The sequence below is a fragment of the Phytobacter sp. RSE-02 genome, assembly GCF_040578655.1.
GTDB classification, from domain to species: Bacteria; Pseudomonadota; Gammaproteobacteria; order Enterobacterales; family Enterobacteriaceae; genus Phytobacter; species Phytobacter diazotrophicus.
The window spans coordinates 173015-230685 of the sequence record NZ_JBEULY010000001.1; the positions used below are offsets into that span (position 1 = coordinate 173015).

The following is a 57671-nucleotide window of genomic DNA, read 5'->3' on the forward strand; positions in this document are numbered from 1 at the left end:
GACGCTGGCTTCGCTGTTTTCAGTCAATGGCTTTTACGGCGAGTGGCTGGCGAAGTTCGATATCAAAGTGACCTATACCTGGCTCGGTATCGCGGTGGCGATGTCTTTCACCAGCATCCCTTTTGTGGTGCGTACCGTCCAGCCCGTTCTGGAAGAGCTGGGTCCGGAGTACGAAGAGGCGGCTGAAACGCTCGGCGCAACCCGTTGGCAGAGTTTTAGCAAGGTCGTGTTGCCGGAGCTTTCCCCTGCGCTGTTAGCGGGCGTGGCGCTCTCTTTTACCCGTAGCCTTGGTGAATTTGGCGCGGTGATTTTTATCGCCGGGAACATTGCGTGGAAAACCGAAGTGACCTCGCTGATGATTTTTGTGCGTCTGCAGGAGTTTGATTACCCGGCGGCCAGTGCGATTGCGTCTGTGATTCTGGCGGCCTCGCTGCTGTTGCTGTTTTCCATCAATACGCTGCAAAGTCGTTTTGGTCGACGTGTGGTAGGTCACTAATGGCGGAAGTTACTGAATTGAAACGCTATGACAGCCCCCGCATCAACTGGGGGAAATGGTTTTTGATTGGCACCGGGATGGTGGTCTCTGCCTTCATTCTCGTGGTGCCGATGGTCTACATTTTTGTGCATGCCTTTAGCAAAGGGCTGCTTCCGGTATTACAGAATCTCGCCGATCCAGACATGCTGCACGCCATCTGGCTCACGGTACTGGTTGCGTTAATTTCGGTTCCGGTGAACCTGGTGTTCGGTACATTACTGGCCTGGCTGGTGACGCGCTTTGATTTTCCTGGGCGCCAGTTGCTGCTTACGCTGCTTGATATTCCGTTCGCGGTTTCACCAGTGGTGGCAGGTCTTGTGTATCTGCTCTTTTATGGCTCCAATGGTCCGCTGGGTCCGTGGCTTGAAGCTCATAACCTGCAAATCATGTTTGCCTGGCCGGGCATGGTCCTGGTGACTATCTTCGTCACCTGTCCGTTTGTGGTGCGCGAACTGGTGCCTGTTATGTTGAGCCAGGGCAGCCAGGAAGATGAAGCCGCCGTCCTGTTAGGCGCATCAGGCTGGCAAATGTTTAAGCGTGTAACGTTGCCAAACATCCGCTGGGCGCTGCTCTATGGCGTGGTGCTGACCAATGCGCGCGCTATTGGTGAGTTTGGCGCGGTATCGGTGGTGTCAGGTTCGGTCCGCGGCGAGACGCTCACGCTGCCGCTGCAAATTGAATTACTTGAGCAGGATTACAATGCGGTGGGTTCATTTACCGCGGCCGCCCTGCTGACCTTGATGGCTATTTTGACGTTGTTTTTAAAGAGTGCGCTGCAATGGCGTTTGAACAATCAAGAAAAACGCGCGCAGCAGGAGGGAAATCATGAGCATTGAGATTGCCAATATTAAGAAGTCGTTTGGTCGCACCCAGGTGCTGAATGATATCTCACTGGATATCCCTTCGGGTCAAATGGTCGCGCTGCTGGGGCCGTCGGGTTCCGGGAAAACCACGCTGCTGCGCATTATTGCGGGTCTGGAGCACCAGACCAGCGGGCGTATTCGTTTTCACGGTACCGATGTCAGCCGCATTCACGCGCGCGAGCGCAAAGTGGGGTTTGTGTTCCAGCATTACGCACTCTTCCGCCATATGACCGTGTTCGACAATATCGCGTTCGGTCTGACCGTACTGCCGAAGCGCGAGCGCCCGGATTCCGCAACCATTAAAGCGAAAGTTACCCGTCTGCTGGAAATGGTCCAGTTGGCCCATCTGGCGGATCGTTTTCCGGCCCAGCTTTCCGGCGGGCAGAAACAGCGCGTTGCGTTAGCGCGTGCACTGGCGGTAGAGCCACAGATTCTGCTGCTTGATGAGCCTTTCGGCGCGCTGGATGCGCAGGTGCGTAAAGAACTGCGTCGCTGGCTGCGTCAGCTCCACGAAGAGCTGAAATTTACCAGCGTCTTTGTGACTCACGATCAGGAAGAGGCGATGGAAGTCGCGGATCGCGTGGTGGTGATGAGCCAGGGCAATATCGAACAGGCAGATGCGCCTAATCAGGTGTGGCGCGAGCCTGCTACCCGCTTCGTGCTGGAATTTATGGGTGAAGTTAACCGTCTGAAAGGCACTATCAGCGGCGGGCAGTTCCATGTGGGGGCGCACCGCTGGCCGCTGGGTTATACACCGTCGCAGCAGGGTGAGGTCGATCTGTTCCTGCGTCCGTGGGAAGTCGACATCAGCCGCCGCACTAGCCTTGATTCACCACTGCCGGTACAGGTCCTCGAAGCTACCCCTAAAGGTCATTACACCCAACTGGTGGTACAGCCGCTGGGCTGGCATAACGAGCCCTTGAGCGTGGTACTGACCGGGAATGACGCGCCAGAGCGCGGCGATCGCCTGTTTGTCGGTTTACAGAAGGCACGCCTCTACGCAGGTAATGAGCGGATTGAAAACCGCGAGGAGCTTGCTCTCGCAGAATCTGCCTGATAGGTTATTGCATCAGAAATTGTTGCCGGGTGGCGCTGCGCTTACCCGGCCTACACGGTAAATGCAAAGCAACCCTCGGGCTGTTTATAGTATTTGCACCCTCTCCCACAGGAAGAGGGTTGAGGTGAGTGCATCAGAACGCACTTGCCCGTAGGCCCGGTAAGCGAATGCGCGACCGGGCTTTTTTATTGGACAGGGTGAGTGAACAATACATTAGAGCAAACCATCGGCAACACGCCGCTGGTCAGATTGCAACGTCTTGGGCCCGATAATGGTAGTGAGATCTGGGTTAAGCTGGAAGGGAACAATCCGGCGGGTTCGGTCAAAGACAGAGCCGCGTTATCGATGATTGTGCAGGCGGAAAAGCGCGGCGAAATCAAACCGGGCGATGTCCTGATCGAAGCGACCAGTGGCAACACTGGTATTGCTCTGGCAATGATTGCTGCGCTGAAAGGCTACCGCATGAAATTGCTGATGCCGGACAACATGAGTCAGGAGCGTCGCGCCGCGATGCGCGCCTATGGCGCAGAACTGATTCTGGTCACCAAAGAGCAGGGTATGGAAGGCGCGCGTGACCTGGCGCTAGCCATGGCTCAGCGCGGCGAAGGCAAGCTGCTGGATCAATTTAATAATCCCGATAACCCCTACGCACACTACACGACCACCGGGCCAGAAATCTGGCAACAAACGGCGGGGCGAATTACCCATTTTGTCTCCAGCATGGGGACGACCGGGACTATCACTGGCGTATCACGTTTCCTTCGCGAGCAAGAAAAAGCGGTCTCCATTGTTGGCTTACAGCCGGAAGAGGGGAGTAGCATTCCGGGCATTCGTCGCTGGCCTGCGGAGTATATGCCGGGCATTTTCAATGCTTCGCTGGTGGATGAGGTGCTGGATATTCATCAGCGTGATGCGGAGAATACCATGCGCGCGTTGGCGGTACAGGAAGGTATTTTCTGTGGTGTGAGTTCGGGCGGCGCGGTTGCTGGCGCACTGCGCATTGCGAAAGCAAATCCGGGAGCGGTCATTGTTGCTATCATTTGTGATCGTGGCGATCGTTATCTCTCAACGGGCGTATTTGGCGAAGAAAGCTATTCACAGGGAGCAGGGATCTAAGTATGGAAATGATCTTATTCAGGGACAAAACCCGTGCGCAGCAGACCGATATCGTTGCTGTACAGTCGCAAGTTGTCTATGGCAGCGTAGGCAACAGTATCGCGGTACCGAACATCCGTCAGCATCGTCTGAGCGTGACGGCAGTGCCTACTGTGCTTTTCAGTAATACACCCCATTACGATACCTTTTATGGCGGCATCATTCCTGACGAGTGGTTCAGCGGCTATTTGCAGGCGCTGGAAGAGCGCGATATCTTGCGCGAACTGAAAGCGGTAACAACAGGCTATATGGGTAGCGCCAGCCAGATTGCGCTTCTGGCGCAGTGGTTAAAAACGCTAAAAGAGAAGCACCCAAATTTGCCGGTGCTCGTCGACCCTGTCATCGGCGATATCGACAGTGGTATGTACGTGAAGCCTGAAATTCCCGAAGCCTATTGCCAACATTTGTTGCCGCTGGCTCAGGGGATTACGCCCAATGTTTTCGAGCTCGAAATTCTGAGCGGTAAACGGTGCCGTGATATGCAAAGCGCGGTGGAGGCAGCGAAAGGACTGCTCTCTGATACCTTGCAATGGATTGCCATTACCAGCGCGCCAGTCCCTTCTGATGATAACTGCATCCATGTGGTTTTGGTGAGGAAGGAGAGCGTTGAAATAAGTTCTCACCCGCGTATTGCAGCGGATTTAAAAGGGACCGGGGATCTGTTCTGCTCTGAACTGGTCAGTAATATTGTCCAGGGGAAACCGTTGGCCGAGGCGGTAAATGGGGCGGGGGCGCGCGTGACTGACGTTATGCGTTATACGCTGGAGAAAGGCTACGATGAGCTGATTCTTCCGGCGTAACAAACAAAAATGGCACCGCAAGGGTGCCATTCTTATATGCATTAAGAATTACTTCTTAATACGAATAACCGGGGTTTCACCAACGGTAACGCTACCGGTCAGTTTAATCAGTTCTTTGATTTCGTCCATGTTGGAGATAACAACCGGAGTCAGGGTAGACTTGGCTTTTTCTTCCAGCAGCGGCAGATCGAATTCAATAACCGGGTCGCCGACTTTCACGCGCTGACCTTCTTCTGCGATACGTTTGAAACCTTCGCCTTTCAGTTCAACGGTGTCGATACCGAAGTGAACGAACAGTTCAATGCCGCTATCGGATTCGATAGAGAAGGCATGGTTGGTTTCAAAGATTTTGCCGATAGTACCGTCAACAGGCGCTACCATTTTGTTGCCAGTTGGTTTGATAGCGATGCCATCACCAACGATTTTCTCAGCGAATACAACATCCGGAACATCTTCAATGTTGACGATTTCGCCGGAAAGCGGAGCAACAATCTCAATGGTTCCAGTGTCTTTTTTATCATCAGAAACCAGAGATTTCAGTTTATCGAACAAACCCATGATCTTCTCCTAAGCAGTAATTTGGGCCGCATCTCGTGGATTAGCAGATTGTTTTTTCTTCAATGAACTTGTTAACCAGCGTCATTAACTCGTCCGTTGTCGGTTGGGCAAGAGCCTGCTCTGCTAAAACCTTCGCATCTTCGAAGTTAGTATTGCGAATAATCTTCTTAATGCGCGGGATAGAAATGGCACTCATACTGAATTCATCCAGACCCATCCCCAGCAACAGAAGTGTAGCACGTTCGTCGCCTGCAAGCTCACCACACATACCGGTCCACTTACCTTCTGCATGAGATGCATCAATAACTTGCTTGATGAGAGTCAGTACAGACGGCGACATCGGCTGGTAAAGATGTGAAATCATATCATTACCACGGTCAACTGCCAGAGTGTACTGCGTTAAATCATTGGTACCGATACTAAAGAAATCAACTTCTTTGGCTAAATGACGAGCAATAGTGGCGGCAGCAGGGGTTTCGACCATCACGCCAACTTCAATTGTCTCGTCAAAAGCTTTACCTTCGTCACGCAGTTCCTGTTTGTAGATTTCGATCTCTTTTTTGAGTGCACGCACTTCTTCAACAGAGATGATCATCGGGAACATGATGCGCAGTTTACCGAAAGCGGAAGCACGCAGAATCGCACGTACCTGGTCGCGCAGGATCTCTTTGCGATCCATGGCGATACGCACTGCACGCCAGCCCAGGAACGGGTTTTCTTCTTTCGGGAAATTCATGTATGGCAGCTCTTTGTCGCCGCCAATGTCCATGGTACGAACGATAACGGCCTGAGAACCACAGGCTTCGGCAACCGCTTTGTATGCTGCAAACTGTTCTTCTTCAGTCGGCAGGGACTCGCGGTCCATGAACAGGAATTCGGTACGATAGAGACCTACACCTTCCGCGCCGTTACGCTCAGCACCTGCGACGTCGCGCACGGTACCGATGTTGGCACAGACTTCGACCTGATGGCCGTCCAGCGTGATGGCTGGCAGGTCTTTCAATTTAGCCAGTTCGGCTTTCTCTTCGGCTACCTGAGCCTGCGTGCTACGCAGTGTCTCAATTTCTTGCTCAGTCGGGTTAACGTATACTTTGTTATTAACCGCATCGAGAATCAGATAGTCGTCATTTTTTACCTGAGAGGTGACGCTGCCGGTACCCACAATCGCAGGCAGTTCCAGAGAACGCGCCATGATGGAGGTGTGGGAAGTACGGCCACCCATGTCAGTAATGAAACCGAGGACCTTGTTCAGGTTCAACTGTGCGGTTTCTGACGGGGTCAGGTCAGCGGCAACCAGAATCACTTCGTCCTGAATGGCGCTCAGGTCGATGATAGGCATGCAAAGAATATTGCGCAGCAGACGCTTACCGATATCACGTACGTCAGCCGCACGTTCTTTCAGGTATTCATCGTCCAGCTCTTCAAGGGCAGTCGCCTGACCTTCGATAACTTCATGAGCCGCCGCGTCGGCAGTCATGTGCTTATCTTTAATCAGGGCTATGATTTCCTGCTCCAGCTCCTCATCTTCGAGCAACATAATGTGGCCTTCGAAGATGGCTTCTTTTTCTTCACCGAAAGTTTCGCCAGCTTTCGTTTTGATCGCTTCAAGCTGCGCTGATGCCTTGGCACGACCGCTCAGGAAACGCTCAACTTCCTGGTCAACCTTATCGGCAGAAATTTTTTTCCGGTCAATGACGATTTCGTCTTCTTTCAGCAGAAGTGCTTTGCCAAAAGCGATACCCGGGGATGCTAAAATGCCTGAAATCATAACCCTACCTTACTTGTGACTGATCTTTAAAAGAACCCGGAAAATTACTCGAGTTCTGCCATCAGTTTAACCAGATGTTCAACTGCTTTTTGTTCGTCTTCGCCTTCTGCGGTCAACGTCACGACAGTACCCTGAGTCAGGCCCAGAGTTTGCAGTTTGAACAGGCTTTTTGCGCTGGCGCTTTTGCCGTTGGAAGTCACAGTGATCTCAGAAGTGAAGCCTTTCGCTTCTTTAACAAACTGAGCAGCAGGGCGGGTGTGCAGACCGTTCGGAGCGGTAATGGTAACTTCTTGCTGGAACATTGTATTTCCCCAACTTATAGGTTTAGTGTTGTGGAACTAAAGTCTAGCCTGGCGGCTGGACTTTAGCCTGTATCGTTAGCGCCGGCGTTACGGTATACGACTCAGAAGCGTGGAAAACACGATCCGGTGCTGGCGCTTCTGGCCTTTGACGTTTCGCACGTCATTAAACATTATGCAGCGAAAGCGAGAATTGAACCAAATCATAAAATCGATTCAGCTTCGTGAAATCAGAAACCGATTAATTTCGCGCATCAAAATAAATGTGATGGTTAAATACCAGACCCGAGGAGTCTAATCAATGCCAGGAGGGGTGAAACTTTGATGTGCTCCACAAAAAAGCACCTTCTCAGGTGCTTTTTTGCGCTTTTTTAACAATCTGGCATCACTGTTGCAGTTCTTTTTCAGTAAACAGATCGGCAAACAACGCGGTGCTCAAATAACGCTCACCAGAGGATGGCAGGATAACCACAATATTCTTGTTAGTAAAGGTTTCGTCTTCCTGCAGTTTCAGTGCAGCGGCGACGGCAGCACCGGAAGATATGCCCGCAAGAATACCTTCTTCTTCCATCAGACGGCGTGCAGTACTGATCGCTTCTTCATTGGTAATTTTCACCACTTTGTCGATCAGTTTTAAATCAAGGTTGCCCGGAATGAAACCAGCGCCAATCCCCTGGATTTTGTGCGGACCAGGTTTCAGCTCTTCGCCCGCCAGCGCCTGGGAGATAACCGGGGAGTCGGATGGCTCAACCGCTACGGTGATCAGATCAGATTTGCCTTTTGTGCCTTTAATATAGCGAGACACGCCGGTCAGCGTACCGCCGGTGCCCACGCCAGAGATAAATACGTCCACCTGACCGTCGGTATCTTCCCAGATTTCCGGGCCCGTGGTTTTTTCATGAATTTCCGGGTTAGCCGGATTGCTGAACTGCTGCAGCAGCAGATATTTAGAGGGATCGCTGGCGACAATTTCTTCCGCTTTCTGAATCGCGCCTTTCATGCCTTTCGCGCCTTCGGTCAGCACCAGATTCGCGCCCAGCGCTTTGAGCAGCTTACGGCGTTCGATACTCATGGTTTCAGGCATTGTCAGGGTCAGTTTGTAACCGCGGGCTGCGGCAACGTATGCCAGTGCGATACCGGTATTACCACTGGTCGGTTCAACCAGTTCAATACCCGGTTTCAGCACGCCGCGTTTTTCGGCATCCCAAATCATATTGGCACCGATACGGCATTTAACGCTGAAGCTCGGGTTACGGGATTCTACCTTTGCCAGGATGCGTCCATTACCGATGCGGTTCAGTCGAACCAGCGGCGTGTGACCGATAGTCAGCGAGTTATCTTCAAAAATCTTACTCATGGCCTGTCCTTAACTGTATGAAATTTGGGAACCACCCCAGCATACCCACTTACTGTCCCTGGGGAAGTAAGGAATTCGCATATCTATATGCTGAGCCGAAATAATGGTAACCAGTATGGAATAAGAACCGGAATAATTCCTTTAGTGCCAGGCGGCGTTCTTTTCGCGATAACAGTCGACCCACATTGCTGTTGCACCGCAGACTGCAACTGGCATCACGACCAGATTCAATACCGGAATCAGGGTGAACAGGCTGGTAAGCGCGCCAAATTGCATGTTCGTTACCTTACGTGTCCGCAAGGCGACGCGCATCTCTTTGAACGGCACTTTGTGATTATCAAACGGGTAATCACAGTACTGGATGGCCAGCATCCAGGCGCTGAACAAAAACCACAGCACAGGCGCGACGGTTTGACCAATACCCGGAATGAAATAGAGCAGTAATAAGACGAGCGCGCGTGGCAGATACCAGGCAAGCTTCTGCCATTCGCGCTTCATAATACGCGGGATATCTTTAATGATGGCGGACACGCCGGCATCGGGCGGCGTCGCGCCGGTCAAGCGAGCCTCAAGCTGTTCAGCGAGCAGGCCATTGAACGGCGCGGCAATCCAGTTGGCGATAGTGGAGAAGAAATAGCTGAACACCAGCAGGATTGAAACAACCGCAATTGGCCAGAGCAAATAGCTGAGCCAGTGTAGCCAGCCAGGAACATGGCTCATAAGCGCGGGGATCCAGTTGTCGAGGCGGGTAAACAGCCATGCAAAAGCGCCCCCCATCAATATGATATTGACGAGAAGCGGCAAAATGACGAAACGGCGAATGCCCGGCAGCGTAATGAGCTTCCAGCCTTGAGAAAAATAGAAAACGCCGCTGCGTGATGAGGTTGGGGAAGATGAAACCATAGCCGGGCAATACTCCTTTTATTACAGCCAGAAAAGCAAAAACCTATATTATCTGTTCGCAGGTGAAAAAACCCGTTCGGAAATGTTCGAAAAAACAGCAAAAAGCACAATTTCGTTCATCTTTATGCTGTGAAAGGCATGTGTACACTTGCACTTGACGTAATCGGCAAATACTCTTAGTGAGTAAATGTTTGCCGTGTTGGCAAGGTGTTAGAACAACAGAGAATATAATGATGCAGGATTTGCGTCTGATATTAATCATTGTTGGCGCGATCGCCATAATCGCTTTACTGGTTCACGGTTTCTGGACCAGTCGTAAAGAACGTTCCTCAATGTTCCGCGATCGACCGTTAAAACGTATGAAGTCGCGACGTGACGACGATGACGCCTACGACGAGGATGTCGAAGAAGATGACGACAGCGTGGGCGAAGTCCGCGTTCATCGGGTAAACGCGCCGCCAAAAGCGGGAAGTGAACCTGAGGCTCCGCGTCAACAGCCACAGCATCAGTATCAACCTCCGTACGCGTCGGCGCAGCCTCGTGCAACTGCTGCCCCTGCCCGCCATGAAGAGCGCCAGGCGCAGCCGTCTGCTCAGCCGGCACAGCGTGCGCCGCAGGTGGAGCCGCAGCAGCCCGTTCAGGGGCCGCGTGAGCGCGAATTTGCTCAGCCTGTGGCACCTGCACAGCCACAGCAACCTGCGTTTACGGCGGCACAGCCGTCGCATCATGAACCTGTCGCGCAGCCTGAGCCTGAACCTGAGCATATTGAAGAAGCCCCGGTTGCGGAAAAACCGCAGCGTAAAGAGACGGTCATTATTATGAACGTCGCGGCGCATCAGGGTAGCGCGCTACAGGGTGAGCTATTGCTCAACAGTATTCAGCAGGTTGGTTTCAAGTTTGGCGATATGAGCATTTTCCATCGCCATCTCAGCCCGGACGGTAGCGGTCCTACGCTGTTTAGCCTGGCCAATATGGTTAACCCAGGAACATTTGATCCGGAGCGGATGAGCGAGCTCACCACGCCTGGTATCACCATGTTTATGCAGGTGCCATCTTACGGTGACGAGCTGCAAAACTTTAAACTGATGCTGCAAGCCGCGCAGTACATTGCTGATGAAGTTGGCGGCGTGGTGCTTGATGATCAGCGTCGTATGATGACACCGCAGAAGCTGCGTGAGTATCAGGACAGAATCCGTGAAGTCAGGGACGCAAACGCGTAACGGCCACGGTTGCTTCGTTATTTCCCCAGAACCCCCGCCCGTCGGGGGTTTTTTATCATTGATGGTGCGACATGGAATCAATCGAACAAAAGCTCACTGAACTACGAACCACTCTTCGCCATCACGAATATCTTTATCATGTCATGGATACGCCTGAGATCCCGGATGCGGAATATGACAGGTTGCTGCGTGAACTCCGCGAGCTTGAGGCGCAGCATCCTGATCTCATCACGCCGGATTCACCCACACAGCGTGTGGGTGCCGCGCCGCTGGCCTCATTTAGCCAGGTACGCCATGAAATCCCGATGCTGTCGCTTGATAACGTCTTCGATGAGCAGAGCTTTCTTGCCTTCAATAAACGCGTTCAGGATCGACTGAAAAGTACCGATGCGCTCATCTACTGCTGCGAGCTGAAACTTGATGGCCTGGCTGTCAGCATCCTCTATGAAAACGGCGTGCTGGTGCGTGCCGCAACCCGTGGCGATGGGACGACCGGTGAGGACATTACCACCAACGTACGCACGATCCGCGCTATTCCGTTGAAACTGCATGGCGAGAATATTCCGGCGCGTCTGGAAGTGCGTGGTGAAGTTTTCCTGCCCCAGGCCGGGTTTGAAAAAATTAACGAAGAAGCGCGTCGCACCGGAGGCAAAGTGTTTGCTAACCCACGTAATGCGGCGGCTGGCTCTCTGCGTCAGCTTGATCCACGTATTACGGCGAAGCGACCACTTACTTTCTTCTGTTATGGCGTGGGCGTGCTTGAAGGCGGTGAACTGCCCGATACCCACCTCGGACGCTTGCTGCGCTTTAAAGAGTGGGGTTTACCGGTCAGCGACAGAGTGACGCTGTGCGACTCGCCGGAGGCGGTGCTGGCTTTTTATCACAAGGTAGAAGAGGGCCGTCCGACGCTGGGCTTTGATATCGATGGCGTGGTTATTAAGGTCAATTCACTGGCGCTCCAGGAACAGCTTGGTTTCGTCGCTCGCGCGCCGCGTTGGGCGGTGGCTTTCAAATTTCCAGCCCAGGAGCAGATGACGTTTGTTCGTGACGTCGAATTTCAGGTGGGGCGTACGGGGGCAATTACCCCCGTTGCGCGGCTGGAGCCGGTACATGTCGCAGGCGTGCTGGTGAGTAATGCCACGTTGCACAATGCGGATGAAATTGCCCGTCTTGGTCTGCGCATTGGCGATAAAGTCGTGATTCGTCGTGCGGGCGATGTGATTCCCCAGGTGGTCAATGTGGTGGAGTCTGAGCGTCCTGATGGGACCCGGGAAATCGTATTTCCAGCCCACTGCCCGGTATGTGGTTCGGATGTAGAGCGCGTGGAAGGCGAAGCGGTTACTCGCTGTACCGGGGGGTTGATTTGCGGCGCACAGCGCAAAGAAGCACTGAAACATTTTGTCTCCCGCCGGGCAATGGATGTTGACGGGATGGGCGATAAGATTATCGACCAACTGGTGGAAAAAGAGTACGTCCATACGCCTGCCGATCTGTTCCGTCTGACGGCAGGTAAGCTGACAGGTCTGGATCGTATGGGACCGAAATCGGCACAAAACATAGTCAATGCATTAGAAAGTGCAAAAGAGACCACATTTGCCCGTTTCCTTTACGCGCTGGGTATTCGTGAAGTAGGAGAAGCCACAGCGGCGGGGCTTGCGGCGTACTTCGGTACGCTGGAGGCGCTGGAAGCGGCTTCCATTGAGGAACTGCAAAAAGTACCCGATGTAGGCAAAGTGGTCGCGGCGCATGTCTTTAACTTTTTTGCCGAAGAGAGCAACCGCGATGTGATCGGCCAATTGCTGGCAGAGGGTGTACGCTGGCCTGCGCCGGTCGTTATTAACGCCGAAGAGATAGACAGCCCCTTTGCCGGTAAAACCGTAGTGCTGACCGGTAGCCTGAGCCAGATGTCGCGCGATGATGCCAAAGCCCGCCTGGTTGAGCTTGGCGCGAAAGTGGCAGGCAGTGTGTCGAAAAAGACGGATCTGGTTATCGCCGGTGAGGCCGCGGGTTCCAAGTTGGCGAAAGCACAGGAGTTAGGCATTGCGGTGATTGATGAAACGGAAATGCTACGGCTGCTGGGTGCGTAAATGGAAAAAGAACAGCTTATTGAGATTGCGAACACTGAGATGCCATTCGGGAAGTATCAGGGGCGGAAGCTGATTGATTTACCTGAAGAGTACCTGCTGTGGTTTGCCCGTAAGGATTCGTTTCCTGCCGGGCATCTGGGCGAACTTATGCAACTGGCTTTGCTGATTAAAACGGAGGGGCTGGCCCATCTGGTGCAGCCCCTGAAACGCCGTTAAGCTTTCGCCGTTTCCTGTGCCTGCAGTTTTTCTGTCTGGCGTTTGTAGCGACGTGCCAGCACTGCACAGACCATCAGCTGGATTTGATGGAAAATCATCAGTGGCAGCACCATCATCCCTATCACTGATGTCGGGAACAGAATGTTGGCCATCGGGATACCGTTGGCCAGACTTTTCTTGGAGCCGCAGAATACGATAGTGATTTCATCCGCTTTATTAAACCCGAGTTTACGGGCTGCGAAGATATTAATTGCGATAACAATCGCCAACAGAACCATGCTGAACACCACGATAAACAGCAGTGAACCTACGCCTACCTTGTGCCAAATCCCATTAACAACGGCTTCGCTAAACGCGGAATAGACAACCAGCAGAATGGATGTTTGATCGGTTTTCGAAATCCACTTCTTATTACGCGCTACCCACGCGCCCGTCCACCGGCGTGACAGATGTCCCAGGACAAAGGGCAGCAACAGTTGCAGCATAATTTTGCCAACCTGTTCCAGGCTCCCGTCAGCGCCATGCAGATTCATTAGCAGGCCAACCAACAGTGGGGAGAGAAAGATGCCTAACAGGCTGGAGGCGGAAGCGGAACAGACGGCGGCCGCGACATTTCCTCCGGCAAGTGAGGTAAAGGCAATAGCCGATTGTACGGTCGCCGGCAGAATACACAGATAGAGGAAACCGGTGTAGAGCTCCTGGCTCACATTGACGGGTGACCACCAGACAAACAGTACCCCTAAAACGGGAAATAAAACGAAAGTGCTGCACATCACCCACAGATGCAGTCGCCAGTGGCTCCCCCCGGCAATAATCGCTTCACGAGACAATTTCGCGCCATGCATAAAGAACAGCAACGCAATGGCTGCGGTGGTCAGCCCTTCAAAGAAGGGAACAAAACCGCCACGGGCCGGGAAGAAGGTGGCCAGCAGAACGGTACACACCAGCGTCAATGTAAAAGGGTCAAGGACACGAAAAAGTTTCATAAACACTCCTGAAATTCGGTGCCAACAGTTTGCGTTTTTTGTTTTGAGAAATAAAATTAATTTATTGAATCCATATATGAATTTATTAGATGAATTATTCGTTGCGACAGCTTCGTGTCTTTGTCACGGTAGCACATGCCAGAAGTTTCAGCCGGGCAGGGGATATTATTGGGTTAAGCCAATCGGCAGTGAGCCACAGCGTAAAAGAACTGGAGCTGCAGACCGGAGTCCGATTACTCGATCGTACTACGCGTGAAGTGGTGCTGACAGAAGCCGGGCAGCAGCTCGCAGCCAGACTGGAAAGATTGCTTGAGGAACTGAATAACACGCTGCGTGACGCCGGACGTGTGGGGCAGCAGTTATCCGGTACAGTGCGTGTGGCGGCAAGCCAGACGATTTCGGCTCATTTGATTCCGCAATGTATTGCGCAGAGTAACCGTCTCTATCCGGAGATCGATTTTATGTTGCATGATCGGCCACAACAGTGGGTACTGGAGAGTATTCGCCATGGTGAAGTGGACTTTGGCATCGTTATCGATCCCGGTCCGGTGAGTGATTTGCAGTGCGAAGAGATCCTGGAAGAGCCGTTCTTTTTGCTCTGTCGTCACGATCACGCCTGGGCGACATCGCAAACCATACCCTGGTCAGCACTGCAAGACTCACGTCTTGTGGTTCAGGACTACGCTTCGGGCAGCCGCCCATTGATTGATGCCGCCCTGGCACAATTTGGCATCACAGCCGCTATCGTTCAGGAGATAGGGCATCCGGCCACATTATTTCCAATGGTAGAAGCGGGGATTGGGATTAGTATCATGCCCGCGCTGGCGTTACCGTTGCCGCAGGGGAGCCAACTGTGTGTGAAACGCTTAAAGCCAGAGATTAAACGTAAGATCATGCTGGTGCAGCGAAAAAATCGTTCGCTTTCGGGAGCCGCGCAGGCGATATGGGATGTGGTGCGTGAACAGGCCCGGTGTTTGAACCAGGCCCGGGAAGACGACCCGCTATTCCATCAGATGTAAATATCGATCTGGTTGTTGTCAGAAGGGGTGTTAACACCTTCTGGTTTAACAGCGGACTGGCTCTGTTTTTCGTCATTTTTTTTCTGCGCTTCCTCTGCCTGTTTATATTCCAGTTGGGCCAGTTGCGCTTGTAGCTGTTTGATCTCAGCCTGTAGCAGCTCCCGCTGTTTCTGGCTGTCAGCATCGGCACTGCCTGATGTCGCGAGATCTTTCAGTTGCTGACTCAATTTAGAGATTTGCTGCATAATGTTACTGATCTGCGAAGCAATATCGCTGTTTGAGGAAGACGAGCCGCCGGTGCTACTGGTGCTGCTTTTGCCACCACTGATGCTGCCGGAAATCACAGTTGATGTGGTTGCCTGAATTGTTGTCATTTTTCTCTCCTCTCTAGCCCAAAACACCATTACGGTGGAAAAGTACCGCTGGCACGTGCGGATCCGTACCGCGCTCAGGGTATTATATCTCTATATTAAGCATAAATTATGGCAAAGCGTTATCAGACCTGCCTGCAGATAACTTAATAGTTTTATTGTTTTTACTGTATGGGATAAGTTGGTTTTTTCGACTGGCTTTTTGGTGTTTTTAAAGGGTTTATTATCTTGCCAGGTAGGGCGAGTTTAATGGTTTTTATTCTTTCCTGTTCCTGGGCAGAAGAGTAAGTAACAAAGTGCGTGTCGGAAGAAGAACGGTATATTGCAGATAGCAAAAAAGCGCCGCCAGCGCCATTTTTACATTGGTGGGTCGTGCAGGATGACTCGGCTTTGCCTCGCCCTTCGGGTCGTCGCCGCAAGCGGCTCCGTTGTCTCACTACGTGAGACTCGAACCTGCTGCAGGTGTACTCGTCTCATCCTGAGACTCACCCTTCGGGTCAACGCTATCGCGTTGTTCAAAATTGTTCCCGACAATTTTGTCGAATCTTGTATATTGCAGATAGCAAAAAAGCGCCTTTAGGGCGCTTTTTTACATTGGTGGGTCGTGCAGGATTCGAACCTGCGACCAATTGATTAAAAGTCAACTGCTCTACCAACTGAGCTAACGACCCGAAGTGGTGGGTGATGACGGGATCGAACCGCCGACCCCCTCCTTGTAAGGGAGGTGCTCTCCCAGCTGAGCTAATCACCCACTTCGGTACTTCATATTGTTGTAAGAAATCTAGCTGGCGAGAAAGTGGTGGGTGATGACGGGATCGAACCGCCGACCCCCTCCTTGTAAGGGAGGTGCTCTCCCAGCTGAGCTAATCACCCACTTCTCAATTTCTTACATTACACGGCGGAGACTACCTAAGTAGTGGTGGGTGATGACGGGATCGAACCGCCGACCCCCTCCTTGTAAGGGAGGTGCTCTCCCAGCTGAGCTAATCACCCCCGCTGTGTGGAGTCGCATTATAGGGAGAGTTGAAAATGAGTCAACGCATTTTCAAAAGAAATTGTTCGTTCGTCGTAAAATTAAACAAACCGCTGTTGAATCGAGCGTGGGCGCATGATTTATATACAAAATACATATAGAAGCTCGTGATTGCGGCAACAACATTGAGGAATCACCCCACAGTGATAGAATATTGCGACCTCAATTTTCCAGGATTTGCCGGTTGTCGGCATATTTATCAAACGTAAGGCCTTTTCATGAAAATCAAAACTCGCTTCGCGCCAAGCCCGACTGGCTATCTGCACGTCGGCGGTGCGCGTACTGCTCTTTACTCCTGGCTTTTTGCACGTAATCACGATGGTGAGTTCGTGCTGCGTATTGAAGACACCGATCTTGAGCGCTCAACGCCAGAAGCTATTGAAGCCATTATGGATGGCATGAACTGGCTGAATCTGGAATGGGACGAAGGTCCGTATTTCCAGACCAAACGTTTTGATCGCTACAACGCGGTTATTGATGAGATGCTGGAAGCGGGCACTGCTTATAAATGCTATTGCTCCAAAGAGCGTCTTGAAGCGTTGCGTGAAGAGCAGATGGCGAAAGGTGAAAAACCGCGTTATGACGGTCGCTGCCGCCACGGTCACGAACATCATGCGGCTGATGAGCCATGTGTTGTTCGTTTTGCTAACCCGCAGGACGGTTCCGTTATATTTGACGACCAGATCCGCGGGCCGATCGAATTCAGCAACCAGGAGCTCGACGATCTGATTATTCGTCGTACAGATGGATCTCCGACCTATAACTTCTGCGTGGTTGTCGACGACTGGGATATGCAGATCACACATGTGATCCGTGGTGAAGATCATATCAACAACACACCGCGTCAGATCAACATCCTGAAAGCACTGAATGCACCGGTGCCGGTTTATGCGCATGTATCCATGATTAACGGTGATGACGGTAAAAAGCTCTCCAAACGTCATGGCGCGGTCAGCGTGATGCAGTATCGTGACGACGGCTACCTGCCGGAAGCCTTGCTGAACTACCTTGTCCGCCTGGGCTGGTCGAGCGGCGATCAGGAGATTTTCTCCCGTGAAGAGATGATCAAGCTGTTCTCACTTGGCGCGGTGAGCAAATCTGCGAGTGCGTTTAATACCGATAAACTGCTGTGGCTGAACCACCACTATATCAACACCCTGGCGCCTGAGTATGTGGCGACTCATCTGCAGTGGCACATTGAGCAGGAAAATATCGACACCCGCAACGGTCCGCAACTGGCGGATCTGGTGAAACTGTTGGGTGAGCGTTGCAAAACTCTGAAAGAAATTGCGGCAAGCTGCCGTTACTTCTATGAAGATTTCGCTGAATTTGATGCTGATGCCGCGAAAAAACACCTGCGTCCGGTCGCACGTCAACCGCTGGAAGTGGTGCGCGATAAACTCGCCGCGCTGGCTGACTGGACTGCGGAAAACGTGCACCACGCGATCCAGGCAACGGCTGATGAGCTGGAAGTAGGGATGGGGAAAGTCGGTATGCCTCTGCGCGTCGCCGTAACGGGGGCAGGGCAATCTCCTGCACTGGACGTTACTGTGCATGCGATTGGTAAATCCCGTAGCATTGAGCGTATCAACAAAGCGCTGGATTTTATTGCTGAGCGCGAAATCCAGCAGTAAGACGGCACATAAAACGAAAACGGCAGGTTTTACCTGCCGTTTTTTTTACTCCGCATCTATTGCCGTAATGCCAAGTCTTTGTAGAAAACCCTGAATTCCTTCGCGCGCGAGCAACACCACCAGCCGTTCTTGCTCAAGCGGCGTCATGTTTTGCAGCATGCCATTAATTTTCAAAAGCGCCGAGGTCTGTTTATCAGCCTCATAGTGTGGAAAAGGCTCAGCCAGCGATGCCGGGGAGTGGCGTTGGCGCATGGTGGGTGTTTTCATAATGAAATGACGAACATTCTTATCGATATGGATAAGACGCGCACGACCGCCTTTTACTCCGGGCAAATTCTCGGTGGACCATTTTTGCTCGCGGATCCAACGATTCACCGTCTGTTTTGCCACGCCGAGAAAATCCGCCAATTCCTCAGTCGTCATTTTATCAGGTAGTTTCATCTTATTTCTGTTCACGAATACCCAGACGAGACAGTAAACCGGTAATGCCGTCGCGAAGTAACAATGAGGAAAGCTGTTTCTGTTCGGGCATTGTCATCTCTTTGGCCAGCGTCAGAAGCAGTGTTTCCAGAGTAGGGTCTTTAGCAGTAAGAGAAGAGAACGTTATTTCATGAGCTGAGCGTTGGGCATTGCGGATAAATTCACGGACCTGCTCATTAACATGCACCAGCCGGGCTTTGCCACCCTGTACGCCTGGTTTAGGGGAAGTGACCCAGCCTTCTTTACGCACCCATTTGTTGATGGTCTGGCGGCTGTAACCGGTAAGTTTCGCGAGCTCTTCCGGGGTCATTCGTTCCTTGAGCATGTTATTTCCAGAGTGGTTGTAGGGATAATTAGTGAATAATGTTATAGCATCATTTTATGCGAAAATGTGACATGTTTAACTACTGGCTGCGAGATGTTTCGCAATGTCTTTCATTTGCATGCTTTTTCAGCGATTGATTGCGACCAGATAATTTTGCCGTTGACACCTGGCGAGGGAATTCATATTATGCCGCCCGTCAACACGACACGCTTTACGCGATGGGGCTATAGCTCAGCTGGGAGAGCGCTTGCATGGCATGCAAGAGGTCAGCGGTTCGATCCCGCTTAGCTCCACCAAATCCTCCACCCAGGTGGTTTGGTGCGTAAAGAACATTGTGGGGCTATAGCTCAGCTGGGAGAGCGCTTGCATGGCATGCAAGAGGTCAGCGGTTCGATCCCGCTTAGCTCCACCAAAATTTGAACCCTCGCTACGGCGGGGGTTTTTTATTTCCCTGTTTTGTCTCCTCATGTAAATCCTTTTCAGGTTTCAGTAAGAAATTATGGGTTTATTAATGCTATCGGCATAGTACGGTATGCGTTGGCTTTATATGTTGATTCGCGATGCGAATAAACATATTATCCGTGCCTGACAAAAAATGAACAGGTGAGATCAATTTATTAACGATAATGAAATCTAAATTATACATACATAACCAAAAATTTATTATTGCGCTGATTATGTGTCTTATTGCGGTGCCAGTATCCCGTTATATCTCACCACGAGCAATTATAGATTCCAGTAACGTCTATCTCGCCTGGCTTCCGTTGAGCGTTATGTTTGCAATGCTGTTTATATTTGGTCGCCACGCCATCCTGCCAATTATTATCAGTTTTGCTATCGCTAACGAATGGCTATTACCTCTGCCATTTAATCAGGCTGCTATATTGCTGTTCTGCCAGACTTTCCCGGTTTTTGCCGTATGTGCCATTGTCCGCTGGAAAATAGGTATACGCTGGCGTCACGGCCTCCCTAATAAAAATATGGCGCTGCGGATCTTCTGGATGGGGTTTGTCGCTCCGGCAGGGATTAAATTCTCCATGTATATGGCGGGTCAGTATTTCGTCTTTCCGGACCATCTGTCGGGTTACTTTGGTTCTGCGTCAGAAGTCTATTCTATTGTTGATATTCAAAGCCTTATCTGCGCGTCGCTGATTTTCACGATGATGTTTTATTATCCATTAAGGATGATTATCAGCCCGCGCTATGCACGCCTGTTTTGGCGTAAAAGCTTTAAACCCTGTTTTACGAAAAAGAAACGATTATTCCTTTCGTTATGGATGGCCTCGCTGATAGCTATCCTCACTGTTTTGTGTTCGCCTTATCATTCCGATTTTGTTGCGGGGTATCTTGTTCCACTTATTTTTATTCTCTTTACGCTAGTTATCAGTAAATTAAGTTATCCGTTAATTATGCTGAGTTGGGCGGTATCTGCTTTTGTGCTGGCTGCCTATAACCGCAATTTTCTGCATGGGGTTAACACGGAATACTCGCTGGCATTTGTTATGTCGGTGCTGATCTGTTTTACCATATGTTTAATTTATATGACCCGTATATATCATCGTAGTGTATGGATCAGAAAACGCTGGCGGGAGCAGGCATTAACCGACCCGTTGACAGGTTTACCTAATTTACGTGCGCTGGAATTGCATCTGGAGAAAAATAAGAATCAGATTGTCTGCTGTTTTCATATGAAAAATCTGGAGTTTTTAAGCCGGCATTACGGAATGATGATGCGTGTCTATTTTAAGCGTAGCGTCACTCATGCATTGCGCCCATTGTTACAGCCAGGGGAATTATTGTTCCAGTTGCCTGGCTGTGAATTACTGTTGGTACTGGATGGTCCACAGGCTGCCGATCGCTTGCAGCACATGCTTGATTTCCTCAATAGCCAGCGCTTTCACTGGCAAAATACCAGCCTTGATGTCGAGTTTGGCGCCTCATGGGGAGACGTGAACGGTGCGGGAGAAGCGCTACACCATACGTTAGGGCAGTTGAGCTGGCTCTCTGAACAGGCTTGTACCACCCCTCAACCGCTGGCGTTGACCAACAGCCTGGCCATAGTGACTGACCAGACGACTGAGCGCGTAATGCTGCTTAATAAGGTTAAACGTGCGCTGGATGAACGCACACTGCAACTGTATGCTCAGCCCATCCTTGACGCGCAGGGGCAGGGTTATCATGAAATCCTCACGCGTCTTGTCAGCGATGGCGAGGTGATGAACCCGGCGCACTTCATTCCTGTGATTGCGCAGTTTAATCTCAGCACCCGCTTCGACATGCAGGTCATTGAAACCTTGCTGCAATGGATGCAGGCAAATCCGCAACCCGGCGATAAACCACGTCAGCGCTTCTCAGTAAACCTGATGCCACTGACGCTGATGCAAAAAGATTTTGCCGCAAAATTACTGAAGCTCTTCGCGGCTTACGCGATCTCTTGTCGTGAAGTCATTATCGAAATTACCGAAGAGCAGGCCTTTTCGCATTCTGAATTCAGCGTGAAGAACATTCAGCAATTGCGTCAGGCCGGTTTTAAAATTGCCATTGACGACTTTGGTACAGGGTTTGCCAATTTCGAACGGTTAAAGCGTCTGGAGGCAGATATCATCAAGATTGATGGCTGCTTTGTGCGGGATATTGCTCACGATCCGCAGGATGTGATGATTGTGAAATCCATTTGCGAGCTGGGAAAAGCGAAGTCACTGACGGTGGTGGCGGAATATGTCGAGACAGAGGAACAACGCGCGTTGCTGTTGAATGCCGGGGTGAATTATCTGCAGGGATACTTACTGGGGAAACCGCAGCCATTAGTCGCGGCTGGGAAGGCGTAAACCGGGGTTGCCCCCGGTTTATCTGAATTACAGTACCAGTGCCGCGATAGAGGCGGACAGGACGCTCACCAGCGTTGAACCGTAAACCAGTTTCAGACCGAAGCGGGAAACCACGTTGCCTTGCTCTTCGTTCAGGCCTTTGATCGCACCAGCGATAATACCGATAGAAGAGAAGTTAGCGAAGGAAACCAGGAAGACAGACAGGATGCCTTCCGCACGCGGAGACAGGCTGGATGCGATTTTCTGCAGATCCATCATGGCCACGAATTCATTGGAAACCAGTTTGGTTGCCATGATACTGCCCACCTGCAGCGCTTCTGAGGACGGTACACCCATTACCCAGGCAATCGGGTAGAAGATGTAGCCCAGAATCCCCTGGAAGGAGATGCCGAGAATGGCAGCGAACAGGGCGTTCAGACCAGAAATCAGAGCGATAAAACCGATCAGCATCGCCGCAACGATAATCGCGACTTTAAAGCCCGCCAGAATATACTCGCCCAGCATTTCGAAGAAGCTCTGTCCTTCATGCAGGTTAGACATCTGCAGGTTTTCTTCGCTCTCATCGACGCGGTACGGGTTGATCAGGGACAGCACGATAAAGGTACTGAACATGTTCAGTACCAGCGCCGCGACCACATATTTCGGCTGCAGCATGGTCATGTACGCGCCAACAATTGACATCGAAACGGTAGACATCGCGGTAGCCGCCATGGTGTACATGCGGTTGCGGGACATTTTTCCAAGGATATCTTTGTAAGCGATGAAGTTTTCAGACTGACCCAGAATTAAGGAGCTGACTGCGTTAAACGATTCCAGTTTACCCATGCCGTTGATTTTGGACAGGACGGTACCGATAGCGCGAATAATAATTGGCAGTACGCGGATATGTTGCAGGATACCGATCAGCGCAGAAATGAAGACAATCGGGCAGAGCACTTTCAGGAAGAAGAATGCCAGACCTTGATCGTTCATTTTGCCGAAGACGAAGTTTGTCCCTTCGTTGGCAAATCCGAGCAGTTTTTCAAACATCTCGGAGAAGCCTTTCACAAAACCCAGACCCACGTCAGAGTTCAGGAAGAACCAGGCAAGCAAGACTTCGAGCACGAGCAGTTGGACAACAAAGCGAATGCGGATTTTTTTGCGGTCACTGCTTACAAGTAATGCAAGCAGCGCCACAACGGCAAGCGCCAGAACAAAGTGCAGAACGCGGGACATATTTGCTCCAAATATGAGACGGGTAGAAATTTCGTGCACATTCTATGTAACAAGCGGAAAGAAAACGAGATCAAACACACAGTATATTAATGACCTGTGACCAGACTCAAAAATAGTGATCCACCATACATTTCTGTTATGTTAAGTAAAAGAATGAAAAGTTGCACTGTAATGCTAAACTCTTAACAAGACGGTGTGATTTGCATCTCATCGTTCCCGTCTTAAAAACATCCGGCCCGTCATCGTTTCTGACTATCGAAGAAATCAATCGAACCTACTCTAAATGAACTTGATAATCATTCTCATTTTGGTAGCATGAAACATAGCAAAGGCTATATTTAGGGGCAAGAAATGAACAACAGTCGCGTTGAGAGTAGCAGTGGACGTGCAGCGCGCAAGTTAAAGCTCGCGTTAATGGGACCTGCGTTCATTGCGGCGATCGGGTATATCGATCCGGGTAACTTCGCCACTAATATTCAGGCCGGGGCCAGCTTCGGTTACCAACTGCTGTGGGTGGTTGTCTGGGCAAACCTGATGGCCATGCTGATTCAACTGCTGTCAGCAAAGTTAGGGATTGCCACGGGTAGAAACCTCGCAGAACAAATTCGCGACCATTACCCGCGTCCGCTGGTCTGGTTCTACTGGGTACAGGCGGAAATTATCGCCATGGCTACCGACCTTGCCGAGTTTATCGGCGCCGCCATCGGTTTTAAGCTGATCCTCGGCGTGTCGCTGTTACAAGGTGCGGTACTGACCGGTATTGCCACTTTTTTAATTCTGATGCTGCAACGCCGCGGACAGAAACCGCTGGAAAAAGTGATTGGCGGGCTGCTGCTGTTTGTTGCGGCGGCTTATATCGTTGAGCTGGTTTTCTCACGTCCTGAACTGGCTCCGCTCAGTAAAGGCATCTTGATCCCAAGCCTGCCGGGTACCGAAGCCGTATTTCTTGCCGCCGGCGTGTTAGGGGCAACAATCATGCCGCACGTGATTTACCTGCACTCCTCATTGACCCAGTATCTGCATGAGGGAACGCGCCGCGAGCGGTATTCCGCGACCAAGTGGGATGTGGGGATCGCGATGACTATCGCCGGTTTCGTCAATCTGGCGATGATGGCGACTGCCGCTGCCGCATTTCACTTCAATGGTCATACCGGCATTGCCGATTTGGACGAAGCCTATTTAACGCTTGAACCGCTGCTCAGTCATGCGGCGGCTACCGTGTTTGGCCTGAGTCTGGTGGCAGCCGGACTTTCCTCTACCGTGGTAGGGACGCTGGCCGGGCAGGTGGTGATGCAGGGGTTTGTGCGTTTCCATATTCCATTATGGGTACGCCGGACCATCACTATGATGCCATCGTTTGTCGTTATCCTGATGGGGCTTGATCCCACACGCATTCTTGTGATGAGTCAGGTACTGCTTAGTTTCGGCATCGCCCTGGCGCTGGTGCCATTGCTGATCTTTACCAGTGACCGCGCGTTAATGGGGGAGCTGGTGAATACGCCGACGGTCAAACGCGTTGGCTGGCTGATTGTGATCCTGGTGGTGGCGCTAAATGGCTGGCTGCTGGTGGGAACCGCTTTAGGGATATAACGCTAAACACTGCCAAAGAAAAAGGAGCGCATGCGCTCCTTTTTGCTTATAGCCTGTTTGTTAACGCCAGTGACCATGGCCGTGACCACGTCCCGGGCCGCGACGATCATCGCGATCATTCCAGCCTTCACGGTAACCACGTTCGTAAGCATCACGTTTATCCCAGCCACGGTGGTAGCCACGGTCATGCATACGCCAGCGATGGTCACGCCATTCGTAATTACGATGCCAGTAGTCGCGGTCACGCCAGCGTCCGCCGTCCCAATAATTGCCGTAATTGTCGCGATCGCCAATTTGCAATTTTACAGAAGGCAGCAGTGTTATTTCGCCAGCGTTAGCGACCAGCGGGGCACATGCCATTAATACTGCTGCGAGAATCAGTGACCTGAACATAATTTTCTCCTTCACGATCGGGTCTGTTGCAGCAATATTATGTAACGTTTATGCCCGCATCTTCGGCGGAACTCCTAAATCCGTAATGACAGCATTTTTTGCTAAAAGTGCTGCTATTTTGCGCTGTTCAGGATCGCGTCAATGTCGGCGCATTCCGCTTCGCTGAACTGGCGATTAGCCAGCATGCCGACGGCGTCATCGAGCTGGCTGGTTTTACTGGCACCAATTAGCACGGAGGTCACTTTCTCCCCGCGCAGAACCCATGCCAGCGCCATTTGCGATAATTTTTGCCCACGGGCAATCGCCAGATCATTCAGCTTGCGGACCTTTGCCAGCTTTTCATCTGTAATCTGATCGGGATTGAGGAAACGGCTGCCGCTGGCGGCACGTGAATCTGCCGGAATACCATTCAGATACCGGTCGGTAAGCTGTCCGCCTGCCAGCGGCGAAAACGCAATGCTGCCGACCCCTTCTTGTTGCAGCACAGTCAACAGTTCGTCTTCCACCCAACGCTCGAACATCGAATATTTGGGCTGATGGATAAGGCAGGGCGTGCCCAGATCATTGAGTATCTCAATGGCCTGGCGCGCCAAATCGGCCGGGTAATTCGACAGACCGACATACAGCGCCTTGCCCTGGCGGACAATGTGGTCCAGCGCCCGCATGGTCTCTTTCAGCGGCGTTTCTGGGTCCGGACGGTGGTGATAGAAGATATCGACATAATCGAGCCCCATCCGGCGCAGGCTTTGATCGAGGCTGGCAATCAGATATTTGCGTGAACCCCAGTCGCCATAGGGGCCATCCCACATGGTATAGCCTGCTTTGGTCGAGATGATCATTTCATCCCGGTAAGGCAAGAAATCTTCCTGTAGCAGACGACCAAAATTGCGCTCAGCAGAACCGGGAGGCGGCCCGTAATTATTGGCGATATCGAAATGGGTTATTCCCAAATCGAAAGCATGTCTGAGTAGCTGACGGCTATTTTCAATGAGTGTGGCATCGCCAAAGTTATGCCACAGTCCAAGTGAGATTGCCGGAAGCTTAAGACCACTGTCACCGCAGCGGCGAAATTCCATTTTCTGATAGCGATCCCCGGAGGCCAGATAAACCATACATATGCCCTTAATGTCAGTGTATACGTTTACACACGTGGTCTTCGAGCTTACACCAGCTTGCCGGTTCTCGCTGATTTCCTCTGCTAAATTCTGCCGTTACGCACTATTTTTTGCGTGGTGCGATCATTACCGGCTTTCCTGCCAGCAACAGCCAGGCGGGTAACATCACAATGCATAACAGGGGCAGCAGACTGGTATCCGGCACCACGGCGGCAGCCATGAACAGGCTCAGCCAGGCGTCGCGGGTGACGACCAGCACCATGCCGAGAATGGCACACGAAATAGTGATTGCTGCCGGGACGGCATTGACGTGTTCATGCAGCATCAGGCCGAGAGCGACGCCAACAAACACCGCCGGGAAGATGCGCCCGCCGCGAAAACCACAGGCCGCCGCAACCACCAGCGCCGCCAGTTTTATCACTGCGAATAGCAGATAATCCGTTACGGTAAAGGTCTGCGCGAACGCCATTTGCTGCATCTCATCCAGCCCTTTAAACAGGGTTATATTGCCGCCAATAACGCCGAGCACGCCCAGAATAAAGCCGCCGATCCCGAGCATCAGTACCGGGCTTTTCAGGCGATGCATCAACTGATGCAAACGTGGCAGGCACCAGACTGCTACCATCCCCAGCGCAATCGCGATGGCGCAGACGACCGCACCGCTGATGATATCGACCAGATGCATCTGCGGATAATGCGCAACAGGCAGAGCGAAGTGGGGATGGAAAAACAGCCCGGTGGTCAGGGCGCCTGCGGCGGCGGCCATCAGCGGGGCGAACAGGCGGTCCCATAGCGGCAGGTCGGTATTTGAATTCAGTGTCTGGGAGAAAATCAGCGCGGCTGCCACGGGGGTGCCAAACAGTGCGCCAATGGTTCCGGCAGAGGCGAGAATAGTCCAGTCGAGAGGGGCAACGCGCGGGAACAATTTTCCACCCAGTGCCACAGCCAGGGCAATATTGAGCACCATAATAGGATGCTCCGGCCCAAGGCTCACGCCACCGGCCAGGCCAAGTACCAGGGCAACCAGCAGGCCGGGCAGGGCAGAGACATGCACCGGCGCGCCAATCAGCGGCTCGGTTGCCGGATCCGGGCCGCCGTGTCCGGCGCTATAACGAATCACCAGACCGACCGCCAGCCCGGTCAGGGTCAGGATCATAATCACCCAGAAAGGGGAGTCAGGGGTAAAACCCAGACGATAAGGCAGCCCATTCCAGAGTATCAATTGCAGAACGGCGGCCATTTTCATGACCAGCAATAACACCAGACTGGATGCGACACCGATAATCAGCGCGGGAAGCGCCAGCAGCAGCATCGTTCTGGCTCGCGGATGGAGCATGTTCATTTCCTTTTAACTGAGCACAGGGTCACAGCACGCTTGTGGAAAATATCCGGCGAGTGCAAACATTGCTGAAACCATTACGTTAATTTGTGACGAAGATCGATAATCCCGGGGCACTCATGCTATGTTCGTTGTCGTTATAGCGCCTTGAATTTACAGTGTGCCAAAGATTTATTCTGACTTTAGCGGAGCCGTAAAAGAATGACAAAATATGCTTTAGTAGGGGACGTGGGCGGCACGAACGCACGATTAGCGCTCTGCGATCTCAGTAGCGGAGCCATCTCCCAGGCCAAAACCTATTCCGGCCTTGATTATCCCAGCCTTGAAGCGGTGGTACGCGTGTACCTCGATGAGCATAAGGCAGAGGTAAAAGATGGCTGTATCGCCATCGCTTGCCCTATTACCGGTGACTGGGTGGCGATGACCAACCACACCTGGGCTTTCTCTATCGCAGAGATGAAAAAAAACCTTGGCTTCGCACATCTGGAAATCATTAACGATTTCACCGCTGTCTCTATGGCGGTGCCGATGCTGAAAAAAGAGCACCTGACTCAGTTCGGCGGTGGTGAGCCGGTTGAGGGCAAGCCAATCGCGGTCTATGGCGCGGGCACGGGCCTTGGCGTATCACATCTGGTACATGTCGATAAGCGCTGGGTCAGCCTGCCGGGTGAAGGCGGGCACGTGGATTTTGCGCCGAACAGCGAAGAAGAGGGCATTATTCTGGAGGAGCTGCGCGCGGAGATCGGCCATGTGTCTGCCGAGCGTGTTCTGTCTGGTCCGGGGCTGGTCAATTTGTACCGCGCAATCGTGAAATCGGACGGACGGCTGCCGGAAAACCTGCAACCGAAAGATGTCACCGAACGTGCCCTGGCGGATAGCTGTATCGATTGTCGCCGCGCGCTGTCGCTGTTTTGCGTCATTATGGGACGTTTCGGCGGCAACCTGGCGCTGAATCTCGGTACGTTTGGTGGTGTCTATATCGCGGGCGGTATCGTGCCGCGCTTCCTGGATTTCTTTACCGCCTCCGGTTTCCGCGGTGGTTTTGAAGACAAAGGTCGCTTCAAATCCTACGTACAGGACATCCCGGTCTTCCTGATCACGCACGATAATCCAGGCCTGCTCGGCGCCGGCGCGCACCTGCGCCAGTCGCTGGGGTATTATCTCTAAAGATGCATTAACTGCCTGAATTCTTTTACCTTACTGCGGCTGACGGGCACCTGGAAATCCAGGTCTCTCAGCCGCACGATATAGGTATTATTGAACCAGGGCTCAATTTCGCGAATTTTATCCAGATTGACGCAGTAGGAGCGATGGCAGCGGAAAAAGTGGGCCGCCGGGAGCTTGCTGCAAAACTCCGTAATATTCATTGGCATGACATAGGATTCACGTTTGGTGTAGACAAACGTCATCTTTTCATGCGCTTCTGCGTAATAGATATCGTGAATACTGGTGACGATGATGCGCTCATCTTTCACCAGGTTGATAGTCGCATTCTCGCGTGGGGCTGGGCTGGCACTGGTGCCGGTTTGTTGCTGCCAGGCTGTTTCCAGCTTTTGCAACATGCTAATAATGCGCGATTCCTGATACGGTTTGAGAATATAGTCAAACGCTTCCAGCTCGAATGCTTCTACCGCATGCTCTTTCCAGGCGGTAATGAACACGATAAAGGGTTTATGGGCGAACTGACTGATATTCTGCGCCAGCAGGACTCCGTCCAGGGACGGGATGTTGATATCAAGGAAAATGGCGTCCACTTTGTTGTGCTGTAAATATTTCAGCACGTCGAGACCGTCCTCAAATGTACCCACAATGTCCATCTGGCTGTGCGTTTTGATAAGCCAGCTCAACTCCTGTTGCGCCAGAAATTCATCTTCAACAATGATGACCTTCATTCACTTCTCCCGTTAAGGCAACAGCGTGGCCGGCGTGGTCACAGGTGTGGTGTGCAAAGGCACATAAAACGCAATCTCGGTACCCGGCGTCAGGCGGCGGATATGCAGCCCCTCGCCATACAGTAACTTCACACGCTGGTGGACATTGAGCAAACCGATTTTATTACCCGGCATTTCGTCGGCTTCCACACGGGCGATCATCTCGGGCGCAATACCGTTTCCCGTATCGCGTACGGCAATACGCACGCGGTTGCCGCACTCCGCCACGCTGATGGTCACCACCCCTTTTCCTTTGCAGGGCTGAATACCGTGAACAATGGCATTTTCGACCAGCGGCTGAATCAGCAGGCTGGGAATAACACAGCTCACCTCTTCATCAATGTCATAAATGACTGTCAACTTGTCGCCAAAACGGGCCTGTTCAATGGCGATATAGTCTTTGATTTGGTAGAGCTCTTTTTTGATATCAATCTGCTCATCGTCTTTTAATTCAATGTTATAGCGCAGGTAGCGCGACAGATTGAAAATCAACTGACGGGCGGTGTCCGGATTAAGGCGGATAGAGGATGAAATCGCATTGAGGGCGTTAAAAAGAAAGTGCGGGTTTATCTTGCTTTGTAATGCGCGCAGTTCCGCTTTATTGGCCATCTCACGTAGCTGCTCGGCACGGGAAACCTCCAGTTGCGTAGAGATAATTTGCGACAGACCAACCGCCATCTCCTGTAGCGAGGAGGTGATTTGATGCGCATGGCAATAATAGATTTTAAGCGTGCCGGTGACGATCCCCTTTTCCCAAAGCGGGATCACCAGCATTGAGTGGATCTGCGGCGTTCTGTGGGCTTCATCATTGTTTTTAATGATGATCTCCCCGGTATCAATCGCCTGGCGTGTCGTCGGACTGATGATATCGTCACTGTCCCGGTAGTTGTCTTCGCCCACGCCGACATACACCAGCACATGGTCGGCGTTGGTGATGGCCACGGCGTCGGCATTAATATCGCGGCGAATGATGTCGCATACCTGGCGCAGGGATTCGCTATTGACGTTGCGAAACAGCGGCAGGGTTTTATTGGCAATATCCAGCGCCAGTTTGGCCTGGCGTCCGGCAATGGCTTCTTTTTCACCCTCCACGCTTTGTACCAGCAAAACGATAAAGCCCACACAGACGCTGCCCAGAATCATCGGCACGCCAATTTTCGATACGATATCCAGGCCCAGTGCGGTCGACGGCGCCCAAAGTACCACCAGCGTCATGGTCAGAGTTTCGCACAACATCCCGGCGATGATGCCCACGCTCCAGTGCTTTTGCTTAGGGATTTTGCGATTTATCCAGCCAGAGAGAACACCGGCGATAATACTGGTAATCAGGCAAGGTACGGCTGTTACGCCACCGATATCAATCAGATAGCGGTGTATCCCGGCGATTACGCCGGTAATAATGCCCACCCAGGGGCCAAATAAGATGCCGCCGGACATCACCGCAATAATGCGCACATTCACCAGCGAGCCTTCGACCGGTACGCCGGACCAGGTGCTGAACAGCGCAAACATTGAGAAGATAGCCGTGACGGCGAGCAACTCCTTTGGTGTGTGCGCCGTTTTATGCAGTAACTCGCGGAACAGGCGGATACGGATCAGGAAGAAAAGGCAGATCAGCATCAGCGCCGCGCGATCAAATACCGCCAGCAGCATGTTGAATATTTCGTGCACGGGAAGGCTCATGTAAAAGGCGTGAAAAAGCTATGATAAAAAACATCGCCGCCAATGACCAGTCAGGTGCGTGTATTTGGCAATGAGGAAAACCCCCTTCCTTAAAAGGGGATTGATACGGATCGGAAGAAGTTTCGCCACATGTGAAAAAATGCCTTCTTATAACGTAACTTCATTGATATCAACTTGTTAAATTTAAGAGTGTATATTTTCTCTCGTTGCCAGGATTTTGTTTTGCGCATTTTTTGGGGCTTCCCCTTTTTTAGATGTAAAATTTTTTCACGTTTCCTCTCGACAGCAGGTTTTTTTTCAGGCTATGTTCAGGAAACGCCACAACCGTGGCGGCGTCGCTCGGACGGTCCGGGCGCTAACGTTAATCTGAGGAAGTTATGGCTGAATTCAGTCCTGAACGCCGTTTTACGCGTATCGATCGTCTCCCCCTTTATGTTTTCAATATCACGGCTGAACTGAAAATGGCTGCGCGTCGGCGCGGCGAAGATATTATCGATTTCAGCATGGGTAACCCTGATGGCGCGACACCGGCCCATATCGTTGAAAAACTCTGTACTGTTGCCCAGCGCCCGGACACGCACGGTTATTCCACGTCGCGCGGCATTCCGCGTTTGCGCCGTGCCATTTCACGCTGGTATCAGGATCGCTATCAGGTCGATATCGATCCGGAAAGCGAAGCGATCGTCACCATCGGTTCAAAAGAGGGGCTGGCGCATCTGATGCTGGCAACCCTGGATCATGGCGACACGGTTCTGGTGCCCAATCCGAGCTACCCGATTCACATTTACGGTGCGGTGATTGCCGGTGCTCAGGTGCGTTCTGTGCCGCTGGTGGAAGGCGTTGATTTCTTCAATGAGCTGGAGCGTGCGATTCGCGAAAGCTATCCTAAACCGAAGATGATGATTCTGGGCTTCCCCTCCAACCCTACCGCGCAGTGCGTAGAACTGGAGTTCTTTGAAAAAGTGGTCGCTCTGGCAAAACGCTACGATGTGCTGGTCGTTCACGACCTGGCCTATGCGGATATCGTTTATGACGGTTGGAAAGCGCCATCAATCATGCAGGTTCCCGGTGCTCGCGACGTGGCGGTTGAGTTCTTTACGTTGTCTAAAAGCTACAACATGGCGGGATGGCGTATCGGCTTTATGGTCGGCAATAAAACGCTGGTGAATGCGCTCGCGCGTATTAAAAGCTACCACGACTACGGCACCTTTACGCCGCTGCAGGTGGCAGCCATCGCCGCGCTCGAAGGCGACCAGCAGTGCGTGCACGATATTGCCGCACAGTATAAGCGTCGCCGCGATGTGCTGGTAAAAGGCCTGCATGAAGCCGGATGGATGGTCGAAATGCCAAAGGCGTCAATGTACGTCTGGGCGAAAATCCCTGAACCTTATGCCGCCATGGGTTCGCTGGAGTTTGCTAAGAAGCTGCTACAGGATGCCAAAGTTTGCGTGTCGCCTGGCATCGGGTTTGGTGATTATGGCGATACGCATGTGCGTTTTGCCCTGATTGAAAACCGCGATCGTATTCGCCAGGCGGTAAGGGGCATCAAAGCGATGTTCCGCGCCGATGGTCTGCTTCCCGCTACCACAAAATCCACGGCGGAAGACACAGAGCAGTAAGCTCTGGCACACAGGCCTGTGCACAAATGAAAACAGGAGCCAAATGGCTCCTGTTCTTCTTTTCGTTCTACGAACGTTGCTCAGATCATCAGGGCAAATGTACCGGCCCAAACAATGACCATCACCGAAATGCCCATAAAGAAATATTTCACGCTTCATCGCTCCGCATACACAAGTATGCATTCATGACCAGATCAGGACTGAGTATAGAGAGGTGAAACTACGCCAAACTGAAAATGGGAATTTTCTCCCTTTCGGCCACAGCTCCATCTCAGAATTCTTGATGCATCTCGCACCAGACGGGGCTAATGTACGCCTAAATTTTGCGCCTTACAAGAGTCATTTTTTTAAATACTTTCCGCAACTTACAGAGTGTCGGGCTTTGGCGACAGATTGATTTCTCTGCGGAATAAATACCCATTGAGCGACGCGTTTTCATAGTGCTGAAACCTGTAATTTCATCGTTGAATTACAAGGTTATTTTTGTGATCGGTCGCACGTTTTGTGCCCGGCACTGCGGATGGAAAGGCGAGTTGCTACAGCATTGTGAGTGGGAGTGTCTTTTCAAAAGGTATGCATCACCGGCCTGAAAACAGTGCTTTTTACCGAACAGCAAACCTGTATTTGTGAGTTATGCCTTCATTGTTATCACTTCAAAAATTGCGATGTCTCTCATTTTTGCCATAAAACTGCGTATAACATCATTTATAAGTTTAACAGGCTGTGAATGAGATGATAATAATTTGCTATTGAAATGAGTTTGCCTATTTTTCTTTGAGTTTGGTTTGCAGGCTAATTGTATTATCTGAAACTGAATGTCGGGAATAAGTGACTTAGCTTGATCCTGGTTGCGCGAGAAAAAGTATCTTTCAAACAATTCAATTAAATAAATAAGCAATCAGATTTAAGTCAAATTTAATTTCTGGTTCACTTAATCTAATGGATACTTAGGGGGAAAGCTATGGACTCTTTCGTTGCCAGACAGCCGATATTCGATCGTGATTTACATACCGTAGCCTATGAGCTCCTTTTTCGTTCTGGAATGAATAATTATTTTCCAAACGTACCGGCCGATTATGCGACCAGCCAAATGATCTCCGACCAGTTCCTGGGTATCCCAACCTTTCGCTTTGTAGGGGAAAACATCTCTTATATTAATTTCCCCTACCAAATGATTGTTCAGGGGATGGCTGACATCTTACCTCGCGAACGCGTCGTCATTGAAATACTTGAAGATGCTGTCCCTGATGATGTGCTGTTCGAGGCCGTGCGCTATCTCTTTGCCTCAGGCTATACGCTGGCGTTAGATGATTTTGCGATGGACGAGGCGTGGGATCGTTTTTTACCCTATATAACTATCCTGAAATTTGACGTTAAGGCAAATTCGTTTGAGGAAATCAACGGATTTCTGCAACGTCATGCATTGCAGCTAAAGACAAAAAATCTGCTGGCGGAAAAAATCGAAACGTATGACGAGTTTAAACGATATAAAGACCAGGGCTTCCATTTGTTTCAAGGTTATTTTTACAGTAAGCCGGAAATTATTCAGAGCAAACGCCTGCCACACAAAGCTGCACATCTCTTCCAGTTGATGAGCGAAGTAAACGCACCAGAGTTAAACTTTGATAAAATTGAGCGTATCCTGGAACATGATTTGTCGTTGACTTACAAGATCTTAAAATATGCCAAAAATATTGTACATCGCGTTAGTGGCATAAGCGCTGTCGACAACTTAACGCTCAAAAAAATTGCTATCTATTTGGGGCGAAGTGAATTAACTCGCTTTGTTTCGCTGGTTTGCCTGGCAAATCTCTCTAATAAAGACACTAACGAGCTTTATCATCTTTCCCTGTCCAGGGCTAAATTCTGCGAAATTATTGTTGTGCGTACACATTCAACGTGTTGTGCGCAGGATGCATTCTTATGCGGCTTGTTTTCACTACTGGATGCCATGCTGGAGATCCCGCTTGAGGAAATTTTCGAGCAAATAACACTTCCTTTATCCGTTCGCAATGCGCTGGTGCACAAACAGGGTACGCTTTATGACCTGCTTAGCCTTGTACAAAGTTATGAGCGCCGGGAATGGGAAGCGGTACAGCGACAGGCAAAAAAACTGAATATTCCAGGCTGGGCGGCTGTTGATGCAATGGGGGAAGCTCTTGCCTGGGCGGATGCGACAGTCTCATGACACCACTCCAAGGAGGGCATTTTTCACACGGCAGATTAATCTTTTTGGCGTATGAATGCGGTCATTATCACGAAACATGCAGGCGATATTTCGTACTGTTGAGATAACGTTTAGGTTAAGGTGATATATTTTTAATCACCACAATCTTTAAGGTTATGGGTCATTACATCAACAGTAAAAGGAATTTCTGCATTGGATATCCCCCGTATTTTTACGATTACCGAAAGCGAACACCGCATTCATAACCCCTTTACGCCAGAAAAACTCGCGACACTCGGTGCGGTACTACGCCTGAAACCGGGTATGCGCATACTTGATCTTGGCAGCGGTTCGGGTGAAATGCTCTGTACCTGGGCACGCGATTATGCCATCACCGGCGTCGGCGTTGATATGAGCCAGCTTTTCAGCGAACAGGCGAAACAGCGTAGCGAAGAACTTGGCGTCAGCGAAAACGTGACATTTGTTCATGGCGATGCGGCAGGTTTTATCACGGATGAAAAATGTGATGTGGCAGCCTGTGTGGGCGCAACCTGGATTGGTGGCGGCGTAGCAGGGGCTATCGCGCTGTTACAAAAAAGCCTTCGCCCAGAAGGGATCATCCTTATTGGCGAGCCTTACTGGCGGCAGCTACCGCCAACGGAAGAGGTAGCCCAGGCCTGTTTTGCCAATGCGATAGCAGACTTTCATACGCTACCTGAGCTTGTCGCATCATTTGATGAGTTGGGTTTTGACGTCGTCGAGATGGTACTGGCAGACCAGGAAGGGTGGGACCGGTATGAAGCGGCGAAATGGCTGACGATGCGCCGCTGGCTTGAGGCCAACCCTGATGATGATTTTGCGCCAGAGATTCGTGCGACGCTTACGGCAGCGCCAAAACGCCATGTTAGCTGGACGCGTGAGTTCCTTGGCTGGGGTGTCTTTGCGTTAATGGCGCGCTGACTGTCCCGTCATAACGTCCCTCCCTGAGTGGGGTATCTGCAGATACCCCGTTTTTCTGTTGGTATGGCGTCGGGATATCTTAAAACAAGAGTGCTTTCGACCACGCCGCTTCGTTGCTAAAATAACCGCCCGGCAGACTTACACTTATCCGCAGGAATGAGGGAGACGCAGTGGTGGATCGGATTGATTATGAAATCGAAAAATATAGCTTCACCGAACTGAATGAATCTCCCCGTATCGCTCGCCAGTGGGCAGACACGCTTGACGAGTGTCGTCAGACGCAGGCGAACGCCGAAGAGCGATTACGCATTGCGCTGCTCAACGTCGATTACGTGACCAGCTTTGAGCTTCCTTTTCGCTTATTGTTAATTCGCGCGCCGCAGTTGATTGCCAGCTTGCGTGATGAGCTACAAATCGGTCAGAAAAACGTTATTTTCAACGGTAAACGTTTCGGCTGCGTCTATACCCTGAAAACCGATTTAAGCGATATACCGGATGCATTCCAGTATCGCCTTTCAACCCGTATCCGGCGGGTAGATGCCTCCGGGTCAGTGGCTACGCCTTATCAGCAAATCGCCAAAGAGGTAAAAGCTCCACGCGAACGACTAAAACTGGCGCTGGAAAGAGGGCTGCCGGTTACAGCGCTTGACGGGCTTTTCTGGTTTGGGATCCAGCGTATTGCTGCCGATGTGCAACGATTGCGAAAAACCGGTATGGCGATCGCCACGGCGGAAGTGGATATCTTTGATAACCTGACGGGTACTACCCGGCGAGTCCCGGTGTATCGCAGCGTGACGTAAATTCGCCTGCCGATGTTCACCGAACAGATGTGAAAACCCTCCTTTATCTTTGAGCAAACGTCGGCTGGCTGCGTTTGCTCTTTTGCGCGCGTCAGTGATATCTCTTTATCCTTTATTGATACTTATATTATTACGCGACATTAACTGAAATTTTCAGGTTTAATATGTGAGAGTTTGAGTTAAGTTTTATTTTAATATCCTTTTTATAATCTCCTTAATTTGTTCATCTTTCAGGCATTACTATTTCTATGGTTTTGCTTAAGGATGAATAAAATGAAAATAATTGGATTGGATGAGCATCGCAGTTTACGTGGGAACGGCGCGCTTAAATATTTCGAACTTGAAGGTGTACCGAGTGACGAATGGGCGCGTATTTTTCAAAGCCACTTTGTGAATCAGGATATAAAAGTATGGATTGAGGGATATTGCATAGTCCTCCAGTGCCAGACTGAAGAGATCCCGAAGTACAGAGAGCTTTTACAAGCTAAGTGCGATGAAATCACAGCACAATTAATACCTTAGGGACTTATAGCCCATTAAAAAGGCGATAAGTATCCGGTCAAAAATAAGTAAACGGCATCTGAAAAGTGGGATATCCACTGTGTAAGATGCCGTTTTTTTATGCCAGAGCGGAGTTAACTCTCGCCAAAGCACTCACTAAGCGACATGACCAGCCTGCATTCATTATCGACAGTCAGCGCACGCCAGCCCGTGCCCGTTTCTCCTTCCCGAATAACAGGCATTCCCTGTTGCGTCAGATGCGTAATCAGCGTTGAAAACTCCGCCTCATTCACCGGACGGGGCTGCCAGAAGGTCTTTTTATTATCAGTAAAGATGGGCAGCAACTGAATTTGCGGCTGCCGGGTACCCACTAACAGACGAACGAGAAAACCGTAAGCCGGCATGCCGCGCTCCTGATATTCACCGTTACTGTTAAACACCGCATTACCGATACTGTAAATCACCAGGCTTTGATCCTGCTGCGCCGCTTCGCCTGCCATATGCGGCCCGGAGCCAATAATCAGGTCCGCACCGGCTTCACTCAGTTGCTTAGCCAGGGTGCGCTGCCGGGTGGTGGTCCAGCGGTAGTCCAGCCCCCAATGAGCAAGAACAATCAGCGTGGCGGGGTGAGCGCTCGCTTTCTCCTTACGAAGCTGTTCAATCAGTCCACCACTGATACAGGCGACACCCGCGCGGCGAGGGCGGGCATAAAAGGCGCATTCCTCTTCCATATAACGTCGATACCAGTAGGCGCTGAAAATCTTGTACGTCCGCCTGCCCACGGTGACGACCAGCGGCGCTTGCGCCTGCTGCGCGTTTATCCCGGCGCCCACGCAGGCGATTCCCGCCTCGTGAAATGCTGTCAGCGTGCTATGCAGACCGGGTAACCCGGCGTCCATCGCGTGATTGTTGCCCAGCGCCACCGCATTGATGCCCTGTTTGCGCAAGGCGGCGACAGAGGCGGCCGGATCGCCTGTCAGGCAGAACGGTTTACGGCCTGCAAGACTGGCGCTGAAATCGGTGGTCAGCGCCGCTTCAAAGTTGGCAAGCGTCATGTCGCTGTTGCGAAGAAGGGGAGCGATAGCCGCAAAACTATAGTCATAGCCGTGGCGCTGGAGTGCGTCATCAATGCCGCGGGCCTTACGCCGGGCGGTGTACCACTCACCGAAATAGGTATCACCCAGAAATGTCAGCGTCGCTGTCGGTGAGTCAATCTGCCGAACGCTGGGGACACCGGTGACCGGTTGATGAGCGGTATCGGCCTGCGCCAGCAGTTCATCCAGAAGATAATCAAGGTGGAAAGCATCGTTTGCACCCGCCGCGCAGGCCAGCCAAAGTTCGCCTGAAAACCATTGCAGCGCGAAACCCCAGTTTCCGGCACTGAATTGCCCCCACGCGCTGCCGTCACTGTGCAAATTGCCAGTTTTGCGATAGATGCGCTCGCCGATGACGGCTTCCTGTTCGCAAAACCACGGCAACAGATGCGGATAACGCTGGTAGAGATGGCGCACAAGCCTGGCGATATCCAAAAGTGCCGTGCGCTGCCCTGGGCGCACGCGACCGGAGACGGTATTCATATACGTGTACGGCATGCCGATAGTGGCGCTCAGTTCCCGCAACTGGGCCAGCGCTTTTGCACTGCTGCCAGCCAGATGCTCTGCCAGGTTAATGGCCGCATCGCAGGCGTTATGTAGCAACATTCCCTGTAGCAGGGACTTCACGGTCAGTTTGTCACCCTGCCTGAGTGTCAGCGCCGGGTTACCTTTCAGGATATCCGCCGCGATCTCCCGCACGGTGATGGCGGTCTCCAGGGTGGTTTTTTTATTTAACAGGCGATCGGCGACACAACAGGCCAGCAGTAACTGGCTGAGGTAGTGCGACGCAAAGGGGCTATCGGCCCGTTCCGCGACGCGTTGCTCACCGGTCGAGAGGTTGATCAGCAGGCATGCGGTGTGCCCTTTACGCAGCGCGGGCGGGGCGGCAAGTCGGGTTTTCAGTAGACTGACAACCTGCCTGAAATCCGAGTTTCGCACGCTGCCTTTTACCAGCACGATATCGCCGGGGCGCAGAGTTGGGGCGGCGGCGTCAACCAGCGCCTGCGCCGTCAGAAAATGACCACCCCGCGTGGCTTCCGGCAGTGTCTCATGTAATGCCGTCATCTCCTCGCCGTGCAGAAAAGCGTGCTGGCAGCCAGCTTCCAGTAATGGCGTCGCCAGAGAACGGTGAATGGCCTGGCTCTGATCGCCGAGATTAACAATGCGTCCCAGCAGGGCAATGACACGTCCGCCATGAGCTCGGGCACGTTGCGCCGCCACCGCAAACGCATTAAGCATGGAAAGATATTCGGCGTTGTAACTGTCATCAATCAGCGTGGCTGTCCCGCCGCCGGGCAGGGGCAACGGAGTAATGCACAGATGCTGACCATCGCTGCGATAACCCTCAAGGCCTGCGATAATCTGCGGCAGGTTCACGCCCAGCAGATCGGCGGAAATCAGCGATGCAACCGAATTGAGCGCGCCACCGTTACCGGGCACGGCCAGCCGGTAGCTGACGTCCTGCTGATGAAAAGCGACTGTGACTCTGCTTCCGTTGTCGTCTGGTGTTATCCCGGTGATACGCACATCTGCGTCCGGGTTGAATCCGTAACTGATAATCCGCGCGCCGTCGCGTTCAACGCTTGCCGCGACAGTCGCATACTCGGCCATATCGCGGTGCAAAATGGCGTAACCACCGGGGATAAGACCATGACTGATGCGTGCCTTATAGCGTGCCACGTCATTCAGGGTGGTCACGTTCTTGCCCACCTGAGTCATCCCGATTTCGGTAATGATAACGATGTGCGGCTTAATGCGATGCCCGACGCCCCCGTTACGCATCCAGAGCGCGGAGATGGCCACTTCCATCACGACGGCCTGCGGGTTCGATACTGCACGCGCCAGGGTGACGGAGGCGCCGGTACGGGTGTTGTGATTGCCGCGGCTGGCTATCACAGACAGGTTGTCGGTCAGGATCGCCTCCAGCATCTCTTTGGTCGAGGTTTTGCCGACGGTACCTGTGACGGCCACCAGTTTGCCGTTAAAACGCCGCCGTGCTTCTTCGGCCAGTAAGTGAAGCGCCTGATAACTGTCACCAACCACGAGTTGTGGAAAGTCAGGCGGCAGGCCTGTGAGTTTGCGCTGGACAATCGCGCCGCAGTAGCGGGAAGCCTGCTCTGGCAGCAGGGTGTGCGTATCCTTCCAGCCCGCGTAAATACCGGTATTACCTGAGCCTTGCAGCCAGGTATCGGTGTCGATCGCAACGAACAGACAAGGGCGGTCATATGGCGTGTTGTCATGCAAAATGGCGATGTCGCCCGCAATCCAGGCGCCATCCGGGCGGTTGTGCCAGAGGCTGCCGGGTAACAACTGCGTAAGATCTGCGGCGGTCCAGCCCGGCGTGTTGGTGCCAGTGTTGCGTGGACGAGGGGGTTTCTGGCGCATGGTTGTATCCTTACTCATTCAGGGCAGTGCCGTGGCGCGGGCAAAGGGCTATCGCATTAACCCCCTGATTACCCTGTAAATCATGGTATTCCGGCGCGACGGCGGGGCGTTCGAGCTGCTTCACTTGATGACCATGTTCACGCAAAGCCTGTACGAACCGGGTTTGCAGATCGAACGGCGTGTTGCGATCCTGCCGGTTGCCGATCACCAGGATTAATCGTGCGGGATCCTTCGCTATATTCGCTACGTGGTCGAGGGGATCCCACGGGTTAGCGAGCCCGGTGCCGTCCAGGCCCGGGGCTGATGCCTCGTCACGTTCTTTCCGCATACGCTCGGCCCGTTCCAGTAGCCCCCATGCGCCGGAGGTGAGTACGGCACAGTCAATATCCCGGCGTCCAAACGTGAGCAGCGCCGATGCGGCCGTTGCGCCACCGCTGTGTCCGCTGAGGATAAAGCGCGCAATACCGTAGCGTGCTTTGATGGCATCTACGGCGGCATTCAGCGCGAGAAATTCTTCTGCCTGGCGGCGGCGATAGTGGTTGCCGCTGGAACCATAGGTTCCCGGACGGGCAACAATCAATGTTGGTAGCCCGCTTCGACGAAAAATGGCCTGCGCCTCGCGGCGTTGCGCGTCGGCTGTATTGGCCGGGATCTGGTCTGGCGGGCGCTTAATCAGCGATACCCGATCGCCTTTAAACATCACCAGTGCCAGCGGCGCATCCTGCAGGGAGCCCGCACTAAAGTAGCGAATACAGGCCGCGCCGCCCGCATACTGAACCCACACGGCGTCATCGCCAACCGGACAGGTCTGCGGGTTAGCGGGCTGGTTCCACAGTAGCGGCGTGTCGGCATGGGCGACCACACCGACAAGCAGCAACAGAAAAAGTGCGTAAAAGGGCCTCACAGCACCGCCTCAACGGGCAAAGATATAGATGTACAGAATACACAACCAGGCATTCATAATGTTATTATGATACAAGGATTTTCAGCACTGGGGATGCCCGGGAGCAATTAAGGAGTCAAATGTCGCTCAGCCACTTACTTGCGCAAACCCGCCCGGTGATGGAAACGCTGGATGTAGCGGCGAAACCGTCTCTGTGCCCGTCCTGGGTCATCTTTTTTAGCGCGTCCGACAGTAAAAGCCGTGCCCACGTTGTGCGCGGCTGCGGCGAGACATTCGACAAAGCCTGGCAACAGGGAACGCAGGCGCTGCAACAGTGGCGTAAAAAGAGTGGTCTTAAGGCCTGCTGGCTGCGAGTTGACATGGTCGACAAGGTCGACGCGCTACGTTGGGATTCGCTGCAAGCTCGTCTGGCGAAGACCAAACGGAACTATTTTCGCTTCGGGCTGAGTCTGGATCCGGCATTTTGCTATGCCATGCTGGAGCAAGAGATCGCCGCCAACGCGCTGCTCTATAATGGCGATCACGGCGTCGCCACCCCTAACGCCAGTAACCTTGCCCATTATTCCCGTCGTCGCTTTGGGGCGGTCTTGAACTGGCCTGAGCACCCTGACCAGACGCTGTGGCGTTTCACTACCCGCGCGCTGTTTTGCGATGGCGAGCAGGTATTGCCCATTGAATCGGACGGACGTAACAGCGGCTATCGCCAGTTGCCCGAGTGGCAGGAGACTGCCCTGGAGCCGATGATTGACTCGGCGACGGATTACCTGGCACGCCAGGTGACACCTTCCGGACGTTATCATTACGGCTGGTTCCCCTGCTTTGATCGCGCCATTCCGACCTATAACGCCTTGCGCCATGCCAGCTCGACCTACGCCTTGCTCGAAGGGTGGGAAGTGACGCAACACCCCGCCCATTTTGCGGCTATTGAGCGGGCGCTGGATGCCCTGTGTACCACGTTTATTCGTACCTGCTCCTTGCCCGATGGTAGCGAAGCCGATTTCCTGGTGGATACGGGGGATGAGATCAAACTGGGCGGTAACGCGGTCTGTATCCTGGCGATGGCGAAATATACAGAACTGACCAATGACGAGCGCTATCTGGGTGCGATGGCGCGGCTGGCGGCTGGCATCGGTTTTATGCAGAACGAACAAAACGGGGGCTTCGTACATGTGCTCAACGCCGGGGATTTATCGCTCAAGGCGGAGCACCGCATTATCTATTACGACGGGGAAGCCGCCTTTGCTCTGATGCGTCTCTATGGGTTGACGAAGACACCGCGTTGGCTGGAGATGGTCGAGCGGGCAATGGACTATTTTATCGAACAGAAGCACTGGCAGGCCCACGACCATTGGCTCAGTTACTGCGTTAATGAACTGACGCTCTATCGGCCGCTCGAACGCTATTATCAGTTCGGTCTGGATAATGTGCGCGGTCATCTCGACTTTGTGCAGGAACGTATTACCACTTACCCCACGTTGCTGGAGTTGATGATGGCGGCGTCGCGGATGATAGAACGGCTTGCCGTTTCGCCATACCAGCACCTGTTAGCGGACTTCGACATGACCGTGTTCAATCAGGCGCTGGAAACCCGTGCCCGCTACCTGGCGAATGGTTTTTTCTGGCCGGAGCTGGCCATGTTTTTTAAAAATCCGCCGCGTATTGTCGGCAGCTTTTTTATTCGTCACCACAGCTATCGCGTCAGGATTGACGATGTCGAGCATTACCTTTCCGGCTATGTCGCGTACCGTAAACGCTGGCTGACGCGACCTGAGCGCGCCATGCAACTGACAATGCCCGTTAGCAACGTTGCCCGGACAGGCTGACATATGCGGCGCCCCCACCGTCATTTTTTGTGTGCAACGCTGCGACGCGGGTTATCCTTCGCGCTGGTGGTGTTGCTTGTTTTCTCACCAGGACTGGGCGCCGGGTGGGATTTTAACGCCATCTCCACGCAAACTGAGCGGCTCTACGGCCCGGCGACGCCAGCCGCCAGGCAGCGGATTGATGAGTGGGCCGCCTTGCTTAAAAATCCACCGCAGGGCACGATTCAGGATAAATTGAATCAGGTAAACCGGTTTTTTAATGCCCGAATGGCGTTCAAAGATGACATTGTCGTCTGGCATCAGCAGGATTATTGGGCAACGCCGATAGAATTTTTACGTAAAGGGGCAGGGGATTGCGAAGATTTTGCGCTGGCGAAATATTTCACGCTGCGTGAGATGGGGGTTCCCGCCAACCAGTTGCGTATTACTTACGTTAAAGCACTTCAGTTAAATCAGGCGCATATGGTGGTGACGTGGTATGCCACCCCTGATGCGATCCCATTAGTTCTGGATAACCTGAAAACCGCCATCTTGCCTGCCACACAGCGTACAGATCTGCTCCCGGTTTATGCTTTTAATGGGGAAGGGCTGTGGTTGCCGCAATCCGGCGGAAATAAACGCGTGGGGGACAGTAAACGACTCTCCCGCTGGCAGGATCTTCTCACCAGAATGCGTGCAGAAGGATTTGAAATTAATGAATAGGATGTGGCTATGTCCCTTTATAAGCAGCTACTGATCGGCATCTGTTTATTTACGCTCGTCATTTTCTGCGGCAACTTTTTTGTTTCTCTGGAGGGTTCCAGGGAGCAATACCGGAATCAGCTCAGCGCCCACGCACAGGATGCGGCAACGGCGCTGGGGCTGTCGTTGACGACCCATATTGATGATCCGGCAATGACGGAACTGATGGTGAACTCCATTTTTGACAGCGGTTATTTTTACCGTATTCGGGTGGTGGATATTAAAACCAACAAACCCATCATTGAGCGCACCGACAATCCGCAAAGCGCCAGCGTGCCGGACTGGTTTGTCCGCATGGTAAATCTGAGTCCAGGGGAGGGTGACGCCATTGTCACGCATGGCTGGACACAGGTTGCCAGGGTTGAGGTCGTTAGCCATCCGATGTTCGCCCTGGCGCGTCTTTGGGACAATATGGTCGCCAGCTTTTTGTGGCTTATCGGCTGTAGCTTATTATTTATTCTCGGTGTAACTCTGTTGCTGCGCCGTCTCTTGCGACCGCTTAACTACATTGTGGAGCAGGCGATGGCTATCTGTCGCCGCGAGTTTCTCAATGTTCCCGCGCTGCCGAAAACGCCGGAACTGCGTCGGGTCGTTGAGGCGACCAACCTGATGGTGACGCAACTTGAGGCGTTGTTTGGCGAGCAGGCGCAGCGCACCGAATCCTTACGCCAGGAGGCTTACCACGACAGTCTGACGGGCCTGAACAACCGTCGCGCTTTTGATATGCAATTGCAGTCGCGTCTGAGCGATGAAGAGAATGACTCGGGTCATCTGATCCTCTTGCGGGTTCAGGATCTTATTGGCCTTAATCAGCGTCTTGGCGGCGCGAAAACCGATAAGCTGCTGATCGCGGTGGCAGATATTCTCAATGGCCTGCAAAAACATTACTTCCGTAATGAAGGTTTCCTGGCCCGTGTGCGCGGCGGGGAGTTTGCCATCCTTGCCCCGCAGTTCCTGCATAATGAACTCGACAACCTGACTAACACCCTCAGTACCCAGCTTAAGGCGCTGTCAGAAACAGGAATGAGCGACGTGACACCAGTCGCCCATTTCGCGCTGGTGCCCTTCAATGTTGGTGACAAGCCACAGACGATACTGATGCAGGCAGACCAGGCGCTGGCGATGGCGGAAACCGAAATGCGCTTTTTTGCCAGCACGGATATGACGGTTACAGACGATAGCGAAGAGGATCATCATAGCTGGTATACCCGTCTGGATGCGGTACTGGCAGACGGTGCTTTCGAGCTTTTCTCGCAGCCGGTTTATGAGTGCAACAATGCGCATGTTGTATTGCATCATAAAGTGCTTGCCCGTATCAGAACGCCGGAAGGCGAACTGATACCCGCAGGACGTTTTATGCCGTGGATCCACCGCCTCGATCTCAGTCGCCGCATGGATATTGTGATGTTGCAACAGACGCTGCGTGAGATGGAAAAATCAAACCGGCCACTTGCACTGAGTATTAGCGGTGCCAGTGTGGCTGATGACCAAAGCCTTCATGCACTGCTGCAACCCTTGGTGAATGCGCCACAATTGGCATCGCGCCTGACGCTGGAACTGGATGAAAACGAGCTACCCGATGCCGGGCGGGTCACTATTCTGGTCAAACGGCTTAAAACGCTGGGCTGCCGTTTAGGGATCCAACATTTTGGCGGCCGGTTCCATCTCATCGGCAATTTGCCGCAGTGGGGGCTTGCCTGGCTCAAAGTTGACGGTAGCTACATTCGTAATATTGATAGTGAAGAAGATAAAAAACTGTTTATCGAGGCCATTTATTGGGCAACCCGACAAATTAATTTGCCACTGATTGCTGAACGTGTGGAAACAGCGGGCGAACTGGCGGTTCTCGAAAATATCGGCCTGTATGGCGCAATGGGGCGCTATTTTGCCGATGCCAGCACCCTGGGTGGAAATTAACCTGCCAGGCTAAAAAGAGGCTGAAAATGTACTACATAGAACGCGATGAAACGGGGCGTATTATTCAGGTGGAGCTTGTCCCTTTTCATGCCATGACAGAACAAAGTAAAGTCAGCACAGCAGAAATTGACGAATGGATGCGGCAGCGAGAAATTCGCGAGGCATCGCTACTGCAATTGCGGCAGAGCGATCTTGAGATGGTTCGCGTCCTGGAGGACCTGATCGAAGTGCTGCTGAGTAAAGGCGTCATTAGCATTACCGATCTGCCACCGGTCGCTCAGGCAAAACTAACCAGCCGTGCACAGGCGCGTCGTTCATTGAGTGGTCTGGAAGGATTAATTTCCGATGATGACGATGAAGGATTTATATAATTCGTCATTTTTACTTACGTAATATATATCATGTACGACACAGGGACTATTGACAATGTCCCTTTTTTTTAACCTAAATTCCTGCCTGCACTACTATTCATTCACTTCATCTATTAATATAAGGTCTTTAAGCGAAGCGGCATCAATAAATCCTCTGCCGGAACGTGCTTTCATTACCTTTGTTACATGTTGCATTACAAATACTAATTAAATTCTCTTTTAGCATTCTACGCCCGGTCAGTGGATGAATTGGGCGAGAACAGGATCGAGGGAACTACACATGAGCGGCGTCTCTGGGATCGTCAAAGCGGTAATAGGACAAGTGTTTGCAGTAGCACCTGATGGCAGCCAGCGTTTATTGGTTGAAGGTGACAGGGTCCTCGAAGGAGAACAGGTCGAGACTGGGGCTTCTGGTGCAATTACCTTGTCTTTGGCGGATGGCAAGCAACTGGACCTTGGCCGTGACAGTCACTGGGACAGTACGGGCAGCGTGATCACTGAACCTACGGCTACTCAGCAACAAGATGTTGCCGCTATACAACAGGCGATCGCAGATGGGCAGGATCCGACGCAAACCCTTGAAGCGCCAGCCGCGGGCCCACAGGCAGGGGGCTCTGGCGGCAGTGATGCCGGCGGAAGCGGCGGCGGCTCGCACACACATGTGGTCCTCGATTTAACCGGTCAGATCGTTGACCCCGGTGCCGGATACCCAACGGTTGGCATTGATTTCCCTGATGCCGAACGCCCTCAGGAATTAACGCGGCTTGATCCTGGCGTTGCCACTGTATCAACTCCTGCCGATCCCAATACGAATCCGAACCCGCCCGATGATTCCGACGCCGATGCGGATTCTGACGCCGACGCAGATGCGGACGCTGATGCCGATGCGGACGCCGATGCGGATGCCGATGCGGACGCCGATTCCGACGCCGATGCTGATGCTGATGCGGATGCCGATTCTGACGCCGATGCGGATGCCGACGCCGATGCAGATGCAGACGCCGACGCTGACTCTGATGCGGACGCTGATGCTGATTCTGATGCGGATGCCGATGCTGACGCAGATGCAGATTCTGACTCCGATGCCGACGCGGATGCGGATTCCGATTCCGACGCCGATTCCGATGCCGATGCGGATGCTGATTCCGATGCCGATGCGGATGCAGATTCTGATGCTGACTCGGATGCGGACGCGGACGCCGACGCAGATGCAGATGCGGACTCTGACGCCGATGCGGACTCTGATGCCGATGCCGATGCCGATGCCGATGCCGACGCGGATGCTGATGCTGATGCCGATGCCGATGCCGATGCAGATGCAGACGCCGACGCTGACTCTGATGCGGACGCTGATTCTGATGCAGATGCAGACGCCGATGCTGATTCCGATGCTGATTCCGATGCCGATGCCGATGCGGACGCCGATGCCGACGCGGATGCGGATGCCGATGCAGATGCAGACGCCGATGCCGACTCTGATGCCGACGCTGATGCTGATGCTGATGCTGATGCGGACGCCGATGCAGACGCTGATGCCGATGCAGACTCTGATGCAGATGCCGATGCCGACGCCGATGCCGATGCGGACGCTGATGCCGACGCTGATGCTGATTCAGACGCCGATGCGGATTCCGATGCCGATGCAGATTCAGACGCCGATGCAGATGCAGATGCTGACTCAGATGCAGATTCTGATGCCGATGCGGATGCGGACGCCGACGCGGATGCCGACGCTGACGCCGACTCTGACGCCGATGCCGATGCCGATGCAGACTCTGATGCGGATGCCGACGCTGATGCGGACGCCGATGCCGATGCGGACGCTGATTCCGACGCTGATGCAGATGCAGACGCGGATTCTGATGCAGATGCGGATTCTGATGCAGATGCGGATGCGGACGCCGACGCAGATGCCGATGCCGATGCCGACGCTGATTCCGACGCGGATGCTGATTCCGACGCCGATTCCGATGCTGATGCAGATGCAGACTCTGATGCCGATGCGGATTCCGACGCTGATGCCGATGCAGATTCAGACGCCGATGCAGATGCAGATGCAGATGCTGACTCAGATGCAGATTCTGATGCCGATGCGGATGCGGACGCGGATGCCGATGCAGATTCAGACGCCGATGCAGATGCAGATGCAGATGCTGACTCAGATGCAGATTCTGATGCCGATGCGGATGCGGACGCGGATGCCGATGCAGATGCGGATTCCGACGCAGACGCGGATGCGGACGCCGACGCGGACGCGGATGCCGACGCTGACGCCGACGCTGACGCCGACTCTGACGCCGATGCCGATACAGACTCTGATGCGGATGCCGACGCTGATGCTGACGCCGATGCGGACGCTGATTCCGACGCTGATGCAGATGCAGACGCGGATTCTGATGCAGATGCGGATGCGGACGCCGACGCAGATGCCGATGCGGACTCGGATGCTGACGCCGATGCAGATGCGGACGCAGATGCGGACGCTGATGCCGATGCCGATGCCGATGCCGATGCCGATGCAGATGCGGATTCCGACGCCGACGCAGACGCGGATGCGGACGCCGACGCCGACGCGGACGCGGATGCCGACGCTGACGCCGACTCTGACGCCGATGCCGATGCAGACTCTGATGCGGATGCCGACGCTGATGCTGATGCTGACGCCGATGCGGACGCCGATGCGGACGCCGATGCGGACGCTGATTCCGACGCTGATGCAGATGCAGACGCGGATTCTGATGCAGATACGGATGCGGACGCCGACGCAGATGCCGATGCGGACTCGGATGCTGACGCCGATGCAGATGCGGACGCCGATGCCGACGCCGATGCCGACGCTGATGCGGACGCCGATGCAGATTCCGATGCAGATTCTGATGCCGATGCAGATTCTGATGCAGATGCGGATGCAGATTCCGACGCCGATGCCGATGCTGATGCAGATGCGGACGCCGATGCCGACGCTGATGCCGACGCCGACGCGGATGCGGACGCCGATGCGGACTCTGACGCCGATGTGAAGCTCACCGTAACGATCACGCCTGGCGGCAAAACAACGGATACGTCAGATAATACGATCACCCATATCAATGGCGGCAGCGGGAACCCGAACGGTTACGATATCCAGAACGGCGTGATCGTGGCGATTGGCAGTAACGTACATGTCTGGCTGACGCCGGATAGCCCGGATGGCGCCATCAAGGGCGACTTTGTGCCGAAATCCGACAGCGCGTCGCAGATTCACTATTACACCAGCAGCGGTAATGCCAACACCGACGATAGTGCCAAAGGGCACACCGATATCTTCGTTGTCGGTGACCATACGGGCGGTTATTACCAGCAGAGTGACTGGCCGAACAGCAAATATAATTTCGTCTCCCTCAAAGGGATCACTGGCAACGGCAACGTAACGGAAGGCGATGTCGGCAAAGACTATATTTTTGTTCAGGGTAACAGTGAGGACTACAAGGTAACAGGTGTTCCTCATCCGCAGAACCATCAGAACAACGATATTGATAATTTGCAGATTACCGACGAGAACGGTAAGCATCCTTTTGAAAACGCTAACCATATTGAGGGCGTGGTCTTTGGTGACGGGCCATCGTCATCTCACGGCGGCAGCACCACCACAAGCTACACGGTCACGTTGAATCTTGACGTTAACCTCGAAAGCTCCGACAGCAATGACCATCTGAACGCCATTACGGTTGGTGGGATCCCTGAACACGCGACCTTTAGCGGCAATTACACGGATGTCACTTATGATGCGGTCAACAAGGTTTATGTTCTGACCTTTGCCAGCGACACGACACACTATTCCGGACAGGTCAGCGTTGAATTACCGGATGGCAAGAGCACACCTGGCGATATTACTCTGGATGTCGACTCCACCGCGTCCGATCAACTCGAACACCATTTCACCTTTGATGGTGAAGAGGGCGGGCAGCACATCAGCGACAGCCATAGTGATGGCGCAGATGTAAACCATCTTGCAGATACGTCTGACGAGACACATATGACGTTGAGTCATATCGCCGATGAGAGCCATTCAGACAGTGACTCGCTGTCGGATAACGACAGTCAGGCGCGGATGAGCAGCAGCGCCGCAAATGACACGCAAACGACAGAAGCTGATCATAGTTTGCTCACTGACAGTAGCCACAGCGCATCGTTAATTGATGACACAAGCTTAATGCTCACTCCGCTGGCTGCCGATAACACATCCGGTCACGCAGAGACACCGACGGCATCGGCGGATAACGCGATGACGCCTCTCTCTGCCCATGCGCAGGAGGAGGCGGCAAACACCCCGGCCACCGCGGTGGACAATGACCAGCAGTTGAACTTTAGCGACATCATCCATGATGAAGAACATCACGACCTCAGCAGTTTGATCCAGGCGGGGCCGCAGAGTGAAACGGCGAATAACCCGATGGAAGCCGAGCATGTCCCGGCCGAAGGCGGTATGACTGCGAATACTGATAGTTACGATGCTGGCCACGAAGCGATGGTTGATAACCTGATCTCTAAACCGGAAGAAACAACCTGATAAGCCGCCGCTTAGCGCCTACGGGTGGCTAAGCGGCGTATCACCGCAATGTGAATTCAGGGCTGGCGAGAGATTACGAGCGATTAAAACAGCCAGAACGCAATTTCTCCCCCGGTTCCGTGGCATTTTCCCCGGTGGGTCATCCCCACAATCAGGGGCATAACGAAAAGGAAGACAATAATGAAATATGGTAGCCAGTTATTCATGGGTGCAGCGTTGACTGTGTGCGCGACACAGAGCCAGGCTACTCCCCTTGAGCAGGCGGTAAAAGACAGCCTGTTATGGCACCCACAAGTTAGCGCCTCGGCAAACAGTCGATACTCCGCTGAACAGGATCTTCGCGCCGCCAAAGGCGGCTATCTGCCTTCGCTGGATCTCACCGCCGGTAGCGGCTGGGAACAAACCGACAATTCCACGACCCGCGCGGCGGGCGAGCATTTGCGTAACCTGAACCGCAGCGAATCGGCTATTAACCTTACGCAAAACGTCTTTAATGGCTTTGCGACTACCAGCGAAGTCGCGCGTCAGAAAGCAACGGTAAACTCGCGCGCCTGGACCGTGTTGAATACCAGCGAAAGCACCGCCCTGCAGGCTATTCAAAGTTATCTTGATGTGCTGATGCGTGAGCAGATGGTAAAACTGGCGGAAGACAACCTGCACAATCACGAGCGCGTGTTCGATCAAATTCGCCTGCGCACCGCCCAGGGGGTAGGCCGCCAGGCCGATTACGATCAGGCGGAAGCCCGCCTGGCGCAGGCGCGGAACAATCTCCTGACCGAACAAACCAACCTTGAAGACTCCAGAGCTAATTATCAAAGCGTTACCGGCAAAGATGCCGACACGCTGGTGATGCCAGGCAAGATTACGGTTCCCGCCTCACTGGAGGCCGCCCGCAAAGTGATGCTGGAAAACAACGCGCTGCTCAAACAGGCTGATGCCGATGTGGAAGCGACCCGCCAGCAGTATGAAGCGCAGAAATCACGTTTTTACCCGAATGTTAATGTCGAAGTCGGTCGCACGATGGACAACAACCTTGACGGTACGCGCGGACATAACCAGGAATGGCAGGCAATGGTACGTATGCGCTACAACCTGTACAACGGTGGCAGTGACCAGGCGACACTCACCTCTTACGCCTACAAAATGAAAGAGGCTCAGGATGTGAAAAATAATGCCCTGCGCCAGTTAAACGAGGAGTTGCGTCTTGCCTGGAATGCGAAGAACAACGCTGAACAACAGGTGCCGATCGCCAAAGAATATGCTGAGCGTAGCGTGACGGTGCGCAGCGCCTATCAGGAACAGTTCAGCCTGGGCGACCGTACGCTGCTCGATATGCTCGACAGTGAAAATGAAGTCTTCACGGCACAACGCCGTTACGTTGAACTGCAATTTGTCGACATGTTTACGACCTATCGCATCAGTGCCCGTACGGGGGAACTGCTTAAGAGTCTGAACATTCAGCCGCCATCGGCCTCACAGCCGCTTGATCAGGCTCAGCGTACGCAGGCGGAACTGCCGGAACTGAATTAATACGGCTCTAAAGAGTTGTGGGGTGACTGGCGGCATAAAACCGGCGATCACCTCGCTGTTAATGACCTGCGGCCTGAGTCTGCAGAACACTGAGGCAAAGAATGACGCCTGCTACTGACACGCCTGAGAACGTCGACATTTCCCCCGAAGCCCCGGTCAGGCACGATCCCCGGCAAACCCATGATGATCCGTTGCTGGACGCGCTGATGATCATCTGCAAGATGCATAACATCGCGACCAGTCGTACTGTTCTGACGACCGGGCTGCCGCTGGAGACCCATTCGCTGACGCTGGAAGCTTTTCCACGTGCCGCGGGGCGTGCGGGGCTGAAAGCGCGTGTGGTACAACGCCCCCTTGATAACATTACCGCGCTATCGCTGCCTGCCATTCTGTTGCTGAAAAACGATCAGGCGGCCGTATTAATCGGCTGGGATGACAACCAGCAGGCCCGACTGCTGCCCAGCGAAACGGAAGGCGGGGAAATTACGCTATCACGGGAAACGTTGGCGGAAAATTACAGCGGCAGGGCGATTTTTATCTCCCCGGAACATGAGTTTGACGCCCAGCCGACGGCCACGTTACCGCGAACGACCGCCTGGTTTCAGGACACCCTTAAACTCTCAAAATTCCTCTACTTCGATGCGGTGGTCGCCAGCTTTCTGGTCAATCTTGTGGCGCTGTGCGCCCCATTGTTTGTGATGAACGTTTATGACCGGGTTGTGCCTAATCAGGCAACGGCCACCCTATGGGTACTGGCCATTGGGGTGAGTATTGCGTTTGTTTTCGATTTTGTACTGAAAATCTTGCGGGGGATTTGCCTCGATCTGGCGGGTAAAAAGACCGACCTGGTGGTCTCCTCGGCGCTGTTCGAGCGGCTTTTAGGGATGAAGATGAAGCTGCGTCCAAAGCGGGTGGGCAGCTTTGCGCAGAACTTCCAGGAGTTCCAGTCGATTCGTGATTTCCTGTCGTCGCTGACGCTGACGGCCTTTATTGATTTCCCCTTCACCTTGTTAATTTTATTGGTGATTGGAGTTATTGGTGGCCCACTGGTGCTGATCCCGCTGCTTTCCTATCCGCTGGCGTTGCTGGTGAGCTGGCTTATTCAGCGCCCGCTGATGTCGAGGGTACAAAAAACCTATCAACTGGCCAATGAGCGTCAGGCGATGCTGGTAGAGACACTGACCGGCCTTGACGCTATCAAAATCAATAACGCGCAGAGTGAGCGTCAGTATCAATGGGAGCATCTCACCGGCCAGTTGAGCAAACTGGAGCTGCGGGTGAAATCACTCTCCTACGTGGCGGTGAATTTTACCTCCTGGCTGCAACAGGCCAGCGGCGTGGCGATTATTGTCGCCGGGGTATATGTCATTATCGGCGGCAATCTCAGCATGGGCGGGCTGATTGCCTGCTACCTGTTGCATCGCCGTGCGATGATGCCCATCGGCCAGCTTTGCAGCCTGATTACCCGTTACCAGCGTGCGCGAATGACGAAATCGACCATCGACAGAATGATGGGGCTGGAGCAGGAAGTGCAGGAGGATGAGGTACCGCTTAAGCGTGAAACCCTTTCGGGGGCAATTGAACTGCGTGATGTGACCTTTTGCTATCCGGGCAACCAGTATGCCTCGCTAAGTAACGTTTCACTGGTCATTAAGCCCGGTGAAAAGGTGGGCATAATCGGTCGTAGCGGTTCAGGAAAAAGCTCGCTGGCGAAATTGCTGGTCGGTTTTTACCAGCCGGACAGCGGCAGCGTGTTGATTGACGGTATCGACCTTCGCCAGATCGATGTGCACGATTTGCGGCATAACATTGGCTACGCGCCGCAGGACATCCACCTGTTCAACGGCACGCTGCGGGAAAACCTGCTCTACGGCGCAAGCTATGTTGACGACGAGACCATGCTGCGGGTCGCGAACCTGACCGGTGTGCATGAGTTTGCCCGCCGTCATCCCTCTGGCTACAACATGCAGGTTGGCGAACGTGGCATGAGCCTTTCCGGCGGACAGCGTCAGGCGGTTACGCTGGCGCGGGCGTTGTTGCTCGACCCGCCGGTCCTGCTGATGGACGAGCCCACCAGTTCAATGGACAACACCAGTGAAGATTTGATTAAAAAAGCACTGGCACCGGTTATCAGCAACAAGACGCTATTGCTGGTGACGCACCGTGCGTCGCTGCTGTCGCTGGTTGATCGGCTGATTATCGTCGACAACGGTAAGATCATTGCCGACGGCCCGAAAGAGAGCGTCATGAACGCGCTGAAAAAGGGACAAATTCATGCGAATCGTTGATGCGCTTAGCCGCCTGATGAACTGGCTCTCAGGAGAGAAACCGTCAGCAACCTTTACCACCAATGAGGTTAACAAGGCGCTACTTGATGATGCGCCCCGCGTGGTGCGGGTAACCTTATGGGCCATTTTCGCCTTCTTTATTGCGATGATCGTCTGGGCTTCGCTGGCCGAGATTGATGAAGTGACACGCGGGGAAGGGCGGGCCATTCCCTCATCCCGTCTGCAGAAAGTCCAGAACCTTGAAGGGGGGATTGTTGCCGAAGTTTTTGCCCATGAAGGCGAAGTGGTACAAGCCGGTGCGCCGCTGCTGCGTCTGGATGACACCCTTTTTCGCTCTAACGCCGGAGAAAGCGAGGCCGACAAGCTGGCGCTCGAAGCACGGATCCAGCGCCTGACCGCTCAGCTTGATGATGCCAGCGAACTGACGCTGTCGCCGGAAATAGTCAGTCAGGCGCCGGAAATCGCCAGCGGGGAAATGGCGCTGTTCACCAGCGTCAATAAACGCATTCAGAGTGAACTTGCCGGACTGAACGAACAGTTGATTCAGAAGAAGCAGGAACTGCTCGATTTCCAGGGCAAACTGACGCAGTACCGCCGTAGCCTTGAGTTACAGCAGCAAGAGATCACCATGTCTGAACCGCTGGTGGCAAAAGGCGCTATCTCAAAAGTGGAAATGCTGCGTCTGCGTCGCGCCGGGGTTGAGACGCAGGGGCAACTGGATTCCGTCATTCTTGCTATTCCGCGCGCGCAGGCGGCAATCAAGGAGATTGAAAACAAGGTCAGTGAAACGCGAGGGCGCTATCGCAGCGAAGCGCTGGAACAACTGAACCAGGCCCGTACCGATCTGAGTAAAATTGAAGCATCAGGTAAAGCAATTACCGACCGGGTGAACCGCACGCTGGTGACTTCACCGGTTCGCGGCATCGTCCAGCAACTGCTGGTGAACACCATTGGTGGGGTGATCCAGCCGGGCAATGACATTGTGGAAATCGTTCCACTTGATGACACGTTGCTGGTTGAGGCCAAAATTCGTCCCCAGGACATCGCCTTTTTGCGACCGGGGCAGGAAGCAACGGTAAAATTCACCGCCTATGACTACACCATTTACGGTGGGCTTAAGGGCAAACTAGAACAAATAAGCCCCGATACGGTGACCGACAAAGACGGGAAGAGTTTTTATATTATTCGCCTGCGTACCGATAAAAACCACCTCGGCACGGATGAAAAACCGCTGTTGATTATTCCTGGCATGGTGGCCTCGGTGGATATCATTACCGGCAAGAAAACCATTCTGGCGTATTTGCTCAAGCCTATTCTGCGCGCCAAAGCAGAAGCGTTCCGCGAGCGCTAAGCGTTGAAGTCAAAAAGCCTGCGACAAGCAGGCTTTTTAATTGTTAAAGAGCCCAGGCCTGCACCTGTCAGACATCATTAAACCTGTCTCAATAACCATATGTTTTTTATGGTGTTAAATTCGCAAGGTGTGTAGGCGAATGCCATCTCCTGCTCCAGTATCTTGTACGCTGATTTTTACTTCTATTTTGAGTTTAACTCACAATGAGTTGCAGTTTTTATCGTTTTGCAAACGAGAATCTTTCAACAATACTGAGACAGTAAACCAGACCCAGAGGTTTTTGCATTGACGAACACACTATTTATCTGGTGGAGAATTGTTTGCATTTATCGGCCTTTTTAACGCTCTCAAAATAAACTCTTTTTCACGTTGCGATACGTTATTTCAGCATCTTTGGGATGCAGGTATTTATTTTGGTGAGTCACGAGATAAAAGCAATAGATAAAAATCCTCATTACAAGTTGAATTAAGACTGTCAGTTTTAAAAGGTGCATAAGATGACATTAGAGATGTTGAATTATTTAATTGAATTAGCATTAAACAATACCTCGAGCTCACCTGATATGAAAAAAAACGCTGATGGTCATCAACAGCCAGCAGATGATGAATTGTCAGCTTTTATTGCATCCCTTTCACAACAAAAAGAGAGTGGTGATACGCTGTCAAAAATGAAATATCGCTTAGCACTGCTCTTTGCTGCACAACAAGACTCGAAAAAAGCAGAACAATTATTAGCTGCTAATACCCCGACGGAAGAAGAAGCCTGGCCGATAATGGATTTCACACACTGGCCTGCGGTGCGTTATGCCGGCTCAGGTGAGGCACAGACGCCTGAATCCGAAGCCTATTTTCAGCGTATCTCAGCCGCGGCGGCGACGATACGTTCTGCCATTACCGATGCAGAACGCGCTAAAGGCACCTCTTCATTCCATATTCTTGAAAAGATTCTGGCCCTGAATAGCGCTTTGCCTGAACGGTATAAAACGATGGCAAATATTCAGTATTAGTCGCCAGGTATATCTTCGGGATAATAAGGCGGGTATGACGATGTGTTGTTATTTGCCGTAAATATGAGGTAAATAACAAGCAAGTATTACCCGACGTTTACCCATGCTGGTGCCATATCTGCACTGACCGGGTAAGAGGTGTCAGCGACAGCCTTCCCCGCGAGCTGGCCTGCGGTCGCAAGAATCCGCGATATATTTTTAACAACGAACACTCTTCCCGTCGTTACCTTCACTTTTCACCAGTACAGAAATCTGACCGGCGTGAAAATCCTGTATAAGGTTTCACCGCGCTGGACTCAGGCTCGCTCTGGCCATTCTACGCTCTCCACATCCTGCAATCCGTCAGTTCTCTACAGCTTCATCAGATAGCCCGCTGATAATAATTTTTCAGCCGATGCGAATATTTGCGTTAGGTAAACTTAACTTAATAATTGACTATGTTTTACAGGTTTTATTACACGATTACATACCTTGACACAGATGTTATCAATAGGTAATTATGACGTGAAGCAATAGTCTTTTTCTTATTTATGACTCGTTATACCGGCCACGCCATTTATCCACTAACGGTGACGTCGGGATAACATGAGCAACATCAGGATCGACGAGTCTTTTATCTTTCTTTAATAAAGGGCTCATCAGACAATGGGGATTCGTTCAGATCGTCACTGTTATTACATACTTACTGTAATCAGTCTTTTTTTACCCTTTGTCATTTCAGTCACCCAGGCTGAGGCCGCAACCCTTTCATCGTCATCACACCGTATTTCTGAGGATACCTCGCCGGGTGGTCTGTTTGCCGCGTTGCGCAGCACGATGCTCCATCACCCCAGTCTGGCGAGTCAGCAGGCGCTTGTGCGTTCCAAAGAGGCCAGCGCCGACAGCGCCCGCGCGGCACGTTTGC

The 57671-nt window shown here is 52.6% G+C and carries 45 protein-coding genes, 6 tRNA genes, 1 other RNA gene and 1 pseudogene (2 of these 53 running past the window's edge); 30 read left to right on the forward strand and 23 right to left on the reverse strand.

Annotated features, from left to right (window positions below; genetic code table 11):
• From cysT to pdxK, 5 genes are all read left to right on the forward strand, one after another.
• On the forward strand, positions 1-496 hold the 3' portion of the coding sequence (cysT, locus tag ABU190_RS00755; RefSeq protein ID WP_079496187.1) for a sulfate/thiosulfate ABC transporter permease CysT. It extends 338 nt beyond the left edge of the window; only the last 496 of its 834 coding nucleotides appear in the window; the start codon falls outside the window, past its left edge; its stop codon occupies positions 494-496.
• Positions 496-1371, forward strand: coding sequence for a sulfate/thiosulfate ABC transporter permease CysW (cysW, locus tag ABU190_RS00760; protein WP_335258063.1), 876 nt, complete (start codon positions 496-498; stop codon positions 1369-1371). The genes cysT and cysW overlap by 1 nt, the downstream gene beginning before the upstream one ends.
• Complete coding sequence (gene cysA / locus ABU190_RS00765) at positions 1361-2455, forward strand: sulfate/thiosulfate ABC transporter ATP-binding protein CysA (RefSeq protein ID WP_193794051.1); 1095 nt, start codon at positions 1361-1363, stop codon at positions 2453-2455. Before cysW ends, cysA begins: the two co-directional genes overlap by 11 nt.
• Before the next feature lie 201 nt (positions 2456-2656).
• Positions 2657-3571 (forward strand): cysteine synthase CysM, encoded by a 915-nt coding sequence (cysM, locus tag ABU190_RS00770; protein WP_296415818.1) that lies wholly within the window; start codon positions 2657-2659, stop codon positions 3569-3571.
• A gap of 2 nt (positions 3572-3573) precedes the next feature.
• Positions 3574-4410, forward strand: a complete 837-nt coding sequence (pdxK, locus tag ABU190_RS00775; protein WP_354690107.1) for a pyridoxine/pyridoxal/pyridoxamine kinase — start codon at positions 3574-3576, stop codon at positions 4408-4410.
• A 48-nt stretch (positions 4411-4458) separates the two neighbouring features.
• On the opposite strand, the gene crr is transcribed toward pdxK, so the two are convergent.
• From crr to cysZ, 5 genes are all read right to left on the reverse strand, one after another.
• Entirely contained in the window at positions 4459-4968 is a 510-nt protein-coding gene (gene crr, locus ABU190_RS00780; protein WP_039079736.1) for a PTS glucose transporter subunit IIA, read from the reverse strand.
• A gap of 40 nt (positions 4969-5008) precedes the next feature.
• Complete coding sequence (gene ptsI / locus ABU190_RS00785; RefSeq protein ID WP_193794048.1) at positions 5009-6736, reverse strand: phosphoenolpyruvate-protein phosphotransferase PtsI; 1728 nt, start codon at positions 6734-6736, stop codon at positions 5009-5011.
• 44 nt (positions 6737-6780) lie between these two features.
• On the reverse strand, positions 6781-7038 hold the full coding sequence (gene ptsH, locus ABU190_RS00790; protein ID WP_039079738.1) for a phosphocarrier protein Hpr: 258 nt from the start codon (positions 7036-7038) through the stop codon (positions 6781-6783).
• Between the two features lie 382 nt (positions 7039-7420).
• Positions 7421-8392 carry a cysteine synthase A gene (cysK, locus tag ABU190_RS00795; RefSeq protein WP_193794047.1) on the reverse strand — a complete coding sequence of 324 codons (972 nt, stop codon included), beginning with the start codon at positions 8390-8392 and terminating at the stop codon, positions 7421-7423.
• A 141-nt stretch (positions 8393-8533) separates the two neighbouring features.
• Complete coding sequence (gene cysZ / locus ABU190_RS00800) at positions 8534-9295, reverse strand: sulfate transporter CysZ (protein ID WP_354690108.1); 762 nt, start codon at positions 9293-9295, stop codon at positions 8534-8536.
• Positions 9296-9525: 230 nt separating this feature from the next.
• Between cysZ and zipA the strand changes: the two genes are divergently transcribed.
• The 3 genes from zipA (at position 9526) to ABU190_RS00815 (ending at position 12818) form a co-directional block, all read left to right on the forward strand.
• Complete coding sequence (gene zipA / locus ABU190_RS00805; RefSeq protein WP_354690109.1) at positions 9526-10515, forward strand: cell division protein ZipA; 990 nt, start codon at positions 9526-9528, stop codon at positions 10513-10515.
• 71 nt (positions 10516-10586) lie between these two features.
• A complete protein-coding gene (ligA, locus tag ABU190_RS00810; RefSeq protein ID WP_354690110.1) occupies positions 10587-12602 on the forward strand; it encodes an NAD-dependent DNA ligase LigA in 2016 nt (671 codons plus the stop codon).
• A complete protein-coding gene (locus tag ABU190_RS00815; RefSeq protein ID WP_039079743.1) occupies positions 12603-12818 on the forward strand; it encodes a DUF3820 family protein in 216 nt (71 codons plus the stop codon).
• Here ABU190_RS00815 and ABU190_RS00820 read toward each other — a convergent pair.
• Positions 12815-13804 carry a bile acid:sodium symporter family protein gene (locus ABU190_RS00820; protein ID WP_354690111.1) on the reverse strand — a complete coding sequence of 330 codons (990 nt, stop codon included), beginning with the start codon at positions 13802-13804 and terminating at the stop codon, positions 12815-12817. The genes ABU190_RS00815 and ABU190_RS00820 overlap by 4 nt on opposite strands.
• An 89-nt stretch (positions 13805-13893) precedes the next feature.
• Between ABU190_RS00820 and ABU190_RS00825 the strand changes: the two genes are divergently transcribed.
• Positions 13894-14823, forward strand: a complete 930-nt coding sequence (locus ABU190_RS00825) for a LysR substrate-binding domain-containing protein (protein ID WP_354690112.1) — start codon at positions 13894-13896, stop codon at positions 14821-14823.
• Here the strand turns inward: ABU190_RS00825 and ABU190_RS00830 are convergent.
• The 6 genes from ABU190_RS00830 to ABU190_RS00855 all read right to left on the reverse strand — a co-directional run bounded on the left by ABU190_RS00830 (position 14814) and on the right by ABU190_RS00855 (position 16187).
• Positions 14814-15197, reverse strand: coding sequence for a FlxA-like family protein (locus ABU190_RS00830; protein WP_296415766.1), 384 nt, complete (start codon positions 15195-15197; stop codon positions 14814-14816). The genes ABU190_RS00825 and ABU190_RS00830 overlap by 10 nt on opposite strands.
• 360 nt (positions 15198-15557) lie before the next feature.
• Positions 15558-15695: non-coding RNA, RtT sRNA (locus tag ABU190_RS00835), on the reverse strand.
• A 94-nt stretch (positions 15696-15789) separates the two neighbouring features.
• Positions 15790-15865 (reverse strand) — tRNA-Lys (locus tag ABU190_RS00840).
• A 4-nt stretch (positions 15866-15869) separates the two neighbouring features.
• Positions 15870-15945: transfer RNA gene (locus tag ABU190_RS00845), tRNA-Val, on the reverse strand.
• 46 nt (positions 15946-15991) lie between these two features.
• Positions 15992-16067: transfer RNA gene (locus ABU190_RS00850), tRNA-Val, on the reverse strand.
• A gap of 44 nt (positions 16068-16111) precedes the next feature.
• Positions 16112-16187 (reverse strand) — tRNA-Val (locus tag ABU190_RS00855).
• Positions 16188-16445: 258 nt separating this feature from the next.
• On the opposite strand from ABU190_RS00855, the gene gltX reads away from it, so the two are divergent.
• A complete protein-coding gene (gltX, locus tag ABU190_RS00860; protein WP_354690113.1) occupies positions 16446-17861 on the forward strand; it encodes a glutamate--tRNA ligase in 1416 nt (471 codons plus the stop codon).
• A gap of 45 nt (positions 17862-17906) precedes the next feature.
• Here the strand turns inward: gltX and ABU190_RS00865 are convergent, their stop codons facing one another.
• Both ABU190_RS00865 and ABU190_RS00870 read right to left on the reverse strand, forming a co-directional pair.
• Positions 17907-18302, reverse strand: a complete 396-nt coding sequence (locus tag ABU190_RS00865) for a YfeC-like transcriptional regulator (RefSeq protein WP_296415745.1) — start codon at positions 18300-18302, stop codon at positions 17907-17909.
• A gap of 1 nt (position 18303) precedes the next feature.
• Positions 18304-18666 carry a YfeC-like transcriptional regulator gene (locus tag ABU190_RS00870; protein WP_039079749.1) on the reverse strand — a complete coding sequence of 121 codons (363 nt, stop codon included), beginning with the start codon at positions 18664-18666 and terminating at the stop codon, positions 18304-18306.
• A 220-nt stretch (positions 18667-18886) separates the two neighbouring features.
• Here ABU190_RS00870 and ABU190_RS00875 point away from each other — a divergent pair.
• From ABU190_RS00875 to ABU190_RS00885, 3 genes are all read left to right on the forward strand, one after another.
• Positions 18887-18962, forward strand: a tRNA-Ala gene (locus ABU190_RS00875).
• A gap of 40 nt (positions 18963-19002) precedes the next feature.
• Positions 19003-19078 (forward strand) — tRNA-Ala (locus ABU190_RS00880).
• A 214-nt stretch (positions 19079-19292) separates the two neighbouring features.
• Entirely contained in the window at positions 19293-21494 is a 2202-nt protein-coding gene (locus tag ABU190_RS00885) for an EAL domain-containing protein (protein ID WP_354690114.1), read from the forward strand.
• A gap of 27 nt (positions 21495-21521) precedes the next feature.
• Here ABU190_RS00885 and ABU190_RS00890 read toward each other — a convergent pair whose 3' ends face one another.
• Entirely contained in the window at positions 21522-22709 is a 1188-nt protein-coding gene (locus ABU190_RS00890; protein WP_354690115.1) for a NupC/NupG family nucleoside CNT transporter, read from the reverse strand.
• A gap of 351 nt (positions 22710-23060) precedes the next feature.
• On the opposite strand from ABU190_RS00890, the gene ABU190_RS00895 reads away from it, so the two are divergent.
• Positions 23061-24299: an Nramp family divalent metal transporter gene (locus tag ABU190_RS00895; protein ID WP_271849638.1), complete on the forward strand. Its 1239-nt coding sequence runs from the start codon at positions 23061-23063 to the stop codon at positions 24297-24299.
• A gap of 60 nt (positions 24300-24359) precedes the next feature.
• Here the strand turns inward: ABU190_RS00895 and ypeC are convergent, their stop codons facing one another.
• The 3 genes from ypeC to ABU190_RS00910 form a co-directional block, all read right to left on the reverse strand.
• Positions 24360-24692, reverse strand: a complete 333-nt coding sequence (ypeC, locus tag ABU190_RS00900; protein ID WP_039079752.1) for a DUF2502 domain-containing protein YpeC — start codon at positions 24690-24692, stop codon at positions 24360-24362.
• A 113-nt stretch (positions 24693-24805) separates the two neighbouring features.
• Complete coding sequence (mgrA, locus tag ABU190_RS00905) at positions 24806-25804, reverse strand: L-glyceraldehyde 3-phosphate reductase (RefSeq protein WP_354690116.1); 999 nt, start codon at positions 25802-25804, stop codon at positions 24806-24808.
• 106 nt (positions 25805-25910) lie between these two features.
• The gene (locus tag ABU190_RS00910; protein WP_354690117.1) at positions 25911-27143 is read right to left on the reverse strand and encodes an ion channel protein; all 1233 of its coding nucleotides are present in this window, start codon (positions 27141-27143) and stop codon (positions 25911-25913) included.
• Between the two features lie 204 nt (positions 27144-27347).
• Between ABU190_RS00910 and glk the strand changes: the two genes are divergently transcribed.
• Positions 27348-28313 carry a glucokinase gene (gene glk / locus ABU190_RS00915; protein WP_271849642.1) on the forward strand — a complete coding sequence of 322 codons (966 nt, stop codon included), beginning with the start codon at positions 27348-27350 and terminating at the stop codon, positions 28311-28313.
• Here the strand turns inward: glk and ABU190_RS00920 are convergent.
• Entirely contained in the window at positions 28310-29038 is a 729-nt protein-coding gene (locus ABU190_RS00920) for a LytTR family DNA-binding domain-containing protein (RefSeq protein WP_039079756.1), read from the reverse strand. The two genes, glk and ABU190_RS00920, sit on opposite strands and share 4 nt — an antisense overlap.
• A 12-nt stretch (positions 29039-29050) precedes the next feature.
• Positions 29051-30748, reverse strand: coding sequence for a sensor histidine kinase (locus ABU190_RS00925; protein ID WP_039079757.1), 1698 nt, complete (start codon positions 30746-30748; stop codon positions 29051-29053).
• A 389-nt stretch (positions 30749-31137) separates the two neighbouring features.
• On the opposite strand from ABU190_RS00925, the gene alaC reads away from it, so the two are divergent.
• A complete protein-coding gene (gene alaC, locus ABU190_RS00930) occupies positions 31138-32379 on the forward strand; it encodes an alanine transaminase (RefSeq protein WP_354690118.1) in 1242 nt (413 codons plus the stop codon).
• An 80-nt stretch (positions 32380-32459) separates the two neighbouring features.
• On the opposite strand, the gene ypdK is transcribed toward alaC, so the two are convergent.
• The gene (ypdK, locus tag ABU190_RS00935; RefSeq protein WP_099458783.1) at positions 32460-32531 is read right to left on the reverse strand and encodes a membrane protein YpdK; all 72 of its coding nucleotides are present in this window, start codon (positions 32529-32531) and stop codon (positions 32460-32462) included.
• Positions 32532-33340: 809 nt separating this feature from the next.
• On the opposite strand from ypdK, the gene ABU190_RS00940 reads away from it, so the two are divergent.
• The 4 genes and pseudogenes from ABU190_RS00940 to ABU190_RS00955 all read left to right on the forward strand — a co-directional run bounded on the left by ABU190_RS00940 (position 33341) and on the right by ABU190_RS00955 (position 36828).
• On the forward strand, positions 33341-34567 hold the full coding sequence (locus ABU190_RS00940; RefSeq protein ID WP_354690119.1) for an HDOD domain-containing protein: 1227 nt from the start codon (positions 33341-33343) through the stop codon (positions 34565-34567).
• A 192-nt stretch (positions 34568-34759) separates the two neighbouring features.
• A pseudogene (locus tag ABU190_RS00945) lies at positions 34760-35506 on the forward strand (methyltransferase domain-containing protein); the annotation flags it as partial.
• Between the two features lie 170 nt (positions 35507-35676).
• Positions 35677-36306, forward strand: a complete 630-nt coding sequence (locus ABU190_RS00950; protein WP_193794034.1) for a DNA-binding protein — start codon at positions 35677-35679, stop codon at positions 36304-36306.
• 273 nt (positions 36307-36579) lie between these two features.
• The gene (locus tag ABU190_RS00955) at positions 36580-36828 is read left to right on the forward strand and encodes a hypothetical protein (RefSeq protein WP_039079762.1); all 249 of its coding nucleotides are present in this window, start codon (positions 36580-36582) and stop codon (positions 36826-36828) included.
• Between the two features lie 113 nt (positions 36829-36941).
• Here ABU190_RS00955 and ABU190_RS00960 read toward each other — a convergent pair whose 3' ends face one another.
• Positions 36942-40286 (reverse strand): CapA family protein, encoded by a 3345-nt coding sequence (locus ABU190_RS00960; RefSeq protein WP_354690120.1) that lies wholly within the window; start codon positions 40284-40286, stop codon positions 36942-36944.
• Between the two features lie 10 nt (positions 40287-40296).
• Positions 40297-41190 carry an alpha/beta hydrolase gene (locus ABU190_RS00965; RefSeq protein ID WP_354690121.1) on the reverse strand — a complete coding sequence of 298 codons (894 nt, stop codon included), beginning with the start codon at positions 41188-41190 and terminating at the stop codon, positions 40297-40299.
• Between the two features lie 119 nt (positions 41191-41309).
• On the opposite strand from ABU190_RS00965, the gene ABU190_RS00970 reads away from it, so the two are divergent.
• From ABU190_RS00970 to ABU190_RS01015, 10 genes are all read left to right on the forward strand, one after another.
• Positions 41310-43013, forward strand: a complete 1704-nt coding sequence (locus tag ABU190_RS00970; protein ID WP_354690122.1) for a Mur ligase — start codon at positions 41310-41312, stop codon at positions 43011-43013.
• 3 nt (positions 43014-43016) lie between these two features.
• The gene (gene lapG, locus ABU190_RS00975) at positions 43017-43715 is read left to right on the forward strand and encodes a cysteine protease LapG (protein WP_354690123.1); all 699 of its coding nucleotides are present in this window, start codon (positions 43017-43019) and stop codon (positions 43713-43715) included.
• 9 nt (positions 43716-43724) lie between these two features.
• Positions 43725-45671 carry a cyclic di-GMP receptor LapD gene (gene lapD, locus ABU190_RS00980; protein WP_354690124.1) on the forward strand — a complete coding sequence of 649 codons (1947 nt, stop codon included), beginning with the start codon at positions 43725-43727 and terminating at the stop codon, positions 45669-45671.
• A 26-nt stretch (positions 45672-45697) separates the two neighbouring features.
• Entirely contained in the window at positions 45698-46042 is a 345-nt protein-coding gene (locus ABU190_RS00985; RefSeq protein WP_354690125.1) for a tryptophan synthase subunit beta, read from the forward strand.
• 280 nt (positions 46043-46322) lie between these two features.
• Positions 46323-50591 carry a retention module-containing protein gene (locus ABU190_RS00990; protein ID WP_354690126.1) on the forward strand — a complete coding sequence of 1423 codons (4269 nt, stop codon included), beginning with the start codon at positions 46323-46325 and terminating at the stop codon, positions 50589-50591.
• A gap of 204 nt (positions 50592-50795) precedes the next feature.
• Positions 50796-52121, forward strand: a complete 1326-nt coding sequence (locus ABU190_RS00995; protein WP_354690414.1) for a TolC family outer membrane protein — start codon at positions 50796-50798, stop codon at positions 52119-52121.
• A 101-nt stretch (positions 52122-52222) separates the two neighbouring features.
• Positions 52223-54409, forward strand: a complete 2187-nt coding sequence (locus tag ABU190_RS01000) for a type I secretion system permease/ATPase (protein ID WP_354690127.1) — start codon at positions 52223-52225, stop codon at positions 54407-54409.
• Positions 54396-55760: an HlyD family type I secretion periplasmic adaptor subunit gene (locus tag ABU190_RS01005; protein ID WP_354690128.1), complete on the forward strand. Its 1365-nt coding sequence runs from the start codon at positions 54396-54398 to the stop codon at positions 55758-55760. The genes ABU190_RS01000 and ABU190_RS01005 overlap by 14 nt, the downstream gene beginning before the upstream one ends.
• 497 nt (positions 55761-56257) lie before the next feature.
• Entirely contained in the window at positions 56258-56767 is a 510-nt protein-coding gene (locus ABU190_RS01010; RefSeq protein WP_354690129.1) for a hypothetical protein, read from the forward strand.
• 645 nt (positions 56768-57412) lie between these two features.
• Positions 57413-57671, forward strand: partial view of a TolC family protein gene (locus ABU190_RS01015; protein ID WP_039079771.1) — the 5' portion only. It continues 1100 nt past the right edge of the window; the window shows 259 of its 1359 coding nt (coding positions 1-259); the start codon lies at positions 57413-57415; the stop codon falls past the right edge of the window.

Excerpts from the sequence above, each read along its gene's own strand:
- gltX (WP_354690113.1), top strand. The coding sequence starts at position 16,446 with ATGAAAATCAAAACTCGCTTCGCGCCAAGCCCGACTGGCTATCTGCAC.
- ABU190_RS00870 (WP_039079749.1), bottom strand. The coding sequence starts at position 18,666 with ATGCTCAAGGAACGAATGACCCCGGAAGAGCTCGCGAAACTTACCGGT.
- ABU190_RS01000 (WP_354690127.1), top strand. The coding sequence starts at position 52,223 with ATGACGCCTGCTACTGACACGCCTGAGAACGTCGACATTTCCCCCGAA.
- ABU190_RS00890 (WP_354690115.1), bottom strand. The coding sequence starts at position 22,709 with ATGTCCCGCGTTCTGCACTTTGTTCTGGCGCTTGCCGTTGTGGCGCTG.
- glk (WP_271849642.1), top strand. The coding sequence starts at position 27,348 with ATGACAAAATATGCTTTAGTAGGGGACGTGGGCGGCACGAACGCACGA.
- ligA (WP_354690110.1), top strand. The coding sequence starts at position 10,587 with ATGGAATCAATCGAACAAAAGCTCACTGAACTACGAACCACTCTTCGC.
- ABU190_RS00960 (WP_354690120.1), bottom strand. The coding sequence starts at position 40,286 with ATGCGCCAGAAACCCCCTCGTCCACGCAACACTGGCACCAACACGCCG.
- lapD (WP_354690124.1), top strand. The coding sequence starts at position 43,725 with ATGTCCCTTTATAAGCAGCTACTGATCGGCATCTGTTTATTTACGCTC.
- ABU190_RS00885 (WP_354690114.1), top strand. The coding sequence starts at position 19,293 with ATGAAATCTAAATTATACATACATAACCAAAAATTTATTATTGCGCTG.
- ABU190_RS00830 (WP_296415766.1), bottom strand. The coding sequence starts at position 15,197 with ATGACAACAATTCAGGCAACCACATCAACTGTGATTTCCGGCAGCATC.
- ABU190_RS00995 (WP_354690414.1), top strand. The coding sequence starts at position 50,796 with ATGGGTGCAGCGTTGACTGTGTGCGCGACACAGAGCCAGGCTACTCCC.
- ABU190_RS00985 (WP_354690125.1), top strand. The coding sequence starts at position 45,698 with ATGTACTACATAGAACGCGATGAAACGGGGCGTATTATTCAGGTGGAG.
- cysK (WP_193794047.1), bottom strand. The coding sequence starts at position 8,392 with ATGAGTAAGATTTTTGAAGATAACTCGCTGACTATCGGTCACACGCCG.
- ptsH (WP_039079738.1), bottom strand. The coding sequence starts at position 7,038 with ATGTTCCAGCAAGAAGTTACCATTACCGCTCCGAACGGTCTGCACACC.
- lapG (WP_354690123.1), top strand. The coding sequence starts at position 43,017 with ATGCGGCGCCCCCACCGTCATTTTTTGTGTGCAACGCTGCGACGCGGG.
- ABU190_RS00920 (WP_039079756.1), bottom strand. The coding sequence starts at position 29,038 with ATGAAGGTCATCATTGTTGAAGATGAATTTCTGGCGCAACAGGAGTTG.
- mgrA (WP_354690116.1), bottom strand. The coding sequence starts at position 25,804 with ATGGTTTATCTGGCCTCCGGGGATCGCTATCAGAAAATGGAATTTCGC.
- ABU190_RS00910 (WP_354690117.1), bottom strand. The coding sequence starts at position 27,143 with ATGCTCCATCCGCGAGCCAGAACGATGCTGCTGCTGGCGCTTCCCGCG.
- ABU190_RS00825 (WP_354690112.1), top strand. The coding sequence starts at position 13,894 with ATGAATTATTCGTTGCGACAGCTTCGTGTCTTTGTCACGGTAGCACAT.
- ypeC (WP_039079752.1), bottom strand. The coding sequence starts at position 24,692 with ATGTTCAGGTCACTGATTCTCGCAGCAGTATTAATGGCATGTGCCCCG.
- ABU190_RS00820 (WP_354690111.1), bottom strand. The coding sequence starts at position 13,804 with ATGAAACTTTTTCGTGTCCTTGACCCTTTTACATTGACGCTGGTGTGT.
- ABU190_RS00865 (WP_296415745.1), bottom strand. The coding sequence starts at position 18,302 with ATGAAACTACCTGATAAAATGACGACTGAGGAATTGGCGGATTTTCTC.
- ABU190_RS00895 (WP_271849638.1), top strand. The coding sequence starts at position 23,061 with ATGAACAACAGTCGCGTTGAGAGTAGCAGTGGACGTGCAGCGCGCAAG.
- cysZ (WP_354690108.1), bottom strand. The coding sequence starts at position 9,295 with ATGGTTTCATCTTCCCCAACCTCATCACGCAGCGGCGTTTTCTATTTT.
- alaC (WP_354690118.1), top strand. The coding sequence starts at position 31,138 with ATGGCTGAATTCAGTCCTGAACGCCGTTTTACGCGTATCGATCGTCTC.
- ABU190_RS00970 (WP_354690122.1), top strand. The coding sequence starts at position 41,310 with ATGTCGCTCAGCCACTTACTTGCGCAAACCCGCCCGGTGATGGAAACG.
- ABU190_RS00815 (WP_039079743.1), top strand. The coding sequence starts at position 12,603 with ATGGAAAAAGAACAGCTTATTGAGATTGCGAACACTGAGATGCCATTC.
- ABU190_RS00955 (WP_039079762.1), top strand. The coding sequence starts at position 36,580 with ATGAAAATAATTGGATTGGATGAGCATCGCAGTTTACGTGGGAACGGC.
- zipA (WP_354690109.1), top strand. The coding sequence starts at position 9,526 with ATGATGCAGGATTTGCGTCTGATATTAATCATTGTTGGCGCGATCGCC.
- cysA (WP_193794051.1), top strand. The coding sequence starts at position 1,361 with ATGAGCATTGAGATTGCCAATATTAAGAAGTCGTTTGGTCGCACCCAG.
- ptsI (WP_193794048.1), bottom strand. The coding sequence starts at position 6,736 with ATGATTTCAGGCATTTTAGCATCCCCGGGTATCGCTTTTGGCAAAGCA.
- ABU190_RS01005 (WP_354690128.1), top strand. The coding sequence starts at position 54,396 with ATGCGAATCGTTGATGCGCTTAGCCGCCTGATGAACTGGCTCTCAGGA.
- pdxK (WP_354690107.1), top strand. The coding sequence starts at position 3,574 with ATGGAAATGATCTTATTCAGGGACAAAACCCGTGCGCAGCAGACCGAT.
- ABU190_RS00990 (WP_354690126.1), top strand. The coding sequence starts at position 46,323 with ATGAGCGGCGTCTCTGGGATCGTCAAAGCGGTAATAGGACAAGTGTTT.
- ABU190_RS01010 (WP_354690129.1), top strand. The coding sequence starts at position 56,258 with ATGACATTAGAGATGTTGAATTATTTAATTGAATTAGCATTAAACAAT.
- ABU190_RS00940 (WP_354690119.1), top strand. The coding sequence starts at position 33,341 with ATGGACTCTTTCGTTGCCAGACAGCCGATATTCGATCGTGATTTACAT.
- cysW (WP_335258063.1), top strand. The coding sequence starts at position 496 with ATGGCGGAAGTTACTGAATTGAAACGCTATGACAGCCCCCGCATCAAC.
- crr (WP_039079736.1), bottom strand. The coding sequence starts at position 4,968 with ATGGGTTTGTTCGATAAACTGAAATCTCTGGTTTCTGATGATAAAAAA.